Annotated in this window: 55 protein-coding genes and 2 pseudogenes (1 of these 57 cut by a window edge); 26 read left to right on the forward strand and 31 right to left on the reverse strand. The window is 42.4% G+C overall.

Annotated features, from left to right (window positions below):
* The 3 genes and pseudogenes from FXV91_RS05610 to FXV91_RS05620 form a co-directional block, all read left to right on the forward strand.
* Positions 1-232: pseudogene (locus FXV91_RS05610) on the forward strand (helix-turn-helix domain-containing protein); the annotation flags it as partial.
* A gap of 235 nt (positions 233-467) precedes the next feature.
* Positions 468-1,946, forward strand: a complete 1,479-nt coding sequence (dnaK, locus tag FXV91_RS05615) for a molecular chaperone DnaK (protein WP_229389263.1) — start codon at positions 468-470, stop codon at positions 1,944-1,946.
* Between the two features lie 129 nt (positions 1,947-2,075).
* On the forward strand, positions 2,076-2,789 hold the full coding sequence (locus FXV91_RS05620; RefSeq protein ID WP_229389265.1) for a DnaJ domain-containing protein: 714 nt from the start codon (positions 2,076-2,078) through the stop codon (positions 2,787-2,789).
* Between the two features lie 215 nt (positions 2,790-3,004).
* Here the strand turns inward: FXV91_RS05620 and FXV91_RS05625 are convergent, their stop codons facing one another.
* The 4 genes from FXV91_RS05625 to FXV91_RS05640 form a co-directional block, all read right to left on the reverse strand.
* Positions 3,005-3,772, reverse strand: coding sequence for a DUF169 domain-containing protein (locus FXV91_RS05625; protein ID WP_229389267.1), 768 nt, complete (start codon positions 3,770-3,772; stop codon positions 3,005-3,007).
* A gap of 47 nt (positions 3,773-3,819) precedes the next feature.
* On the reverse strand, positions 3,820-5,439 hold the full coding sequence (sepS, locus tag FXV91_RS05630) for an O-phosphoserine--tRNA ligase (protein WP_229389269.1): 1,620 nt from the start codon (positions 5,437-5,439) through the stop codon (positions 3,820-3,822).
* A gap of 281 nt (positions 5,440-5,720) precedes the next feature.
* Positions 5,721-6,371, reverse strand: coding sequence for a haloacid dehalogenase (locus tag FXV91_RS05635; protein ID WP_229389271.1), 651 nt, complete (start codon positions 6,369-6,371; stop codon positions 5,721-5,723).
* A 763-nt stretch (positions 6,372-7,134) separates the two neighbouring features.
* The gene (locus FXV91_RS05640; protein ID WP_229389273.1) at positions 7,135-7,407 is read right to left on the reverse strand and encodes a UPF0147 family protein; all 273 of its coding nucleotides are present in this window, start codon (positions 7,405-7,407) and stop codon (positions 7,135-7,137) included.
* A gap of 243 nt (positions 7,408-7,650) precedes the next feature.
* On the opposite strand from FXV91_RS05640, the gene FXV91_RS05645 reads away from it, so the two are divergent.
* Positions 7,651-8,262: an Sjogren's syndrome/scleroderma autoantigen 1 family protein gene (locus FXV91_RS05645; RefSeq protein WP_229389275.1), complete on the forward strand. Its 612-nt coding sequence runs from the start codon at positions 7,651-7,653 to the stop codon at positions 8,260-8,262.
* A gap of 920 nt (positions 8,263-9,182) precedes the next feature.
* Complete coding sequence (locus tag FXV91_RS05650) at positions 9,183-9,365, forward strand: hypothetical protein (protein WP_229389277.1); 183 nt, start codon at positions 9,183-9,185, stop codon at positions 9,363-9,365.
* Positions 9,366-9,913: 548 nt separating this feature from the next.
* On the opposite strand, the gene FXV91_RS05655 is transcribed toward FXV91_RS05650, so the two are convergent.
* The 3 genes from FXV91_RS05655 to FXV91_RS05665 form a co-directional block, all read right to left on the reverse strand.
* Positions 9,914-12,442, reverse strand: a complete 2,529-nt coding sequence (locus tag FXV91_RS05655) for a DEAD/DEAH box helicase (RefSeq protein WP_229389279.1) — start codon at positions 12,440-12,442, stop codon at positions 9,914-9,916.
* Positions 12,443-12,697: 255 nt separating this feature from the next.
* On the reverse strand, positions 12,698-14,545 hold the full coding sequence (glyS, locus tag FXV91_RS05660; protein WP_229389281.1) for a glycine--tRNA ligase: 1,848 nt from the start codon (positions 14,543-14,545) through the stop codon (positions 12,698-12,700).
* 570 nt (positions 14,546-15,115) lie between these two features.
* A complete protein-coding gene (locus FXV91_RS05665; protein ID WP_229389283.1) occupies positions 15,116-15,400 on the reverse strand; it encodes a non-histone chromosomal MC1 family protein in 285 nt (94 codons plus the stop codon).
* A 546-nt stretch (positions 15,401-15,946) separates the two neighbouring features.
* Here FXV91_RS05665 and FXV91_RS05670 point away from each other — a divergent pair.
* Entirely contained in the window at positions 15,947-16,093 is a 147-nt protein-coding gene (locus FXV91_RS05670; RefSeq protein ID WP_229389285.1) for a hypothetical protein, read from the forward strand.
* Between the two features lie 950 nt (positions 16,094-17,043).
* Here FXV91_RS05670 and FXV91_RS05675 read toward each other — a convergent pair.
* Positions 17,044-17,634, reverse strand: a complete 591-nt coding sequence (locus FXV91_RS05675; protein ID WP_229389287.1) for an acetate uptake transporter — start codon at positions 17,632-17,634, stop codon at positions 17,044-17,046.
* Positions 17,635-18,117: 483 nt separating this feature from the next.
* Here FXV91_RS05675 and surE point away from each other — a divergent pair, with 483 nt between their 5' ends.
* Positions 18,118-18,921, forward strand: coding sequence for a 5'/3'-nucleotidase SurE (surE, locus tag FXV91_RS05680; protein ID WP_229389289.1), 804 nt, complete (start codon positions 18,118-18,120; stop codon positions 18,919-18,921).
* 113 nt (positions 18,922-19,034) lie between these two features.
* Here surE and FXV91_RS05685 read toward each other — a convergent pair whose 3' ends face one another.
* Together FXV91_RS05685 and moaA are read right to left on the reverse strand one after the other, a co-directional pair.
* Positions 19,035-19,196, reverse strand: a complete 162-nt coding sequence (locus tag FXV91_RS05685; RefSeq protein WP_229389291.1) for a hypothetical protein — start codon at positions 19,194-19,196, stop codon at positions 19,035-19,037.
* 29 nt (positions 19,197-19,225) lie between these two features.
* Complete coding sequence (moaA, locus tag FXV91_RS05690) at positions 19,226-20,242, reverse strand: GTP 3',8-cyclase MoaA (protein WP_229389293.1); 1,017 nt, start codon at positions 20,240-20,242, stop codon at positions 19,226-19,228.
* A 361-nt stretch (positions 20,243-20,603) separates the two neighbouring features.
* Here moaA and FXV91_RS05695 point away from each other — a divergent pair, with 361 nt between their 5' ends.
* Entirely contained in the window at positions 20,604-21,923 is a 1,320-nt protein-coding gene (locus FXV91_RS05695) for a cobyrinate a,c-diamide synthase (protein ID WP_229389295.1), read from the forward strand.
* Between the two features lie 328 nt (positions 21,924-22,251).
* Here the strand turns inward: FXV91_RS05695 and FXV91_RS05700 are convergent, their stop codons facing one another.
* Positions 22,252-22,449, reverse strand: a complete 198-nt coding sequence (locus FXV91_RS05700; protein WP_345945471.1) for a zinc ribbon domain-containing protein — start codon at positions 22,447-22,449, stop codon at positions 22,252-22,254.
* Entirely contained in the window at positions 22,425-22,703 is a 279-nt protein-coding gene (locus FXV91_RS05705; RefSeq protein WP_229389299.1) for an SDR family NAD(P)-dependent oxidoreductase, read from the reverse strand. The genes FXV91_RS05700 and FXV91_RS05705 overlap by 25 nt, the downstream gene beginning before the upstream one ends.
* Positions 22,704-23,208: 505 nt before the next feature.
* Between FXV91_RS05705 and FXV91_RS05710 the strand changes: the two genes are divergently transcribed.
* On the forward strand, positions 23,209-23,673 hold the full coding sequence (locus FXV91_RS05710; RefSeq protein ID WP_229389301.1) for a glyoxalase/bleomycin resistance/dioxygenase family protein: 465 nt from the start codon (positions 23,209-23,211) through the stop codon (positions 23,671-23,673).
* A 43-nt stretch (positions 23,674-23,716) separates the two neighbouring features.
* Here the strand turns inward: FXV91_RS05710 and priL are convergent, their stop codons facing one another.
* The 4 genes from priL to FXV91_RS05730 form a co-directional block, all read right to left on the reverse strand.
* Complete coding sequence (priL, locus tag FXV91_RS05715) at positions 23,717-24,826, reverse strand: DNA primase regulatory subunit PriL (protein ID WP_229389304.1); 1,110 nt, start codon at positions 24,824-24,826, stop codon at positions 23,717-23,719.
* A gap of 7 nt (positions 24,827-24,833) precedes the next feature.
* Positions 24,834-25,571 (reverse strand): DNA polymerase sliding clamp, encoded by a 738-nt coding sequence (locus tag FXV91_RS05720; RefSeq protein ID WP_229389306.1) that lies wholly within the window; start codon positions 25,569-25,571, stop codon positions 24,834-24,836.
* A 326-nt stretch (positions 25,572-25,897) separates the two neighbouring features.
* A complete protein-coding gene (locus FXV91_RS05725) occupies positions 25,898-26,212 on the reverse strand; it encodes a transcription factor S (protein ID WP_229389308.1) in 315 nt (104 codons plus the stop codon).
* Positions 26,172-26,606: an NUDIX hydrolase gene (locus tag FXV91_RS05730; protein ID WP_229389311.1), complete on the reverse strand. Its 435-nt coding sequence runs from the start codon at positions 26,604-26,606 to the stop codon at positions 26,172-26,174. Before FXV91_RS05730 ends, FXV91_RS05725 begins: the two co-directional genes overlap by 41 nt.
* Before the next feature lie 841 nt (positions 26,607-27,447).
* On the opposite strand from FXV91_RS05730, the gene artA reads away from it, so the two are divergent.
* Genes artA through FXV91_RS05750 form a run of 4 tightly spaced genes read left to right on the forward strand, consistent with a single transcriptional unit; the run spans position 27,448 to position 30,112 of the window.
* Complete coding sequence (gene artA, locus FXV91_RS05735; protein WP_229389313.1) at positions 27,448-28,317, forward strand: archaeosortase A; 870 nt, start codon at positions 27,448-27,450, stop codon at positions 28,315-28,317.
* 5 nt (positions 28,318-28,322) lie between these two features.
* Entirely contained in the window at positions 28,323-28,949 is a 627-nt protein-coding gene (locus tag FXV91_RS05740; RefSeq protein ID WP_229389315.1) for a phosphatidylserine decarboxylase, read from the forward strand.
* 2 nt (positions 28,950-28,951) lie between these two features.
* The gene (locus FXV91_RS05745; RefSeq protein WP_255679937.1) at positions 28,952-29,695 is read left to right on the forward strand and encodes an archaetidylserine synthase; all 744 of its coding nucleotides are present in this window, start codon (positions 28,952-28,954) and stop codon (positions 29,693-29,695) included.
* A 60-nt stretch (positions 29,696-29,755) separates the two neighbouring features.
* Positions 29,756-30,112, forward strand: a complete 357-nt coding sequence (locus FXV91_RS05750; RefSeq protein ID WP_229389319.1) for a dihydroneopterin aldolase family protein — start codon at positions 29,756-29,758, stop codon at positions 30,110-30,112.
* A 50-nt stretch (positions 30,113-30,162) separates the two neighbouring features.
* On the opposite strand, the gene hisC is transcribed toward FXV91_RS05750, so the two are convergent.
* The 4 genes from hisC to FXV91_RS05770 all read right to left on the reverse strand — a co-directional run bounded on the left by hisC (position 30,163) and on the right by FXV91_RS05770 (position 35,092).
* Positions 30,163-31,263, reverse strand: a complete 1,101-nt coding sequence (hisC, locus tag FXV91_RS05755; RefSeq protein ID WP_229389321.1) for a histidinol-phosphate transaminase — start codon at positions 31,261-31,263, stop codon at positions 30,163-30,165.
* On the reverse strand, positions 31,244-32,431 hold the full coding sequence (locus FXV91_RS05760) for an acetylornithine transaminase (protein ID WP_229389323.1): 1,188 nt from the start codon (positions 32,429-32,431) through the stop codon (positions 31,244-31,246). The genes hisC and FXV91_RS05760 overlap by 20 nt, the downstream gene beginning before the upstream one ends.
* A 591-nt stretch (positions 32,432-33,022) precedes the next feature.
* The gene (locus FXV91_RS05765; protein WP_229389324.1) at positions 33,023-34,171 is read right to left on the reverse strand and encodes a polymer-forming cytoskeletal protein; all 1,149 of its coding nucleotides are present in this window, start codon (positions 34,169-34,171) and stop codon (positions 33,023-33,025) included.
* 438 nt (positions 34,172-34,609) lie between these two features.
* Positions 34,610-35,092 (reverse strand): PUA domain-containing protein, encoded by a 483-nt coding sequence (locus FXV91_RS05770; RefSeq protein ID WP_229389326.1) that lies wholly within the window; start codon positions 35,090-35,092, stop codon positions 34,610-34,612.
* A 316-nt stretch (positions 35,093-35,408) separates the two neighbouring features.
* Here FXV91_RS05770 and FXV91_RS05775 point away from each other — a divergent pair, with 316 nt between their 5' ends.
* The 5 genes from FXV91_RS05775 to FXV91_RS05795 all read left to right on the forward strand — a co-directional run bounded on the left by FXV91_RS05775 (position 35,409) and on the right by FXV91_RS05795 (position 39,806).
* The gene (locus tag FXV91_RS05775; protein ID WP_229389328.1) at positions 35,409-36,515 is read left to right on the forward strand and encodes a hypothetical protein; all 1,107 of its coding nucleotides are present in this window, start codon (positions 35,409-35,411) and stop codon (positions 36,513-36,515) included.
* Between the two features lie 127 nt (positions 36,516-36,642).
* A complete protein-coding gene (locus FXV91_RS05780; RefSeq protein WP_229389330.1) occupies positions 36,643-37,053 on the forward strand; it encodes a hypothetical protein in 411 nt (136 codons plus the stop codon).
* A 21-nt stretch (positions 37,054-37,074) separates the two neighbouring features.
* Positions 37,075-37,692, forward strand: a complete 618-nt coding sequence (locus tag FXV91_RS05785; RefSeq protein WP_229389332.1) for a hypothetical protein — start codon at positions 37,075-37,077, stop codon at positions 37,690-37,692.
* Between the two features lie 362 nt (positions 37,693-38,054).
* Positions 38,055-39,188 carry a hypothetical protein gene (locus tag FXV91_RS05790; RefSeq protein ID WP_229389334.1) on the forward strand — a complete coding sequence of 378 codons (1,134 nt, stop codon included), beginning with the start codon at positions 38,055-38,057 and terminating at the stop codon, positions 39,186-39,188.
* A gap of 51 nt (positions 39,189-39,239) precedes the next feature.
* On the forward strand, positions 39,240-39,806 hold the full coding sequence (locus tag FXV91_RS05795; RefSeq protein ID WP_229389336.1) for a hypothetical protein: 567 nt from the start codon (positions 39,240-39,242) through the stop codon (positions 39,804-39,806).
* A 179-nt stretch (positions 39,807-39,985) separates the two neighbouring features.
* Here the strand turns inward: FXV91_RS05795 and FXV91_RS05800 are convergent, their stop codons facing one another.
* Positions 39,986-40,288, reverse strand: a complete 303-nt coding sequence (locus FXV91_RS05800) for a DUF1894 domain-containing protein (RefSeq protein WP_229389338.1) — start codon at positions 40,286-40,288, stop codon at positions 39,986-39,988.
* 611 nt (positions 40,289-40,899) lie between these two features.
* Here FXV91_RS05800 and FXV91_RS05805 point away from each other — a divergent pair.
* Together FXV91_RS05805 and FXV91_RS05810 are read left to right on the forward strand one after the other, a co-directional pair.
* Complete coding sequence (locus tag FXV91_RS05805) at positions 40,900-41,358, forward strand: DUF1890 domain-containing protein (RefSeq protein WP_229389340.1); 459 nt, start codon at positions 40,900-40,902, stop codon at positions 41,356-41,358.
* A complete protein-coding gene (locus FXV91_RS05810) occupies positions 41,355-41,729 on the forward strand; it encodes a DUF1894 domain-containing protein (protein WP_229389342.1) in 375 nt (124 codons plus the stop codon). The genes FXV91_RS05805 and FXV91_RS05810 overlap by 4 nt, the downstream gene beginning before the upstream one ends.
* 246 nt (positions 41,730-41,975) lie before the next feature.
* Here FXV91_RS05810 and purM read toward each other — a convergent pair whose 3' ends face one another.
* Together purM and FXV91_RS05820 are read right to left on the reverse strand one after the other, a co-directional pair.
* Positions 41,976-42,977, reverse strand: a complete 1,002-nt coding sequence (gene purM / locus FXV91_RS05815; RefSeq protein WP_229389765.1) for a phosphoribosylformylglycinamidine cyclo-ligase — start codon at positions 42,975-42,977, stop codon at positions 41,976-41,978.
* A 22-nt stretch (positions 42,978-42,999) separates the two neighbouring features.
* The gene (locus FXV91_RS05820; RefSeq protein WP_229389344.1) at positions 43,000-44,418 is read right to left on the reverse strand and encodes an aspartate kinase; all 1,419 of its coding nucleotides are present in this window, start codon (positions 44,416-44,418) and stop codon (positions 43,000-43,002) included.
* A gap of 443 nt (positions 44,419-44,861) precedes the next feature.
* On the opposite strand from FXV91_RS05820, the gene FXV91_RS05825 reads away from it, so the two are divergent.
* Entirely contained in the window at positions 44,862-46,055 is a 1,194-nt protein-coding gene (locus FXV91_RS05825) for a cofactor-independent phosphoglycerate mutase (protein WP_229389767.1), read from the forward strand.
* Positions 46,056-46,414: 359 nt separating this feature from the next.
* The gene (locus FXV91_RS05830; protein ID WP_229389346.1) at positions 46,415-46,876 is read left to right on the forward strand and encodes an Hsp20/alpha crystallin family protein; all 462 of its coding nucleotides are present in this window, start codon (positions 46,415-46,417) and stop codon (positions 46,874-46,876) included.
* A 322-nt stretch (positions 46,877-47,198) separates the two neighbouring features.
* On the opposite strand, the gene FXV91_RS05835 is transcribed toward FXV91_RS05830, so the two are convergent.
* Complete coding sequence (locus FXV91_RS05835) at positions 47,199-47,588, reverse strand: hypothetical protein (protein WP_229389348.1); 390 nt, start codon at positions 47,586-47,588, stop codon at positions 47,199-47,201.
* A 569-nt stretch (positions 47,589-48,157) separates the two neighbouring features.
* Between FXV91_RS05835 and FXV91_RS05840 the strand changes: the two genes are divergently transcribed.
* Positions 48,158-48,922 (forward strand): coenzyme F420-0:L-glutamate ligase, encoded by a 765-nt coding sequence (locus FXV91_RS05840; RefSeq protein WP_229389350.1) that lies wholly within the window; start codon positions 48,158-48,160, stop codon positions 48,920-48,922.
* A gap of 183 nt (positions 48,923-49,105) precedes the next feature.
* Here FXV91_RS05840 and FXV91_RS05845 read toward each other — a convergent pair whose 3' ends face one another.
* Both FXV91_RS05845 and FXV91_RS05850 read right to left on the reverse strand, forming a co-directional pair.
* A complete protein-coding gene (locus FXV91_RS05845) occupies positions 49,106-49,429 on the reverse strand; it encodes a cupin domain-containing protein (protein WP_229389352.1) in 324 nt (107 codons plus the stop codon).
* A gap of 63 nt (positions 49,430-49,492) precedes the next feature.
* Positions 49,493-49,954: a cytidine/deoxycytidylate deaminase family protein gene (locus tag FXV91_RS05850; protein ID WP_229389354.1), complete on the reverse strand. Its 462-nt coding sequence runs from the start codon at positions 49,952-49,954 to the stop codon at positions 49,493-49,495.
* Between the two features lie 394 nt (positions 49,955-50,348).
* On the opposite strand from FXV91_RS05850, the gene FXV91_RS05855 reads away from it, so the two are divergent.
* The 3 genes from FXV91_RS05855 (at position 50,349) to FXV91_RS05865 (ending at position 54,062) form a co-directional block, all read left to right on the forward strand.
* Positions 50,349-51,254 (forward strand): protein translocase subunit SecF, encoded by a 906-nt coding sequence (locus FXV91_RS05855; protein ID WP_229389356.1) that lies wholly within the window; start codon positions 50,349-50,351, stop codon positions 51,252-51,254.
* Positions 51,251-52,969, forward strand: a complete 1,719-nt coding sequence (locus tag FXV91_RS05860; RefSeq protein WP_229389358.1) for a preprotein translocase subunit SecD — start codon at positions 51,251-51,253, stop codon at positions 52,967-52,969. The genes FXV91_RS05855 and FXV91_RS05860 overlap by 4 nt, the downstream gene beginning before the upstream one ends.
* A gap of 67 nt (positions 52,970-53,036) precedes the next feature.
* Positions 53,037-54,062: an AAA family ATPase gene (locus FXV91_RS05865; RefSeq protein WP_229389362.1), complete on the forward strand. Its 1,026-nt coding sequence runs from the start codon at positions 53,037-53,039 to the stop codon at positions 54,060-54,062.
* Positions 54,063-54,358: 296 nt separating this feature from the next.
* On the opposite strand, the gene FXV91_RS19705 is transcribed toward FXV91_RS05865, so the two are convergent.
* The 5 genes and pseudogenes from FXV91_RS19705 to FXV91_RS05885 all read right to left on the reverse strand — a co-directional run.
* Complete coding sequence (locus FXV91_RS19705) at positions 54,359-54,487, reverse strand: hypothetical protein (protein WP_255679940.1); 129 nt, start codon at positions 54,485-54,487, stop codon at positions 54,359-54,361.
* Positions 54,488-54,712: 225 nt separating this feature from the next.
* Entirely contained in the window at positions 54,713-54,949 is a 237-nt protein-coding gene (locus tag FXV91_RS05870) for an AcrB/AcrD/AcrF family protein (protein WP_229389365.1), read from the reverse strand.
* A gap of 13 nt (positions 54,950-54,962) precedes the next feature.
* Positions 54,963-55,232 (reverse strand): monomethylamine permease, encoded by a 270-nt coding sequence (locus FXV91_RS05875; RefSeq protein WP_229389367.1) that lies wholly within the window; start codon positions 55,230-55,232, stop codon positions 54,963-54,965.
* Entirely contained in the window at positions 55,219-56,625 is a 1,407-nt protein-coding gene (locus FXV91_RS05880; RefSeq protein ID WP_229389370.1) for an amino acid permease, read from the reverse strand. The genes FXV91_RS05875 and FXV91_RS05880 overlap by 14 nt, the downstream gene beginning before the upstream one ends.
* Before the next feature lie 300 nt (positions 56,626-56,925).
* A pseudogene (locus tag FXV91_RS05885) lies at positions 56,926-57,671 on the reverse strand (monomethylamine:corrinoid methyltransferase) (it continues 632 nt past the right edge of the window).

Genomic DNA, 57,671 nt, shown 5'->3' on the forward strand with positions numbered 1-57,671 from the left:
AAGATTTATAAGAAAAGGGATGAATTTCAGTAAAACAATGAAGATGCATCAGAAAGCTTTTGATTTATTCCAGGCATGGTATAACTTTATAAAACCTCATAAGTCCCTAAGATTAGAAATAAACTCTGGAAATAGAAAATGGTTCCAAAGAACCCCAGCAATGGTAGAAGGAATAACCGATCACATATGGACTTTAAAGGAATTACTAACGTTTAGAGTTCCAGTTCAATAACTTGGGGACACGACCAAATTTTGACTCCATATTATTTCTCTCTAGCGAAAACCTTTTTTAATCTCATCTCCTTTGTAATACTAAAAAATATCAAGAAGATTCTTTTATATCTAAGTAAATATTATATTTTATATTTACTATATCTCTACAGTTTAATTTTATATGTACATTTTACAACTGCAATAGAAAAATTAATATCTCTTAGAAACGTTATAAAAATTTTGGGGGTGCGCCAATGGCAAATATCAGAGGAAAAGTACTGGGCATCGACCTGGGAACCACCAATTCTTGTATGGCGATAATTGAGCTTGGTGAACCCAAGGTTATCACCAATTCGGAAGGAAAAAGGCTTACGCCTTCAGTTGTAGGTTTTTCAAAGAAGAATGAGTTACTTGTAGGCGATCTTGCCAAAAGGCAGATGGTTTCCAACCCTGAAAATACTGTCCAATCCATAAAGAGGCATATGGGAAAACCCGATTACAGAGTATCACTGAATAATGAGAAATATACTCCTCATGGAATTTCAGCAAAAATCCTTCAAAAACTAAAACGTGATGCTGAGAAATATTTAGGTGATGCCATTGAAAAAGCGGTAATTACTGTTCCTGCTTATTTTAATGATTCTCAACGTTTTGCAACAAAAAAGGCAGGCGAACTTGCAGGCCTGGAAGTACTTAGAGTCATAAACGAACCTACAGCGGCTGCGCTCGCTTATGGCTTGAAAGATGGAATTGATAACCGGAAAATTCTGGTTTACGACCTTGGAGGCGGTACTTTTGATGTTTCAATTCTTAAGATTAAAAACGGAATTTTCGAAGTACTGGCTACCAGCGGAGATACCGAACTAGGCGGCGATGATTTCGACAGGAGGATCGTTGAACACTTACTTGCCAAGTTCCAGGAAACTGAAGGTAAAGACCTCTCAGATATGCCTCAGGCGATGCAGCGCATTAGGGAGGCTGCAGAACGCTGCAAGATTGACCTGTCCACTCTCACAACTACAAATGTTAATCTGCCCTATATTTTTGAAAATAAAACCCTGGATATAGATGTAACAAGAGATCAGTTCGACGGGATGACAGAGGACCTCATTAAGAAAACTTTATCAATTATGGAAAAAATCCTGCAGGATGGAAAGCTTTCTCCTGCCGAGGTCGATGAAGTTATTTTTGTAGGGGGCTCTACCAGAATACCTGCTGTAGTGAAAGCTGTAGAACAGTTCATGGGAAAAAAAGCCCTTCAGAACATTAATCCTGATGAAGTAGTAGCAATGGGGGCTGCTGTTCAGGCAGGAATCCTTGGAAATGAATATCTTAAATCTCCCAGGGAGGAGGTTGACACGGGCAACCTTGTGCTTCTTGACGTGACCTCTCTTACCCTAGGGTTTGAAACCGTCGGAGATTTGATGGCGCCAATAATTCCAAGGAATACAACAATTCCTACAAGAAATAGTAAAACCTTCACCACACATTACGACAACCAGAGGGTTGTAAGAGGTAAAATCCTCCAGGGGGAAGAACGAGTTGCATCAAAAAATGTTACCCTGGGAATGATTATTCTCGATAATATCCCCTCTGCTCCAAAAGGTATCCCGCGTATAGAGGTTACTTTTGATATTGACGCTAACGGAATAATAAATGCTACAGCTAAAGACCTTGGGACCGGGATCATGAGAAGCGTGACTATAGAAAGGCCAGAGGGTCTTAAAGATTAATTGCTTAATCAATTAACGTCTCAATAACAGATATACAGTTCAGATACCTGTCAGATGTACAGTTTAGGTACAGTTTAGGTACAGTTTAGATATACAGTTCAGAGATGCAGGTTCAGAGGGTGAAATGCAGTGGATTATTATCAGCTTTTCGACATTCCCAGAGGTGCAAGCCCTGAGGAAATCGAAGACAGATATCATTATTTTGCAAAAAAATACCATCCGGACAGAGCTAGGTCCCCGGATGCACATGAAAAGTTCATACAGATCAAAGAGGCTTACGAAACTCTTAAAGACTCTCAAAAAAGAAAGACATACGATAGGTCTTTGCCCCCAGAAGAAAAGGCAACGGAACTTTATGCAACTTCTCAGAATTCAAACCAGGAAGTTATCCAGGAATCACCGGTCCCAGAAGTTCCCGATATGCCGTCAGGCTCTAAATCCCCTTTCAGAACGACTACTATATCATATGTTTCATTCAAATCTGCCAGTGATCCCCTGAGCCCCGTTCAGTCCACTTCCTCTCCCGAAGCCGAGGCTGTTGACTGGTCCAAATATGTTTATTCCGGAAAACATCAGGGTTCTGAAGACGAAGACCCATCAGGAAAATCAAAAGGGGATAGTGCCGACTGGTCAAGTGTAAAAGTCAAGTATCAGGGGCTGGTAGAAGAAGTTGACGATAGCAAACAAAAAAAGCGTTTTTCAGCTGGCTCTTTTTTACTGAAGACTTTTGTCTTTGCTCTCGTTATTATCTTTCTCCTGGCAACAGTTGCAGTTGTTTCACCAGGTCAGTTAAAAGCTATAGGGCTCGAAAGTGTAGTGGACTTCTTCGCTAAAGTAATATGAAAAAAGTTAACAGATGACTGAAGGTTATAGGCGACTAAAACTGGTAGATGACTAAAACTGGTAGACGACTAAAGCTTATATATAACTAAAGCTTATAGACAACTTAAGCTTATAGACAACTAAAGCTTATAGACGACTAAAATTGATAGACGATCAAAGCTGAAAGGCACCTGTTATTACTTCGTTTTATTTCTTCATTTTTTATCCAGCGTCTTTTACTGCGTTGTTTCGGGAAGCTTCAAAAGTCCTTCTTCAATTTCCTCAACTTTCTTGAAAGCAATACCCAGAGGAACTTCGAAGTCTTCATAGCCGCTATGTTTTCTTGACCCTTTACACCCGAAAGATAAGCCTATGCCTTTTTCAAGAGCCAGTACCGTGCAGTCTCCACAGATTGAAGCCGCTCCCATTGTATCCATTACTGTTCTATTTCCTTCGGAATAGGCATTTGCCTGGACAACGCGCATAGCTTTCTCGGGTTTAAGGAAAAAAATTAACACATCAAAGTTACCCCTGTTAAGGGACAGAGGTTCGATCACTATGGAGCAAAATTTTTTCTTTAATCTTGGAAGGGATAGGGCTGCTTTTTCTGCAGCCTGTATAGTCCTGTACCTTCCGGATTTGAGATAATATTCAGCAGGACTCTCTTCAGAGAATCCCAGAACATAGTCTCCGGGAGAGCAGCCCTGTCCGGAGATCCGAAACTTCTCTCCCATACGGGCTTTCTGCACAAGTTCGCAAAAAAGGAAGCCGGATTTCTCGGGAAGCTCTTCACTTGCTCTTCCGGTTACTTTTTCTTTGGGCATTACTTCGTGACATGGTACTGTTTCCTGGACTGGTACCGCTCCACTGGCTGGTACTGCTCCCCAGAATTCTTTTTTTGTGTCCTGTTCTTCTGTTTCGAAGGTCACACACACCGGCTCTCCAGTTTCCATCAACCGTCTGAGCTCGGAGTATCCTGAAAACGGTACTCCTTCTTTTTGCATATAGCCCATTCCTCTTTTTGCTGCTCGTCCCTGTTTTTACTTTTATTTCACTTGAAATCCGCTTTTACAGAGGTGAAGATCGGGCCCCTGATATCGATCTTTTTATTTTTACCAGTGATATACCGCTGGGCAGTAGAACCTATCTTCAGGTTAACTTCAGAGGGAACCTTGACAATCCGTACTCTTACAATGTGCTCATCTGCTCCGGACATTGCAGCCTCTTCAATTTCCCGTGCAGCCTGGGCAGCAAAAGACTCTATAAATCGTATGCCTGCCCTTGCAGAGTGGTTTTCAAAGGCTTTCTGCCATTTCTTGTTATTCGGAATTCCCAGAATATCTCCTTGATAGGCAACGACCTCATTAAAGGCTGCAGGACCGCAAAGCTTTGTATTCTCTTCAGGCTCGATTACGGAAACCTTAACCTTTCTTCCGCAAATCTCCCCTTCCCAGGCAGGGAACTCACAGGGACTTGGCTGTTCTCCGTGCAGTTCGCACTGGGAAACTATGGCATCTGCAATTGCCTGACCCTCCGGAGTCTCAGGTGTTTTATCTACAAAGACCTGCTTTGCAAGTTCGCTGTCAGGCAACTCCCATTCGCTGTACTGCGGGATCTGCGGGTAGGTCAGGGAGCGGACATCAGGGGCATCATGCAGGATCATGGCAAGCCTTTCGACCCCGAGCCCTAGGTTCATCACAGGGTATGGAATATCATACTCTGCAAGGGCTGTCGGAGAGTATATGCCGAAAGTTGCAACCTCAATCCAGCCGTCCGAATACTTGGAGTTCGAGCCCACGAGTTTTGGGTGGAAAGCAAAGACCTCTATCTGGGTGTCAGGCACATAATACTTGCTGCGCTTTTCATCGGGTCTGAAGAGGAATTTTTCAAAGCCGAACTGAGAAAGGAGTCCCTGGGCAACAGCTTTTCCGTGGTCTACGGTCACGTCCTCGTCCATAATAACACAGGAAGCTGAGTAGTAGGTCATGAGCCTTGAGGCATCTTCCTGCTGCTCTCTCCTGAAACAGCGGTCAATCGAGAAGAAGTTGAAAGGAGGCTCTTCCCGTTCAAGGAGGGAGCTGAGGGAAATGAACCAGCCGCTTGTCATGTGGCTGCGCAGTGTTTTTGTGCTTGCCTGAGGTACAAGCTCTTTGAATTCAGGAAAAACCCTGTCAATCATATCGGCTACAAGGGCATCCGAAACCCCAAGGGCTGCTGAGATTTCGGGAACCAGGTCATCTCCTTCAACCTTCCCTTTTTTGTAACCGTGAAGGACCTTCCTGATTTTGTCTATGCCTTCGTCCCCGATGTCACCCAGGATTTCTATTACCTGTGCAATGCGCTCGTCAGAAATTCCTACATTGGGGCGGGGCAGGCCTGCAAGATAGAAGCAACGGTCAAGGACTGCGAGGGCTTCGCTTCCGAACTGTTTGTGAACCTCTTTTTCATCAACTATAAGTGGGTTCATCATCTCTTCAAAACCCATACGCAGATAGGCTTCTCTCAGTCTCTGGATCGTATCATAAACAGGATGAGCCTTCCCGTATCTCAGAGTGGTTCTCGGGTAGCGCTCGTTAAGTGTAGGTGTTTTGACCATTTTTTTGCCCTCGTTCCAGGCAAGGTCAAAATTCTCCTTTGCATCCTTTTTTATTTTTTCTGGATCAAATCTCATGGATATCCTCTTGTAACTGATACCGAAATTCCGGATCTATCAGACCCTTACGGTTTTATCGTTTATATGCATATGTTGAACTGTCTGGCAGCCCGGTGAAGTACACAGGATAACGGGCTTCAGGTAAATGAGTGCTAAATTGTAATGTAACTGCACTAAATAGTAAATGATTTTAGTGGTTATTGTGAAATTATTTATCTCTCTTTCTCAGTCTGTATCTCTACCAGGCCGCTGAAGGAGAGACTGCCTTAAAGTCCAATTGTCTTACGCCTGTATTCCTCTTAAAGTCCGGATTCCTCTTGAAGTCTGGATTTCAGGCTCTGCATTGCAAGCTCAAGTTTTTTCTGCTGAATTGAGTTTACAACGTCGCCGCGTGTTTTTTCTATTAAGGAGCGGGATACATCTGTCTTTCGTCTGAGCCCTCTGGTTATTGCATCAGGGTAGTCAAAGTCCATAAGGACTGCATGGATATTTTCCATAATTCCCAAAAAAACTTCGGCTTTTTCAAAAGACTCTTCCCTTATAAGGTCAAGAACATGCCTCCTGAGCTCTCCTACTACATCTCCAAGCCCGTTAAGGTATGCAGCATACTCAACCCCAAGCTCATCCGGAGACGGAATATTTTGCGGATCTCCTTCGTCTTTAAGCAGGCTGTAGACAATTGCAACTTCCGAATATTCCTGCTGGGAATGTTCTACAAATCCGGCGTGATAAATGTCAGAATGTCCTTCGAATCTGGTTTCAAGTTTTTTTAAAGCTCTTCCAGCTGCCTCTATGCTGTTACCCGCCTTTTCAAAGTCCTTCCCATGCAGGGCAAAACTTGCTGTCCTGCATTCCCTGACAATTTCCCTTGAGATTTTCAGTCCTTCTTCCCTTATCTTATCTTTGACTTCGAAATTCTCCCTTATCCGGATAGAAATTTCTTCCAGCATTATTTTTCCCCCCAATAAGCTTTCTAAGCTGTTTATATTTCTGTGATACCGGTTTTCTACCTGCATTATGTTATTCGCTATTTATTACGTATTTTTACGTATTTTTATGTGTTTTCTGTTTTTATGCTTTTTCAAACTTCTATGCCTCTATCTCATAATTCCTTTGTAATTGTATTATGTCTATAGCTCCGATTCATCTCCCCAATTTATTGTCTTAATTTATTGTCTTAATTTATTGACTTAATTTATTTACTTAATTTGTTGACCTAATTTGTTGACTTAATTTTTTTATCCTGTATAAAATGACTCTGAGGTCCTTTATATTTTTATCTCTCTTTTCATCCTTTTTTTATACATATACTTTCTAATATTTATTGCCTTTATAGAAAGTAAAATCTGATATAATTTAAAATTCGGTCCGGAAAAATAAGGTAAAAAAAGATAGAAAGGATAGAGAAAGGATAGAGAAAGGATAGAGAAAAGAAGGAAAAAGATAAAAAAGGTTTTTTACCTTAAGATATTACGTTGTCGTTATCCCTTACCTTTCGCTTAATTATAAAATCAGGCGGAGGAGACTACAAAATTATCAGGTCGCTTCCTTTCCGACTTTTTCTAGAATAAGGTAAAGTTCGGGATTTTTTAACAGAATCGTCTCAAGAAACGCGTCTGAGCTTTTTTCTTTCCGGGAGCCGAATAATTTTTCAGGCGCTCTCGGAAAAAATCCTTTTTACGGGATTAGAAAAATCTTTTACTTTTTCTGGTTTTACTCGTCTACTGGAATGGTTTCGAGCTGGCTTGAAAGATTCCAGATTAGAGTCCTTGTGTGTAGAGGAAGGTTTGGATCATTGCTTATATCTTCAAGAATGGAAATGCTTGATGCTGCTCTAAGGAAGAGAGGTTCGGAGTCGTTGTTCAGGATATCTATGATTTCATTCACAGAACGCCTGATATTTCTTGGAACTGAAGAGTCACTTGTTATGCTGTCTAAGACCTGAAGGCATTGTCTGATAACTTCTGCTGAATCATTTGATGACATCTGAATCACCTGCGCAGTCAATTATGATAAAAATTAGAGCTAATAAATTAGTGTAAGACAGGCTTGTTATATAAAATATTATCGGTAATTCTTGAACCCGATTGCTTCAGTGCCTTCTCTTTCCGATTTTGCGTGCGGCTCTTTTTCCGCTTTGTGAATTATAAGGTAGTTTCATATAGAGGGAGCTACAGGAAAAATCTTATAAAATAAGTAAAAAGCTATGCAAAAAGGAAGGTTAGGCGTATGGATTCTGAGAAAGACCGAAAAGTAAAGCGAATAGCCCGTTTCCTGGAACTTGGGGGCACAATGCTTGCCGAACACTGCAAAGTATGCGGAGCCCCAAAATTTCGTTACCAGGGCACGGTAATCTGCCCTATCTGTGATGTCCGGGAAGAAGATGAAGAAACTCCGGCTTTAGAACCTGCGGCAGAAGTCCAGGCTCCGGAAGCCAGATCTTCTATTGAGAGAGACAGGCCCTCTTTTGATACTAGAAAGAAAGTACAGGCACGCAGACAGAAACCTGGGTTCGGGCAAAGGACTCCGGAAGCTGAAGAGGATGATATCCTTGATTTTGTGGAAGAAGAGATTCCAGAGACACCTTATGAGGTCGAAGAAGCAGGAAGGAAAGCTTCTAAAGTTCAGACTGCTCCTGCAGTCCGGGCAGGGAAAAAGACGGAATTATCCACAGTTTCTACAGCGCATGAAGACTCCAGGGTGCTGGAAAATCTTCTCTTCAAAAAGATGGTCAGTATTGCGTCTTCTCTTCAGGATGAAAAGAATCTGCGCAGTATTGCTGAGCAGTTTGAGCTGATCGAAAAAGGTATCAGTCTGATAGAGCGGTTGAGGCAGGTCTAAAACCTCAATTGCAGGGAAAGCTGAAACAGCCCGGTCAGGGATGGGCGAGCCAGAAATAAATTCAAATTAATAACAGATATAAAATAGTACTAACAGATAAAAATAGTACTAGCAGATATAAAATAGTACTAACAGATATAAAATAGTACCAAGAATGTACAGGATTAACTATGTCTTGAAAAAGGTTCCTGAGAAGAGGAAATCCGGAAGAAAATATTGCAATAAGATAGATTTTGTAGGGAAATAAACTTTTAAAGAGGGTTAAAAGCAAAAGAAATGTTTTTCCGGGCAAAATACAAAAAAAGCAGTTCTTCTGAAAACCTGCCTGAAAAATCTAAGTTTCTCTGTTCCTTTTTCACCTTTAAGAAGTTTAGTATGCCCTGACTGCGGGAATTTCCCCGAGAAACTAGGAGTTTCTTTCAGAATACTTTGGTCTTAATGTGTAATATTTCTCCCCCACGCCTGCGGCAAACTTCGCATGATGCCGATTTTGCTCTGTAAGGCATCTTTTAAGGCATTTCCCTCTTTTTTATATGGCTACTTTTATTATAACCATGATATATATTTATTATATATTTAATGAATTTTATTTTTCTCATACTTCCTGATCTTTCATTACAGTTTTTACACTTTTTGATTACAGGAATCCTCTTTCCTGTTTTCAATTTCACTGAACATGTATTTTGCCGTAGTAAATATCTTCGCCGCGTGATTTCGTTTTTCTCTTTAACTTTGTTAACTTTCGTAAGGCAATTTTAGATGAGAGTTTTTCTATAACTATTTATCATGATGGATTCTGCCCTTTCTTTGAACATTGGCACTTTGAAGCTGTATGGATCTATCACGATTTATCATAAATTTCTTTTAGGTGTGTTTATATTTTATGACCTGATAAATGTATATTGAGAGGTGATGAAAGCATGCGAGAGATATACAGAAACCTGCTTTCATGTCTGATTACCTTTTTGAGGTTGCTTGGAGCGATGATCCTTCTTTTTCCGTTTGGATGGATTTTCATTCTCCTCGGTGTGCTGCCTGAGCCAAAGTGCACGGTTCACAGGCGGCATCTCGAAAAAATATTCTGCAGCGTCAAAAGGCACTGATAGGACAGGTTTTTCTCGCGGGGATTCCCTTGGGAATTCCTCTTTAAAAAACGGTTTTTTCCCGGAACCTACAGGTTGAGCACTATTATTTCAGGCTTATAGTATGCGGTTTTCCTCGAATACTGTTATCAGCTATCCTCCTATGATCATAAAAGGTCTTTTTCAGCTTGACTCTCGGGAAAATTTATTTTTTATTTTTAGTTGTCCCGTGTCCTATAGCTGAGATATGAAATCGGAGTACCCAGTCAGGTGTGATTTCGTTTTTTCTCAATTGTATGCAGGCTGGCTCAAGCCGCGCACGGAGCATGGAAAAAGAGAAGTTGAGATATTATTTACAGACATTTTGGAATAAATGCTAATCAATCAAAAAAGTAGCATCTATTTTTTAATATATCTTCATTTGTCTTTTTATTTATCTTTTTATTAGTTTTTTATTTATCTTTTTATTAGTTTTTTATTTATCTTTTCACTTGTTTTTCATCAGTTTTGACTGTAATTTATGAGGTATCGAACTTTAGCTTTATTTCTATTAATTTCCTTTTTATGACTCATCCTTTATACGGGCTTTCAAGGACTTCTCTTATTCTGGCTGCTGTTTTAGGTCCTATTAGCTTTACGCCTTTCAATTCTTCGGTATCAGCTCGCATAATAGCTTCTACCGAGCCGAAGTGCAAAAGGAGATTTCTTGCAGCTTTTGGCCCTATATTCGAAATAGAAGAAATAAGGTATTCCTGCTGCTCTGCAAGAGTGCTGGCAGATTTCTTCCCGTGAGGATTGATTTCACGTTTGTTCTCTGTCTGCTCACGCTTTGCAAGCACCTTTAAAATAGAAGCTGTTTCTTCCTCATCCCGGGAATATAGAATGGATACTCCAAAATCAATTGCAATGGAAACCAGAGAGCCGTAAATAGCGTTTGGGTTGATCTGCCTGGAAGTGAAGAGATCTTCCCCTTCAATTATCAGGACTGGTTTTTCGTATACTCTTGCAAGATCTGACAGCTGGGCAAAAAGGTTGCGTTTTCCGTCGATCAGAGAACTTGCAAAGTCATCCGTACGCTTTCTTTCCACTGCAAGGCGATCACTTACAACGTAGTCCCCTACTTCGAGAGCCACAAAGCTGAGTTCCATACCGAGCCTGTCCAGGGTTTTTGCAACTCCACATTTTGTCTCCCTGTGGTCGATTACTATTCTGAGTGACTTTTTTATGCTTTCTCCTGATGCGGCTCCGAAATCTACAAGGGTTTTTTGCCTTTCTTTTACGTTTCCATCTGTTTCTTCGTTTCCATCTTTCTTTCCATTCTCATCTGAGCTTCTTTCCAGGTTTATGTTTTTATCTTCTTCCCTTTCATCTCCATTTTTCCTGGAATCTGCAAGACTGTTGTTGTCGCCATCCTCATTTTCGTCTCTATTTTCGCTTCCTATTTCCTTCAGTCCTATTTCTTGTACTTCTAACTTCAGTTCTGAAATACAGGATAAGCCTTCGAAATCCGAAAGTTCTGAACTTTTCTTTGGAGCCTTTGGGGTAAGGATAGCCTCAAGCCCGTGCATACTGTTCAGCATCCTTTTTTCCTTACTTTTGCTGCTCCAGTAATAAGCTTCGTCCCGCGTGCCTTTTGTCACAAGCACAATTACTCTGCCTTTTTGCTGCCTGCCTGTCCTGCCCTTACGCTGGATGCTGCGAATTTCCGAGGGGATAGGTTCGTAAAATAGCACCATGTCCGTAGAAGGAATATCAAGCCCTTCTTCAGCAACTGAAGTGGCTACGAGGACATTATATTCTCCTGCCCTGAATTTGTCAAGGATTTCTGCCTGCTGCTTCTGCGTAAGTCCTTTGTCTTTATGACGCGAACCCTGCCCCACAAAACGAGTAGGAACAATTCCCGGAGCGTCAGAAAGGGCGTTTGCCACTATCTCTGCAGTATCCCTGTAGTTAGTAAACACAATTACCCGGGAATCAGGGTTTTCTTCTAACTGTTCGGATACTATTTTCCTTGCAAGTTCGAGTTTAGGGTGCTCGATATCACATTCTTTTACCCTGTACAGGGCTTTTCTCATGTAAAGGTCATCCATGAGCCTTTTTGCAGCCTTACTTGCGCTGTTTGAAGAAGCCTCTGCATCCAGTTTTTCCAGGTACTTTCTTAAAGTCTCAAGCCCCTGCGTCTCCACCATTTCCACAGCATGGTTCACCTTCATCATCTCAGCAACCACAGACATGGCAGAAAAAATTGCAGGGTCTCCACCCATACGAATTTCACCCTGGAGTTGTTTCTGGAGAAGCAGGAGGTCTTTTTTGGAGATGTATTTTCCACTGCCTGCAGAAAAGCCCAGTTTTCTTATGGTTCCTAGCCGATCATTGAAGATCTTTTCCAGATAGCTACGAATTTCAGCCATTTCGGCAGGAAGCAGGACCTGAAGCCATTCTATTTCTTTTTCCTGCACATAAGGGCGAACATCCCTGTCTTTCTCTGTTTTTACAGCTACGTTTTCAACATGTAAAGCCTGACATACCTCAGAGATTTTCTCGTCTGAGCTGCCCGGACTTGCAGTAATTCCCAGTACGTGAGGATTTTTGGCACTCTCAAAATACTTTTCCGCAATAAAGGTATAAGCATAATTTCCAACTGCCCGGTGGGCTTCATCAAAGGTTATGTGGCTTACATCCTCAAGGCTGATCCGTTTCGTAAGAAGGTCGTTTTCGATAACCTGGGGTGTGGATACTATCAATTTTCCCTGTGCCCAGAGCTTTTCCCGCTCAGCAGGGGCAATGCTGCCTGTAAAAGCCAGAATTTCTTCTTCGGGGAGGGTCATTACCTTTTTAAAAAAAGCTGCATGCTGGTCTACAAGAGGTTTTGTAGGAGAAAGTATCAGAGCTTTTCCTCCGAAACGCTGGAGTCGGGATGCAATCACAAAAAGAGCTATAATGGTTTTTCCAAGCCCCGTGGGAAGCACAACCAGGCTTGACCCTTCAAGGGCTTTTCCTGCAAGGTTGAGCTGGTAAAGCCTCTGCTCAACTGTATCGGGCTTTATCAGTGGATGCTTCATGCATGCCTGTTTCTCAGGAAAAAGACTTTTGTTCATTTTGATTCAAGGTTTTTTCAAGATTATCTTTTAAGTTATTTCGTTTCAACGTTGTTTTATTTCATATTGTTTTATTTCAATATTGTTTTATTTTAGTGCTGTTTTATTTTAATGCTGTTTTGTTTCAATGCCGTTTTGTTTCAGGACTTTAATTCAATTATAAAAAAGCAATAGAAAATTAATAAAACTAAAAATTTTGCTGCAGGCACTTTAGCCCACAGCTTAGAAATTTAGCAGTATCCTTAACCCCTTAATTTAAAAGTTAAAGGACTTGCCTGCGGATTCGAAATTTCTGCCCCTGTAGATCAGCTCATAGAGCATGTTTTCGATTCCATTGATAGGAGCCCTTATCTGGCGCATTGAGTCTCTGTCCCTGATTGTAACAGTCCCATCTTCAAGGGTGTTATAGTCCACAGTAACCGAATAAGGGGTCCCGATTTCGTCATTTCTTCTGTAGCGGCGCCCGATAGTCCCGGAGTCGTCATAATTGACGAGCAGGCTCTTTTCCCTGAGTCTTGAAACAATCTCCTTTGCCGGATCTGCAAGCTCTTTCCTGGTAAGGAGCGGAAGGACTGCTACCTGCACAGGGGCGACTGCACTTGTGAAATGCATAACAAGGCGGGCTTCTTCTTCGCTTTCTCCTTCACTTTCACCCTTTACGGCTTCGAGTTCTTTTTTTGTTTCTTCTGCCTTTTCTACCTCTTCTGCACCTTTAAGTCCGGATTCGACTGCCTTTTGAGCAACGTTTTCTTCATCAAAGGCATGCTCCATTACGCCGTAAAAGATCCTGTCAATCCCGTAGGAAGGCTCAATCACGTGGGGAATAACGTTTTCACCGCTGACTTTTACGGTTTCCTCTGCAAAGTCCACCACGTCTGAACTGACTGTCAATTCTTCCCCATCCACAGTCACTTTGATTTGATCTTTTGAGAGTGAAAGCTCTTCCTCTGAAAGCTGTTTTAAGGCATCTGCAACAGCTTTTGCTTTGCCCTTGAAGAGGGGGCCGAGTTTGCCCATGTTTGGCTTTACAACAAAGCGGGTAACCATCTTTGGTTCGTCATATTCCACATAAACGTAAAGATCGGTCTTGCTGACTCTTGCATGGGCTTTGAGGTCGTAGTCCGTCCTGTCGGCAATTCCTACTATTTCAACCCAGCCAAAGCGCTCGGTCTCGATCTCAGCGTCCCAGCAATCAATTGCATAGTGCGCCATCTCGTCCTTCAGGTGCTGCCTGAACCTGAGCTTTGCGGGATTCATCCCTACCTTTGTCAGGAACTCGTTGGTAAGCGCAATATTGTAACCCAGAACCTCATGGGCAATAACTCCGGTCTCTACAGCTTCCCTCACGGTCATCCTGATAGTCTCTCCCTGCTGCTGCCCCTTCTGCGAATAAAGCGCAAGTTCTCTATCTGCGAAACGCTCAAAATTCGGGTGTTTCTTGTTCCTGGGATCAACGAAAATCTCACACTCAGCCTGCGTGAACTCCCTGAGCCTTATTACGCCCTGCCTTGGCGCAATCTCATTCCTGTAAGACTTGCCGATCTGCACTGCCCCAAAAGGCAGCTTATCCCTGTAGAAGCGGGACAGCCTCTGGAAGTCCACGAACATCCCCTGCGCCGTTTCCGGCCTGAGGTACCCCTGCCTTCCGGTCCCGGGTCCGATTGTAGTCTTGAACATCAGGTTAAATTCATAGGCTTCCCCGAATTCTCCACCGCACTCGGGACATTTAACTCCTTTTTCCCTTATGACCTTCGTAAGGTCTTCTGCACTGAGAGTTCCTGCCGCATCCGTTACGTTTTCCACAAGATGGTCAGCCCTGAAAGCCTCTTTACAGTTCATGCACTCACACAGAGGATCGGAAAAGCCTCCAACGTGCCCGGATGCGATAAATACTTCCTCGATTCCTATGGTCGGGCACTCGATTTCCATATGCCCTTCCTGGATAACGTAAAACTCTCTCCAGGTCTGCTCAATCCGCCTTTTCAGCGTGCTCCCGAGCGGCCCGTAATCATAAAACCCACGGCTTCCGCCATACAGCTCAAAAGAGTTCCACAAAAAGCCGCGGCGCTTTGCCAGCTCGAATACTTTTTCGTATTTATCCATTTTATAAGTCCTCGTGAAATTGATCGGGGATATTGGGTAATTGTGAATTTATGATTTGTTTGAAATATTAGATGGATAAAGGGAATCATTATATTAAATTTGCACTGCTCTGCATCAATTGGAAAATACAAAAGTGACGGTGAATGAGCAAACAGAGTTATTTCAAGGTCTATATGAATATATGAATTTAAAAATCATTTTAAGTTATCAATAGTTTTTGTATCATTCAGTTACTGTATTAAATAACTAGATATTCTAAAAATTAAAACCAAAGTTAAAAAATATAAAATTGCTTCGTCTCTAGCATATATTCATGAGCTCATCCCAAAACCAATTTTATTCCCACATCACTAAATTTTTGAAATATCTTACGTAATCAGAAACTTTGGTGATTATTTCAAATTAGAGGTTTAGAGAACTAACTCTGAGTTTTTGGATGAACTCCGTAATTGATTTTGCGCCTCAAGTGCGTAAGTCCTAAAAATTAAAGATAGACAAAGCTAATTCCTTTTATGATATCGAAAAAATGAAGGAACCTTGAATTCCAAGGTATATAAGGAAAATTATATTTTACTCGATTGTTTCTATTTTCTCTTTCTTGACAAAGGGTTTGCTGATTTTATCTGGCATCCATTCAGGCTTGTTTTTCGGGGCTTTGACAAGTTGCTTCCATGCCTTGAAAACATGGACCTTCTTTGTCCCGCGTTCCCTGAGTCGGATAATATCCGGTTTTGATTTAGTTCCTGTGCCACGGTTAGCAGCTTTCAAGGCAGCCTGACGAGGCTGTTTCCCAGTGAAAACTCCATGTTCATTACCTTCTGCATCTCGTAAAACAAAATTTCGTGTATCAGTCATAAGGGTCATCTCTCAAAGTATATTATTAGAGAATGATTAATTTTTAAAGTATATATAATTTTCTTATAATGTTGCCTGTAGTTATTGCTTTCTTTTAATTGAGTAACCTGTAGTTTGCTGCGATAAAAACCACTCAAAAACATAGAAAATTACATTCTATGAGAGATCTGGCGTGAACATATATTCTTGAATCGGAACGCACTAGATTCGGCTGTTTGCTTTTGATTCTTAAATAGAGAGTGAATTCTCTTTTCTTTTGTCTTCAGCCGTATTTGCGCTTAAGTATCTTTTTGTATAATATATTCTTGTCAGGAATAAATACCCGGCAATACCTTCTTTTTTCGATCTCGAGTTTATAAGCTCTATTTTGTTTTCGTAGCCTTTCCTCTTTTGCTATCAATATTCAGCTTCTTTCTCTTTTTTTTCGACAAAAAAGTTGATAGAAGAGCCTGTTAATTATTAAAGCCTTCATATAAAATTCTCTTATACAAGCTCAACAACCTTTAATATGACAAGCTTCTAAAGCTAGAGTCGGTGGGGTAAAATATGGCATTTCAATACGGGGATGCCTCTTTAAGACTACGTCGGATAGTGTATACTATACAGGATGTCTTCAAACAGAAGGCTCCTTTTGAGACTATGTTGGATAAAAAATATCTCGCACAGGGCATTTTCAAACAGAGAATGCTTTGAGTTAACGTCTGATAGAATACATTATCAGTGGGGTTACGATAAAATGTTAGCAAAAGGTTTACACGAAATCATAAAAACTGTACTAGAAAAGAAAAGTTTACAACCGGAAACGATTGTGGAGATAGGGGAATGGCTTCACAGTCTGGAGTTTCTAACAATGAAGGTGATAATGTTTTCTTTAAGTGTTTATCACCTGTATGAATATACAATTAAAAATGTATTTTAAAATGTCTTTAAAACTGCAGTTAATATGGTACTGCAGGTTTGCCTCCTTCGAGGTTAAATTGAAAAATCTGCTTTCTACTGAGAAAGAATATCTCCGGGCTAAATATAAGGGTAACCCGGTGAGACATCAATTGTCAGTTAAAGCAGACAGACGGCTGCCTTTTTGGTGTGGCAGGACTTATGCAGTTCAACTATAAACATATGAAACGAGAAATGAGAATCGGAATAAAATGAGAACAGTAAATCCGAGGCCCCAAATGTTAAAGCGAATTGCTTTTCCAAAACTCAGGTCTGTCGCGTTTCGCTTCATTTTCGTTTCGTTACTGTGTAAGTCGTATCCGAAGAAAAGGAGGCTTTGCTTCAAGTCTGGCTTCAAAACGCCTGGGGTTGAAATAATCCGTACTGGGTGGATCAAGCATCCTTCTCTAATACCCCGCCTGTTTCGAAATCCTCAGGTTAAAAAAGCGGACTGGAATAAAAATAACCAGTTAAGCCATAAAAGGAAGCATTACAAGATCCAAAAGGAGAATTCTCAGATTAAAAAGAACCAGGGCTCAGCAAATACTAAACAAACAGCCCTGCGTTTTATCTCTTGCTTCGGCATTTCTGCCGTTGTATTTTTTTCAAATTTAATCTTATGTTCCTGTGTTCTTTATCTAAATTTCTAGATTTTTCAATTATTGCTTTTATTTCTTAGTTTTCTTTTTTTTCGCTTTTTTTATAGTTTAGATCGGAACAACTTTCCTGCCATATGCGTCATTAAGCACTTCCCCGAGGGCAGTGTACAGGGCTCCAAGCCCCATAATGAGTCCCACATAACCGGCTATGACGAGAAGGCCTGTATTCCCTGTGGCGTTTACAATAGCCAGTAGTATAAACAGCAAGAAAAGGGTCACGAATACGAACATTATCGCTTTGCTGCCCAGCTTTAGGGTTGCCAGAAGCATGACGAAGGTATAGACTCCCCAGAGAAAGAGATAGGCTGCAAGTGCCAGAGGCTCCGGACCTTCAATCCAACCAATTGCTGGCATAAGTATCAGTCCTGCAAGAGAGAACCAGAAAAGCCCGAACGCACAAAACGCCGTGCCTCCAAATACGCTCCCTTTCTTCCATGCCATAATTCCTGCAAAGACCTGGGCAAAGCCCCCCAGGAATATTGCCATGGACACGATCATTGAATCCACAGGGTAAAGTCCTATATAACTAAGGCTTAGGAGAACTGCTGAAAGGCCAAGACCCGTAAATCCCAGAGGTGAAGGGTTTGCGGTTCTATCCCTTACATGTACATCTGTTACTATTTCCTGTGTTTCTACCATCAATACCACTCCCCGGATTCCTCCGGATTTTAACTGTTTAACTGAAATATTTCACTCTGCTTATTTTGCCTTTTTGACAGAATCTGGCTGGCTTTTATAGCTGTCTGACTTTTATAAGTGCAATTCAGAATAGTGTCGCTGGTTTTAATCGTGATTGGTTTATTTTTGGGTTATAATAATTATCACCAATGTCAATAATACTCAATCGCCAGTAACACTGGAAGTCAAGCAAAAAAATCTTTTAACCCTGAATATAAAAAAACAAAAATAATTCGGGCTAGCTCCCCTTTTACTTTTTATATCGGGACTTCCGTGCTCATTTTCACCCCCGCTAAACGCTTTATAATTAATATATGTCCTCTAATATATTATTTTTGTTTCTATAAAAATATCTAAATGAAAATCGGGCCTGAAAACAATTTATCTCCAAATAGGGTTAATTCGGCGCAGCGTTTCCATAAATTTTAAATTATCCGGAAACTTATGGGAAAGCTGATGGTCCCAAAAATTCTTGTTACAAATGATGACGGTGTTTATTCGACAGGCCTGAAAGCTGCCTTTGACAGTGTTTCGGATCTCGGGGAGGTTACAATCTCAGCTCCTGCTGTCCAGCAGAGTGGGGTAGGACGTTCGATTTCTATTTTTGAGCCTATCAGGATAACGAAAACAGATGTAGGAGGCATACCTGCGTATGCTGTGGGCGGGACTCCTACGGATTCTGTAATTCTGGGCATTTTTACCATTCTCAAGCAGATGCCAGACCTGGTGCTTTCGGGATTTAACATTGGAGAGAATATCAGCACGGATACGATCACTACCTCAGGGACTATCGGAGGAGCCCTTGAAGCTGCAAGCTATGGCGTTCCGGCAATTGCCGCTTCCATGCAGGTGCTTGATGAAGGACAGAAATTCGACGATCCAAGAGATTACCACAGAGAGCGCTTCGAAACAGGGATAAAAGTCGTTAATAGAATAGCCAGAAACGTGCTCAAGCACGGTATGCCGGATAATGTGGATCTCCTGAACATTAACATTCCCTACCATGCCGAAGAAGATACTCCGGTGGAGATAACGCGCCTTGCGCGAAAGGTCTTTAAAACCGACGTTGAAGAACGCCGTGACCCCAGGGGCAGGTCTTATTACTGGATTGCAGGAGATCTTATCCGCGAAGAAGAAGAGGGGACCGATGTGCACGCCATCATGCAGAAAGGGCACGTCTCAATAACTCCGATCTCGCTGGACTCAACCGCAAGAATAGAATTTTCAGAGATCGAAAAATACCTTTGAACACAATAACGCTGTTCTATGTATCTTGTCTAAAAAAAGAATAGAATTCTGCGCCGGATAAATACCGACTTTTTTATTCCGAAAACACGTTTTCTGTTTTTTATTTGCCTTTTTTAATTTACTTCGTCCTGTTTTATACGTATAGAAATTTCCTTCCAGTCGCTATCGATTGTGTGAAGAGTCTCGACCATTGCTTTGGTAACATTTCCTACTATTGTCTGGACAAACTCATTCATTGGGATTTTCCTGCCGTCTACCATAAGTTCGATTTTCATTTTTTTCCTCCTTATTGTAAGCTTTTTTCTTATTCTTTTATTTTCTCTAATTTTTCGATCCCTATAACCGGAGTACAATAGGGTCTCCTCCGGCTTACTGCGAGCCTGAGCAGTTTTTCTATCTCTTCGGGACCTTTTGCTTCCCTGATGTCAACCAGGTTATTATGCACAAGCAGACAGGGCTTGAGCTTTCCATCGGCTGTGACCCTGAGCCTGCTACAGTGAGCGCAGAACTCCGAGTTGTCCATCGGCCGCACAAACTCCACTTCCACCCCGTCAATAATGTACTTTTTCCGGTGGTGCAGGTGTCGGACTCTTACCTCGCTTGCCCGTTCTTCAAGGCTTTTTTCAAGGGTTTTTGAGTCAATAGTATACTTTGAAAGCCCTGGGTCAATATTCATGAGCTCTATTAGCTGAAGGATAACTTTTCCTTCATAAGGGCGGATAAAATCCATCATGGCATCAATTTCATTCTCGTTTATGCCTTTCAGAAGCACCATATTCAGCTTTACAGGGGTCAGCCCGGCTTCAACTGCGCTATCAATGCCTTTGATAACCCTCTCAAGAGTGCCTGGCGAAGCCCCGGTAATCGCCTCATACTTTTCGGGGTCAAGGGAGTCCAGGCTTACATTTACCCTATCGAGTCCGGAAGCTTTGAGGTCCTTTGCACGTTTTTCAAGCAAGATGCCATTTGTAGTTGCCGAGACCTCTTTCAAAGGAGGGAGGCATGCGAGGATTTCTTCAAAGTCTTTTCTGAAAAGCGGTTCTCCTCCAGAGAACTTTACTTTACGAACTCCGAATTTCGCTGCTTCCCGGATAATACCGCAGATAAGTTCCGGGCTCATCTCGTGTCCTAAAGGACCGCAGGCGCAGCAGTCTGCCCCTTCATTATGGCAGTACATACAGGAAAGGTTACACCTGTCAGTGATGGATATTCGAAGCCCGGTTACTTTGCGCCCGTAAGGGTCAACCAGAATTTTTTCTTCTTCTTTTTCTTCTTTTCCATTGGGAAGCAGAGAATTTTTCCCTGAATTATTTTCCTTCATATTTCCCCAGCGTATTTATATAATCTAGGTAATAATATTTCTTGGCAGAATCCTAACCTGGTTATCTGGAATGATCCAAAGTGTCATAACTAAAAAGATATCTGCTAGCGATATGTTTCATCTACTATAATACCTAATTGCAGCTAATATAAATTGGTAGCGCGTATTATTTCGGAAATTCCGGGAAGAAAAATATCATAGTTTGATTCTTTAATCCGGTTTTCTCCAGATCTGTTTCTTCAAGCTCTATTTTTAAAGTTGCACGCTATAATGTACACGAACATGCTGGTTTTCCGGTAAACGGTTGCTGTTCTCCTTACCAGCCGAATTAATATATATTAATCTGTACAATAGTTACCAAATGACAAAAGGAATACTTATCGCAGGAACCCACAGCGGAGTTGGAAAAACCACAGTCTCCATGGGTATTATGGCTGCACTCAAGCACAGGCAGCTAAAAGTCCAGCCTTATAAGGTAGGGCCGGATTACATTGACCCTTCCCACCACACAGCCATCTGCGGGCGCTCTTCCAGGAACCTGGACACCTACATGATGGGCACGGAAGGGGTAAGGCAGACAGTTGCCCGCACATCTGCAGACGCTGACATTGCTGTCGTTGAAGGTGTAATGGGTCTCTTTGACGGAATTGATTCTACGGAAATTGCAAGCTCGGCGCATGTTGCAAAGACTCTTGATATTCCGGTGATTCTGGTAATCAATGTCCACGGCATGTCAAGAAGTGCCGCAGCTCTCCTGAAGGGCTATTCCGAGTTCGATACGGAAGTCAGGGTTGCAGGTGTTATCCTGAACCAGGTCGGAAGCCCCCGCCATGCAGAACTTGTGAAAAATGCGCTCCCGGGCAATATTCCTGTTATAGGCACAATTCCCCGAAGAAAAGATATTGAGGTCCCTTCAAGGCACCTTGGACTTTACATGGCACATGAAAAGGACTATAACACCGCGGAAATGGCAGCCTTTATTGAAGAAAATGTCGACCTTGATGCGGTGCTTGAACTTGCTGAGCCCTGTTCGGTTCCGGAAGCTGAGGTAATTCAGAGACCTGGAACAGATATCAGGATCGGAGTTGCCTGGGACCCTGCTTTCTGTTTCTATTATCGGGATATGTTTGACGCATTCAAAGATAACGGAGCAGAAGTTGTATTTTTCAGCCCTATGGCAGGTGATGTTCCGGATGTAGAAGGAATTTACCTTGGAGGCGGCTACCCCGAGCTCTACGCAGAAACCCTTGAAAACTCAGAGACCACCCGGAAACTGAAAGGTCTTGCAGCCGACGGCCTGCCCATCTATGCTGAATGCGGCGGCCTGCTCTATCTCTGCGGAACTTACGAGGTTGACGATAGGACTTATAAACTGGCTGATGTCGTGCCTGCAAATACTCGCATGACAAACCGTCTGAAGGCTCTGGGATATACCGAAGCCCGCCCCCTTGACAAAAACTTCTCTTCCCACAATATCAAAGGCCATGAATTCCATTACTCTCTTACGGAATGCGACAGAGATGCCAGGTTTGCATATGAAATGATCCGCGGAAAAGGTATACAGGACGGTTTTGACGGGCTTGTGGAACACAATACCCTTGCAGGATACATGCATTCTCATCCTGCTAGCTTCCCGGTAGAAAAATTCGTGCAAAAATGCAGGGAATACAAAAGACGGTAAATGTTCAGGACTTAGGCAAGGTTCAGGACTCAGGTAAAAGTTTAAGAGCTTACGCAATTGCCTGTTTTACAGGCAATTTTTACTTTTCATCATTTCATCATTCTTGTATTGAAACATGCCTCTTCTGAACGTTATTTTTTGAAACAGGAGAGCAGTTGAAGCAGTTATGAGAGATAAGAATTCCTTTTTTAAATCTTCTTTACTGGCAGCATCATCCTGACCTTTTAATTGTTGAAATATTCGAAACACTACTCTTTAAAAACAATAACTGTTTACGGTGAACTACCCCGCCCTGCCTGATGGCGAGGACGGAGCTTCCTTCGAGTAATTACGTCACTTGGATATTTGCAGTAATGCAATTATCCATCTGTAATCCTGTTTGTCGAAGATTATCAGAAAACTTCTGATAGCTTGTCCACAAAGCATTTTGTGATAAGAACCGTTTCATGATGTTGATAGCACTATTTCTATCCCTATCAATTACGTTTCCACAATCACATTTCATAGTTCTTTCCCAAAGAGGCATTGCATGTCTTTTTCTACCTGCTCCACAGCACTCTTAATCTGTTCTGTTTTCATTACATCACATACGTAATGGCGGCAGGTTACGCCAATTTCTTCGATTTCCTTTTGTACTTCCTTTAATTTTTCCTCACGACGTGCAACTATAGCGATATTTGCACCTTGGTTTGCCAGAGCTTTAGCAAAGTCTACCCCAAGACCTGAGGAAGCACCTGTTACAATAGCAACTTTACCCGTTAAATCAAATAGATTTTTCATTTTTCAATCCTCCGATTTTTTTTTCGTTAGATTTTATAGTAGAGCCGATCCCAAAACTCAGAACTACTTCTCTAAATTGCGAATCTAGAGTAATCAATCGAGTTTTTGATCGCGAAAAACAGTTCTGAGATTCTTATTGATTTAGAGTAAACCTGGTTTTGGGATGAGCTCGTAATTTGATTGTTTTAAACGTTCGTATGTTGCACTGTTAGGTTCCTCCTCGAAATTTCTTTCACTAACCACTCAGCAGAAAACTGGATTTTTTAGCTGCTTTTTCCGTTTAATGATTTTTTGTGATATTTTTATCCGAAACTCCATGAAAAAAACACTTTCAGCTTTCTAGGCTGAGATTAATAAATACCAAAGTAATTTTTAGGAACAGAGGTAATATACTGGAACGGATACTCAGAGTATTTATTGAACGGGTTTTTACCATTATATGAACAATAATTTGGAACAGTGAATCATATCCAGTATCATGCTCACTACAAAAGGAGGGAATAGAATGAAATTTATATGCCCGCTTATTGTTGTCAACAATATGGAACTTTCCAGGAACTTTTACGAAAAAGTTCTCGATCAAAAAGTACAGTACAATTTTGGCGAGAATGTGTCTTTTGAGGGCGGCTTTGCGATACATTTAAAATCACATTTTTCAGATTTAATAAATATAAACAAAAACGACATAGTTCAAAAATCAAACAATTGTGAATTATATTTTGAAGAAAACGATTTGGATAGTTTCCTTCAAAAGCTGAAAGATATGGATTCCGTTAAGTACGTACACGAATTAAAAGAACAGCCCTGGGGACAGCGGGTTATCAGATTTTACGATCCTGATATGCATATTGTTGAAGTTGGCGAACCCATGGAAAGCGTAGTAAAAAGGCTCTTGAGTGAAGGATCATCGGTCGAAGAAACCTCAAAACGCACTTTAATGCCAGAGGAATTTGTCAGGCAGTTTTTGTGAATAGTCGAGGGCTGGCAGCCTGTATGCCTCTTTTTAAATTCCTTTATTTGGGGTCTTTTTCAGGTGGCATTTTACCTGGTTTTTCACTTTCATTCCCCTTTTTGTTCTCATTTCTTTTTTCTTCTCCTTCTCTCTCTCCCTGTTCTTTATTCCTTATGAATACTTTTTTCTCGTAGTACCCAAGAGGATGGCTGATTTTTTCGCAGAGCCTGTCTTTTCCCACGCAGTTGCCGTAAGTCCTCATAGTGTCGCAAGCAGGGGGTTTGTACGTATTGCCTGTGGCGCCCGCAATGTGTTCTATCTGGTAGAGGGTTTTTTCCGCATCAAAATCAGGAGAGATATTGAAAAGGTTCAGGATCTCATCCACTGACATACCTACACTGAGTAAGAAAGAAGTCATTGCAAAACGCATCGAATGAGCGAGATTCACCCCACCCTGTGCGTTTGCAAGCGCATGAGCGATACAGGGAGGAAAGAGCTCTGGCTCAACAGCCCCGAAGTCCGTAGCTCCGAATTTCTTTTTCTGGACTTCAAACTGTTCCTTTATCTCGGCAACATAGGGAGCACAGAAACTGGAAACTTCTGGGGGAATTTCCGGGATAGGAAAGGACTGTTCAATCCTTTCCCTGACTGCTTCCTCAAGAAGCCTTGCAAACTCTTCCCGCGTTATTTTTATCTTACCTGCCCTGAGCTGGCGGTTTGTCAGTTTCCAGGAAGGGTCTTTGAGGGAATTTGAAAATCGGATATAATCCGTAAAATGCATGTTAAAATAGGAGTCCTGAAAATCTGCCTGGATTCCAAAATCTTCCCCGAATTCAAGCAGAAAGTCCGGGTTTTCGTTTCTCATAAAAGTATAGGCAGCCTTGGCTTCTGCCAGAGCATAGCGCCGGGTAAAGAGCTGGTCATCCACGCAGGCAACCAGCATCCTGGCAAAGGGATAGGAAAGGAGTTCTGAAAGCACCTGGGCTTCCCCTGACATAGGGGGTTTTTTAATTTCTCCTTCAAGAGCCTCTTTTACTCTATCTATTCCACGGGCTCTTGCAGCCCTGTAAGCCCTTGAATTAAGCAGGCTTTCCAGGGAAATTCCCAGGTTTCCAACATGGGCAGATGCTTCTGAAGTAAACGGGTAATATGCAAGTTTTTCGGCCTGCATGCCACCCTTAGTCCGATTCTATTCTCGGAGCCAGGAGATAGGATATTCTTCCTGCCCCGTTTGCAATTTCAAAGTCAATCAGGATAGGAAAGTCTCTTCCAAGGGAGAGAGTAACCTCATTTACCTTGTTTGTGGGTTTGACTATATCTGACAGATAGTCCAGGGAAAAGAGCGAACAGGCTTCACCTGCTTTAAGATCAATTAACTGGTCTCTACCCATTTCCAGGCGGACCTGATCGGTATCGCCCTTTGCTTCCATATAGAAAGTATCGCCGGAAACTCCCATAAGCATATGGTCGCTTATTTTTTCTGCGGCTTTCACGGCACGCCTGAGGTCTGCACCGTTCAGAACAACTTTGGCAGGCAGCTCGAGCTGGGGAACTCTGGGTTCTGCACGGATTGTTGAAGGGTCCAGAAGAGAAAGAGTATAAGACAGTCCTCCTACATCAATCAAGAGTTTATTGCTTCCTTCTTCAAGCTGCATTCGGACTGTATCGCTCCTATCAGCGATTCCCAGAAGGTCCATAATTTTATTCAGGTCAAGTCCGATCTCACTCTCATCAGCGCTGTATTCGTCAAAAGCCGAAGATCCAAGCTCAAAAATCCCCATTGCAACGTTGGCAGGATCTACTGCTTTTACAGAAATACCTTCGGGTTTAATCTTGAATCTAACCTCATCTACAATTACGGCCAGTGCGGCAATCGCGTCTTTCAGAAGCTCTGCATTAATCGCTGCCTTGAACATGATTCTTCTCCATTAAATAAATTTAAGCCTTAAACTCCTTATCTATCCTTCGTTATATAAATTTCTTTACAATTTGGGACTTTCCATCCTTTTGAGGAAAAACTTTCCGAATCAGGATAAATAGCCATATGGAATTGGGCTAAACTATTAGATTCAAAGCCCCGGCAACTATATAAATCTTGGTCAGAAAATCAGGAAGCTTCAGGCTCTGCCTGAAACATAAAAGAAATCCTGAGCTGAAAATTCGTTTTCCAGAAATAAGTTTTTCAGAAACACATTTTTCAGAGGCACGTTTTTAAGAAGGGCCCGGAAAGAAGCTGTGAAATTTAGTCGTATTCTCTCCATGTATACCCGCACTTCGTGCATTTGAGGAAACGGGTTTCGGATTCGTCTGCAGACCTGAGCTGTCTGAGCCACCAGGCTGCAGTATTGTTCCCGCATTCCGGGCACTTTACACTCGTTGTTGGCAGGCCTGAAGTCTGTTCACCCTCGAGTACCACTACTTCATGATCGTCAATCTTGGCTTTGGAGACGAAATTCTTTGCGTTATTTTCAATCGGTATTATGTTTCCACACTTTCTGCACTGGTAATTACCATCTTTAGGAAACATCATACTTTTGCATTTGGTACAGAACTGCATTAATATCACTTTTTGCATCATCTATCATTTTGTTATGGTCGAAAGCCAGCTCAGGAATCGAGTTAAGTTCAAAAAGTTCAACGGCATCAGCATCAGAGCCTGGTTTTAAATCTCCGCATCCTTTCGCAAGGTAACACACTGAGACTGTGTGCCTCCTGGGGTCGCGTTCAGGATCGGAATAGACACCGATAAGCTTGAGAATCTCTACAGAAAGGCCCGTTTCTTCAAAAGCTTCCCTGGAAGCTGCTTTTTCTGTACTTTCCCCGATTTCGACGAAGCCTCCAGGAAGGGCAAATTTTCCCTCATATGGAGGGTTTTTTCTCTTCACCAGAACAAGCTTGTTTTTAAAGAGAATTACAGTGTCAACGGTTAGGCTGGGGGTATTATATTTCATAAAACGCCTTCGCAACTCACTTTCCGGGAGACTTTTCCCTTTACTAATCTCTTTCCTGATTAGCTTTTTCTGGCGTTTTGCCAGGTAAAATAATATATTAGTATTGTGCGTATTCTAGAAACTCGTCATCATATTTTAATTATTCTTCTCAATTTTTTTATTCTTATTAATTCTTTTTGAGTTATTCTCCAGTTCGCTGTTATATGAGTCGAGCCTCCGTCAAGCAAAAAAGTCACTTATGCAGTAGTCTTTATTAAAGGTTTCTCTTTTATGGATAACCAAAAAGCTCTTTATCTATTTTTTTCCAAAAGCTTTCATCTGGATTATTTTTCTTATAAATAGGGGTGCTTTACAATCCGTTATTTTTCTATAATAGGAATTTATTATCTATCTACATAACTCTTAAAATATCAGTACCTGACTGCATAAATCCGGACAGGTATTTATACGTCTTGAGTCAGGTCAGATATGTAATCCGTAACGCTCATAGATATCTGGCATGAGGCCTTCTATATCATAGTACCTGGACTTGCCTTACCATGCCGAATCACTTTCATGTAGGTATTTGCCAGTGCCCTATCATGACTCTTCAGGGGGTAATAATTCGCAAGATTTTTAATCGCATATTAAAGTAAAATCCATAACCTTTGAATCCCTTAATACTTATGGTTATGAAAACTTTAAATCCTTTGTAGAAGCTCTATGGAAATCTATTAATTATTTTAGGGAATTTCATGTTTTACTTTCCGGAAATTTCAGAACTTGCTCGGAATTTTCCAACATCACAGAATAAATATAGAATCTGGAGTGTCTTAATCCCGGGCAAAAAGGTGCGTGAAAAATGATAGAAAGTGTACTCTGGCTCGCAGTCGGGTTAATGATTGCGTCATCCGTCATCCCCAGAACCTTAAGAATTCGTAAACTGGTAGGGGGAGTAGGGTGGGGTGTGTTTTCCATCCATTGGGGTTACCAGCCTCTCCACTACATAGAGACCCTGGACTATGCCAATGCAGTCCTTACATTTGCATTTGCCCTGTTTTGCTTGCTTGTGGCATATATAATGTTTCGTGAGTACAGGGAAGGTCCTATTGTCCTAAAAAAGAATAGAGAAATGATGCACTCGGAAGTTTCAGCTCAGATTGAGGGAGATTCTCTTGACATAACTTCAATGCTTACAAGTGCAAGTGCTCTTGGAGCTCTTGTTTATTTCCCGTTTGCAAACTTCTCTTCCCTGAATACATGGATCATTGGAAACGTTACCTCACAGGTCATCTGGGTCCTCCAGTACTTTGAGATTCCGGCATACATGAAAGACTGGAATATGATAACCCTTAACGGGTATACGGTTGAGATCATCCTGGCCTGTACTGCAATTGAAAGCATTGCTCTTTTCATGGGGTTAATAGGTGCGGTCAAAGCCCCTCTTAATCGTCTGGTTACGGCTTTCATCGTGTCCGTACCCGTGATCTATGTGCTCAATCTTATCAGGGATATCTTTGTGGTTGTGGCTTACGGAGAACAGTGGTTTGGTACTGACAGTTTCATAATTGCACATAACTATATCGCAAAGGCGGGATCAGGAATCGCTCTCTTTGCTATTTCTTATATAGTACTCAAGGTTCTTCCTGAGTTGCTGGCAATGATCGACGGCCTCTGGGTCATACTTTCCGAAGAATTGAAATATCTTCTACATAGATTTGCTAGGGACTGAGATCAATGATTGCAAAAGGATCTGAACCCTGGCTTTTCACAGCTGCGTCTGTAACTGCTCTATTTGCAATTCTCTCTATGGCAACGGATAGTTTACCCTACCTTAATCATGCAGCTCATATGGGAATGGCATTAACTTTCTTTATGGTCGTCTTTTTCAGGGACCCCGAAAGAAAGGTAGAAATCTCTGATACTTATATGATCTCCCCTGCCGACGGTACGATTATCGACATCAGGGATAGGAAGATCTGCATTTTTATGTTTCTTCAGAACGTACATGTTAACAGAGCTCCGATTTCCGGAAGAATCAGGGCAATCACCTACAAGAAAGGTGGTTATCTCCCGGCTTTTTGTAAGGACTCGGAAAGGAATGAAAGAAACGAGTTTATTATCCACAGCAAGTACGGGGATGTGCGGGTCACACAAATTGCAGGCACCATTGCCCGCAGGATTGTCTCATATTCCGGTGTGAATGACATTGTAGAACAGGGACAGCGTATCGGAATGATCCGTTTTGGGTCAAGAGTTGACGTAACAATTCCTCATGATTTTGATATTACAGTTCAAAAAGGGGAGCGGGTACTTGCAGGCAAGACCGTTATAGCAACAATAAAAAATGACAGGGACTTTTGAATATGAATGTTTTTCAAATGTTAAGACTCCCGGACCTGGTCTCTCTTTTGAACCTGATCTGCGGGATTGGCTCCATTGCAATAGCTGCCCAGAGCGACTCTTTTGGTTTTGCTTTGATCTTACTCCTGATTGCGGCAGTTGCAGATGGGGCGGACGGATACATTGCCCGCAGATTTAAAGGGGGAGAACTAGGGGAGCAACTTGACTCCCTGGCAGATGCAGTCTCTTTTGGGGTCGCTCCTGCCCTTCTTATATTCCTGGAGTTCGGAGAAAAAGACCCTCTTGTCGCGATGTTTGCAGCTTTTTATGCTATCTGCGGTGTGCTCAGGCTCGCCCGTTTCAATTCTACTGTATCCACCCCGAAGGCAGGATTTGAAGGGCTTCCTATAACCGCAGGTTGCATAATGCTTGTTACATACCTTTTGCTTGGCAAAAGTATAGTAGGGATAGACGTCTTGCTGGCTCTCACTCTTGCCCTCTCTATCCTTATGGTGAGTACTGTAAATTATCCGAAAATAAGGAATATCAAGATCCTGGCTTTTGTAGCTTCTGTTTTCGGGATAACTGTGTTCCTCTACTTTATTGATGTGCAGTATATGAGGCTCTTTTCTTTCCTGCCGTTTATCCTGATGCTTACTTACCTGTTTTCTCCTTTTTTGAAAATTCCTCTGATCAGTGTTGTTAGCAATAAAGAATACGGGAATAAGAAGGGGATTAAAGCTGGAGGACGGAAAGAAAAGCAGTAAAGCTATTTCGAAGATTACCTGATTTCGGCGCACTAATGAAATAAGCAAGGAGAAGATTATTTGACAGAAAAAGAAATAACAGATAGGGATAATGCACTCTTCGAAGCAGGAATAAAACTGGGAGCCCTCTATCACCAGTTTACGGGTTCCCCTGTAAACCTGAAAACAGCTTCAAGCCTTGAGCACGCTATTCAGGAAAGCATTTCAGTCCAGCCGTTTGTAGAAAACATTTCTGTGAAAATAGACCGTGAGCTCTTAAAAAGTAAGTTAAATAGCGAATTTGGATACACCGAACTTCAGGGCCCCATGCTTGAAGTTAAAATCACTGTAAAATACGGTTCTTCACGGGTGAAAGTCGCGATGGAATATAACTCTGAACTGAGTTACCCATTGATGAAAATTGAAAACATACAGTAATTTAGTGATTTGAGTCTTCAAAAATTAGATTAAAGTAAAGGAGCAGGGTTTTAAGCCTCAATTTTTGAAATTTCAAAAGCCCTGACAACCTTTTCATTCTGCTCAGGCGTGCCGACTGTTACCCTGATAAGGGAATCTCCAGCTTCCCTGAAAGAATCACATGAACGCACGATTATCCCTTTCTTTAAAAGGCTCTCCGTGATCTTTTTTGCTTTTAAAGGAGCAACATCTACAAGCACGAAGTTTGCCTGTGAAAGGTAAACCGTAAATGGGATATTTTTTTTCAGGTATTTCCTCCCTTCCCTTGCAAGATTTATGCTTTTACTCAGGTGTTCTGCATCCGAAAGTGCGGCTATTCCTGCCTTTAAAGCCGGAAGACTTACTGAAAACGGAGTGGCTGCCCTTGAATACTCTGTCACAAGCCATTCAGGCATTATCCCATAGCCCAGGCGCAGCCCTGCAAGCCCGAATACCTTGGAGAAGGTTCTCCCAATCACAAGGTTGTCATATTCCTTTACAAGCCCTGCAAGGTTCCTGTCCGCAAATTCGACATACGCTTCATCTATAAACACAAGGGAGCGCGTATTTTCAACAATTTTCCTCAGGTCAGCTTCGGGAAGAAGGTTGCCTGAGGGGTTATTGGGGGAACACAGGAAGATTATCTTTGTCCTGGAAGATAAGGCTTCAAGGATCTTTTTCGGGTCAATGGAAAAATCGAGGTTCCGCCTGACAAATACCGGTTTTCCACCGCAGGCTCTGGCAGGCAGTTCATAATAGGCAAAGGTCGGGGTAGGGACAATAACCTCGTCTCCCTTCTCAATGATTATCCTGCAAAGTCCATCAAGAAGTCCGTCCATTCCAGGTCCCGAAGCGACAATGTTCGGTACCGGAAACCCTGTATATTTTGAGAGGGCTTCTCTCAGTTCCCGTGCATCTGCCGAGGGGTAAATATTTGCTCCGGGAGCTGCCTCTACGAGAGCCCGGACAGCTTTTGGTGAGGGCCCGAGAGGGTTTTCGTTTGAGCCCAGTTTAATAATTGAAGCCGGATCAATCCTGTAGGCTGAAGCTATTTCTTCTATGGACTTTCCAGGAACGTACTCTGCAATATCAAAAATTTCCTTTTTTATCAGTTCACGCCTGCTCAAGGACATCAACTACCGTATCTATCTGCTCTTTTGTAATCACCAGCGGAGGGACAAGACGGAGTACCGAGTCTGAGGTGCAGTTTACAAGCACGCCGTGTTCCCTTGCAAAGTCAACAAATTTGCCGCAGGGATATTTGATCTCAATCCCTATCATAAGCCCTTTCCCGCGGACTTCCACAACGTCGTCCCTTGTCATACCCATGAGCTTTTCCATGAAATAAGCTCCCATTTCCTTTGAGCGCTCCAGAAGCTTTTCTTCCTTTATTGCCTTAATTGAAGCAAGAGCGGCTGCACATGCAAGAGGCCCGCCTCCGAAGGTAGAAGCATGCTGCCCGCGCCCAAAGCTGAGCCCGCTGCGAGCCGCAATGGCACCCATGGGGAAACCTCCTCCTATGGCTTTTGCCATGCTCATAATATCAGGCTCTATCCCAAACTGCTCTTTGCAGAACCAGGTGCCTGTCCTTCCAAAACCTGTCTGCACTTCATCAAAGATAAGGAGGGCGCCGGTTTCATCACAGATTTCCCTTACTTCTTTTAAGTATCCGGGGTCTGGTATGTTTACTCCGCCCTCCCCCTGAATGGGCTCAAGGATTACTGCTGCGGTATTTCCGGAAATTGCTTGCCTGATAGCATCGGCATCGGAGTATGGGACAAAGGTAGTTTTCGAACTGACTGGCGGCATGAAAGGATCCCTGTACATGCTTTTGTGGGTCACGCTTAGGGCTCCTATAGTCCTGCCGTGGAAGGAGTGTTCGGCTGCTACAAAAGCGCTTTTTCCGGTAGTCACACGAGCCAGCTTCATTGCAGCTTCTACAGATTCAGCTCCCGAGTTGCAGAAAAAGACGCGCTCCATACCCGTAACCGAGACGAGGGTTTCCGCAAGTTCTGCCTGGATTTCAGTATAATAGATATTGGATACGTGGATCAATTTCTCAACCTGCGCCTGAATGGCTTTAACAACTGTCGGGTGGCAGTGCCCTACATTGTTTACCGCAATGCCTGCTACGCAGTCGATATACTCTTTACCGTAAATATCCTGGACAACCGCTCCTTTACCTTTTGAAAGCACAAGGGGCTGGTGCCCATAGGTCTGCATTACATACTTTGAGTCTTTTTCTATAACGGAATTGTACCTTGCCTGCAGGTCTCCAGATTCAATAATATCTTCTGTCAAGTGAATTCCTTTCCTTAAAACTGTGATAATAAGTTTGTCTTAGAGTTTAATAGTGAAAGATTATCTAAAGTTTAACGTTGAAACTTCAAAATTGAAAGTTTATTGAAACTTATATCGAAAGCAGGGTATTCTTCATGAGTTTACATGAGTTTATAGTCAATTACTGATATTTCATCTGTTTCCTGCCTTAATGGACCGCTGGTTTCTACAGAATGTATCCTGAATTTTATGATTTCCTGATTAACTAATCTCTTAGTTTAAATTTTTCCCCCTCTTCAATATAAACCGGATAATTCCCTGATTCTCTGAGGGTTCCTCAATGGTTTCCTAAGAATACTACCGATTATCTGCTGCTTTCCGGAAAAAGAAAGTGCTCTGCACTATTTTTTCCGTATCCTGTGACGTTTCTCTGCCATAAGAAGAAATCAAGACTCACAGAAAATCAGGATCCACAGAAAATCAGGATCCACAGAAAATCAGGACCTACAGAAAATCAGGACCTACAGAAAAACTTAATATTCCGGGAGCAGCCTGTCTGAAATATTACGGATAGAATGCCACTTCCGGGAGTCCTGGCTTATCAGGGTCTAATTAGCTCTGGTGTTCTCCAGTCTCCTGTCTTTTTTTAAGTGATCTGGATCCCGCAAGACGTCGGGTTCTTGCGAGAGCCCTGGTCCTTGCAGACTTTCTTTCCATGCCAGGCACAAAACCATTTTTGGCTTTTGGATTTACTTTGATGAGAGAATCGATTTCGACCAGATCCACAGCCTTCATGAGTCCTTCTTCAGGCACATTTACTAACTGTTTCTCTGCCTCAACTATGATTACTTTCCCTAAAGCGTTAACCTCTGCAAGAACTGGCTTTTCTCCTGCTTCCCGCAAGAAAGAAACTCCGGAAGGCGCTTTTATCGTACCGTCAACTCTTGCATTTTCATGAAGGATCACGGAATCAGCCTTTATTCCTCCGAAGACTCTACTGTTCCTGCCAATGTGTATCTGCCCTTTTGAAACAAGGTTTCCATAGACAGTACTGCTTTCTCCTATGGTTACATTTCCTTCCGAAAAAACGCTCCCTTTGAGGGTCAGGCCTTTTCCGGTTTCGACAGACTGTACCCTGAGGGTTCCTATCAGATAGCAGTTGTTCCCTATAACTGCTTCTCCACCAGCTTCAATGGCTTCAGGAGACATTTTTGCGTCTTCGGGTATGATAAGTACTTTTTCACCCGGTTCTTTTCCATCAGGTTCCTTATTTTCCTCAGAGTCATCAAAAAGTTCTTCAATTGCTTTTTCTACTTCCTCTCCTCTGCCGAGGCGCATCATTTCCCTTATATAAAGAAGCAAAAACATTATTACAGGAACAGGGTTCCTGACAACAATCCAGCCTTTGGCTTCAAACCCGCCCTTGATTTTAACTTCCTTTCCTACGTCCAGGTCCCCTTCTACGGTCAGTTTTCCATCAATGGTAACAAATTCTCCCAGATAGGCGTTTCTACCGACCTCTACCCTGCTCCCCATTTTAGACCACATGTCAATCCTGGCGTCAGAGCAAGCTACAATGTCTCCGGAAACGTCCACTCCTTCTCCTATGATGACCGTGTCTCCAGATATACCGTACTGGATACTGGAGTGGTTGCCGACAATAACGTCTCCCTCTACTATAATCCTGTTTGTCTCTATTCTGGTATTATCGGGAACCAGAAAGTACTTCAGGATCTGCTCTGGCTCTGAGATATTTTTCACTCTCCGGGGAAACTGTTTCCTGCTATCTGGCGTAAAGGCTTCAGGTTCAGCTTTCAGGTTCAGCTTTCAGGTTCAGCTTTAAATTTTTAGGATGAAGTTTTTAAACTGCGATACTGAAATACAATTATTTATTTTATGAGTGGTATTCATTCAAAAATAACTATCTATGATATATTCTTATCCATTTTTTCCGCTCATTTTTCTTTTTTGAGCAGTAGGGGATAACATCTTATATATTATATCTAGCTATATGAGAATTTGTATAAAACGTAAAAATACCTTTTGCCCTTCTGTATAAAGTTTAAAATTTATTTTTCTTTACTTCTTTCTTTATCTTAATTTCTGATCTATTGTCCTTTTTAATTCGATATTTATGATTTATCGACTAAAAGAGCGATGACTGACAGATAATTTACTGGCTTTCCTAAACTGGAATATTTATTCTTCTTTTTTCGAAGTAATTCCTACCCGTACATCTACAGCTGCTCCGCTGTCAAGAGAAAGGATCTCTGCAGGGGATAAGAGCAACTGCCCTGTTGCAAGCAGCCTGTCTGTATTATCTGTGACGAGCACTTCTTCTCCAGCTCTGAGTTCCGGATCAATCTCAACTATATGTTTTGCAAAAGCTGTTTTGCCTGCCTCCACAAAGGGAGCAGCATCTTCTGAAACAACTACCCTTAGCTTTTCTCCTGGAAGAAGTCTGTGGACTATAGAAGCTCCTTCAATACTGAGCGTGAAAAAACCATCCTTTGCTCTCGCCGTTGCAATTCTTTTACCTGAGTAAAAGACCTGGCGTACTCTTTTTGTCCTGGATAACTGGAATGTTGATCCTTCAGGGAAAAGCTCTTTTCCTATTCCTTTCCCGAACTGGTAATCCGCAATCATACGGACCCTCGAAAGTCTCTCTACGTTGTAGTTCATGAGGCTAGATAATATATGCAGACCTTAAAGCCGTTCCGGTCATGCATACTTTCGTAAATAAACCACCACGAAATACATAAATTTATATTTTCAAGACGAAATAATAAATTATTTATATTTTGTATCTTTTAACCAGTAATTGTCTGGAAGTGCTAATTTCGTAATAATGTAAATAAAAAACTGGTTACTACCTGATTTGAAAGAGATATGTAGATCTAACTCTCAGGAACCTCACGAACCTTCAGATAATTAATCCTGCAGATGGAAATTTCTTCGGATCCGGCCACAACTTTAAAAAAATAGATGGAGGATTTTGTTGATTCGCAAAAACGTTTCTTTAGATGAAGCTCACCTCCAGAAACTCCAGCCTCTGCTGGAAAAAAACGGGGGAAATTTAAGTGCAGCAATACGGGAAGCCATTGACCTGGTTAGCCCTGACCCTGAAATCCATGGTACTTCAGATGAGACCTCTGAAAATATAAGGAAAAAAGAAAGTTTCCCAGAAACAAGGGAACGACTTCTCGTGAGCGGAGAATGTGTCATGATAAGCCAGCAAATGATGAAATGGCTTGTAAAAAGCAGTGCTGGCAAGCTTATTGATGAAGATCTTGTCCATGAGATTATAAATCCGTACCTGATTACCACAGTTTCTGAGCTGGAAGAGTACTTTAACTACATCAGTAAACAGATGGGGTGGAAAATTAATGTCTCGTGTTCCTGTAAAGAAAGCCTTCAAAAAGAGTATGCAACTATGGATTTCACTGGCGGGGACAGAGACCTTCGTGAGTTTCTTGTAGAAGCCGTCTGCATTTTCCTCTCGCGCTGGATGGATATGGATGCAGAGGCGCTTCATCGAAAATCCAATTCAATTACCGTATACCTGAAAAGTTTTGTTCGGCATGAACTGCAGAAAACAGCTCCTGGGGTGAGGAAACATTTCGGTTCCAGAGACATCCTGTACAGGGAAATTGAGAGAAAATCCGCTTTCTGGATAACGCTTGCGGAACTCTATCTAAAGTTCAATTACCAGAGGGTAAATCTGGACAAGAGTCTTTTTGAAGCTCTGTTAGCAGGAAAGCTTCCTGATATAACAAAATATTTTGAGATTAAAGCTGACCGCTCACTCCGTGAGATCCCTCTTTCGGAACTGCTTCCCCTTTTTAAATACCTTGTAGTTGCCTCACAGCTTGTGAGTGATGTGGAAATATATCCCGAGAAAGGAAAAGAGTACATCAAAATCAGGCACGACTATTCTGATGAGAGTGTGGTTTTAAAACTGATCCAGCTGTTTTCCAATTTATTTGAGGCTGGCCTGCACAGGTTCACTGTAAATTCTGTCTCCGAGCTCATAATATTTGATTTTTCTCTTCCTAACACTTCAATACGAGGCGCTGTAAAAGTCTCCCCGCGTCTGGATTTTTAATAAAAATAACAACTTTTATATATCTGCGCTGATCCTGTAATCTTGTTTATGGTCTTCAAGTTTATACTGTGCCTGCACTGCCAGGCTGTTTGCTGAATAACAATTTGTATAAAACAGGGGATAACCTTTGATTCGCAAAAACGTTTCTATGGAAGATGAATATCTTCAGAAACTGCAGCCCTTCCTGGATAAAAATAACGGGAATCTGAGTGCTGCAATAAGGGATGCAATAGAACTCGCAGATGCTGCCCTTCAGGGTCACGAGTCCGTAGAAGGTGCCCTGGAACATTTTACGCAGAGTTCAACAAAGTACCCTGAAATCCGAAACAGTTTGATAGAAAGCGGAGAATGCATATTGATTAGCCAGCTTTCATTCAGGTGGCTTATTGAAAATACCGATGGGATACTCGTAGACGATGAACTGGTAAGTGAACTTTTTAACCCATATAAGATAAAGAACGTTTCAGACCTTCTCGAGTATATAAATGCACGCAGTCGGAATATGGGATGGGGAATTGAAGTTTCCGTCAGTAGCTAGGAGGATAAGACCGAGGTAATAGTGCTTGAAAACGGGGACCCAAATTTAAGAGCTTATCTTGCTGAGGCAGTCTCTATCTTTCTCGGTCACTACCTTAACCTTGATATTCCCTTTGTCCATCGGAAATCTAATTCAATCCGCATCTTCCTTATGAAACACAGATTCGACATGGACGTTCCTCCAGGGATCAGGAAGAACTTTGGAACTCTTGACTATACTTTTAAAGAAATTAAAAGCAAATCTGAATTCTGGATCTCTCTGGTGGAAAGATACAGGCTGCACAGGTATCAACGGATAAATCTAAACAGGGATGTCTTTGAAACATTTCTTTCCGGAAAGATCCCTGATGTGACAAGCTTTTTTGAAGTGTCTGCAGGCAAGCCTATTAAGGAAATTCCACTTTGCGAAATGTTTGCTATTTGCAAAAAATTAATTTTTGTCACCCAGCTTGCAAATGATATTGAAAGGACAGTTGAGAAGGGAAAAATAAATATAAAAATTCGACATCAATTCTCCGAAGAAATTGCTATTGAGAAACTTGTAGAGCTTATCTCAAAGCTATTCCAAGCTGCAGGTTATGTATTTGAGGTCAGGACCGTATCAAATCTTATTATTATCGAGTTTGCAGACATATGTTAAAGTCTATCTTTCCCGTAGCCGCTAATATTGATACGTTAAATGCTAATTCCTTAGCTTCTTCACTACTGATTCTTTATTTTTTTCCTGTTCTCTCAACACAACAACTACTCAAATGAATTATAGGTGTAAATGAACTTTTCACCTTTTATTTTTCAATTATTTTTGTTTTGCTTGTCTCTGTTTTTTATTTTCTTCCCTTTATGCCTTAAATTCTTGAATATAAATCTTCGGTTCTACTCTCTAGCAAAAAAATTAATAAGTATGAACTACAATTTAATACTTGTTTATAAGTATGAAAAAGTCTGGAGGCTAGGAAAACTCAACCCTCCTGTACTTTCAAAAAGGGAGAAGAGGATGTCCGCTTGATAGTCCGAAAAAACATCTCGATTGATCAATGCTACATAGATAAATTAAAGCCCTTTCTGGATAAAAACAATGGAAATTTAAGTGCCGCGATAAGGGACTCTATCGAAACTGCCTCTCAGGCTATTAATGGAGAAAAGAGTGAAAAAGAAGGACAAAACTCAAGCCAAGCTTTTAAAAACGCAGAATCACGTAACAAAATGGTTGAAGACGAAGAATTTCTACTTATCCATCATACTATGCTTGAGTGGTTTATCAGAAAAACCTCAGGTTTGCTTATTGAAGAATCGACCGTATACGAGTTAATAAATCCCTATTCTATTAAAAAAATTCCTGATTTTGTTAGTTACGTAAATGCACTCAATGAGAGGATTGGCTGGAAAATTAAAGTTGGCGCAGAGTGCATAGGAAGCCCGGAACCGGAATCTGTAATTCTTACTCTTTCAAATGGCAACCCTTGCTTTAGAGGAATAATTGCTCACAGCCTTGCCCTCTACCTGGCAAAACAGATGAAACTGGATGTACAGGGGCTATTCAGCAGGTCAAATGTGACTAAAGTCTATCTTAAAAGGTTTGAGTTTCTTAATTACGAAAAGGTTCCTAAGGGACTTGAAGAACACTTCGGTCAGATGGATGGAACTTTTAAAGAGATCCAGAGGAAACCGGAATTCTGGAAAAACCTTGTCAAGATCTACAAACAGCAGAACTATCAGCGGCTCAGCATGAACAAAAAAGTTTTCGAAGCTTTTGTTTCCGGAAATCTACCTTCAGTTGACGATATGACAAGAGAATTCGAATTATTTGCAGGCAAACCTTCTGAAGCCTTCACCCTTGCAGAGCACATAATGGTTTTCAAAGAGCTTTACCTTATTGACAGTATAGGAACAGAAATTGAAGTCTGTACCGATAAAGGCAATGAATACGTGAGATTAATTCACGATTATTCCGATAGGAGGGTATGTGAACGCGTTACATCTTATTATTCAAGTATTTTCAAATGTATTGGTCATCCATTTACAGTCACTTCCAGTCCCCATATGATTGTTTTCGAATTCGGAAAGAACATGGAGATCAGCTGCATTTCCGAATCAGGATTGGCAGGCACGGAATCTGAGCCCTCCTTTACTCCATGAGTTTTTAGTCCGAAGGATACATTCATATGCTGGAATTTCCTATCCTTTTTCATGAGTGACGTAATTCTGCTGTGGGACTCTCCTCTTCTTTTTGAAAAACTGTTTGTAGAATACGGGCTTGAGTGCACCCGTGCGCTCTCAACATCTCTTGGTACTCCTTATTTGCCTGCCTGTAAAATTCTTGTCCTGCCTACCGGTTTTGCAAATAAACTGTATACAAAAACAGGAGTCGGACTTGAGCGCAGCAAACGTTCCCTTGAAAGATTTGTGGAAAAAGGCGGGACTCTTCTCGTTTTCAGTCCTCTTGTACCAGAATATGAGTACGAGTGGCTGCCTTTCTCTCTGAAATACGTAATGGAAGAAAACCCCTGCACACCTAATCCTGTAGACGAACATGAGGCTCAAAAGCTTATCGAAAACATTATTCCTCCTGCAGGATGCGACGGCTATTTTTCAGAAACCGATGCTCAGGTTGTCCTCGAAGACGACAGAGGCAGGCCCATCATGGTCGTAAAAGAAATCGGGGAAGGAATGATTGTCGCAACCACAGTGCATGAGCTGCCTGCAGCCGGGTTCTTTGAATGCAGGGCTGAATGTACGAAAAAGGTTAAAGCCTGAAAGTGAAAGCCTTAGATCAAAGTTTCGCTTTGTAAAAACTTCTCTCTGTATAATGTAACCATGTAATCTGAAAATAAAGAGATGCGGGAAAAATCAACTTAAAAAGAACTTGATACTAAATATAAAGAGAGTTTTAAAGGAAAATAAACAGCTACAGACGATAGCTATTTTGTCAGCCTTTATTTTATCTTTTTTACATCTTTATCTTTTTTGTACTTCTCTCTAAGTTTCTTGATCTCCTCTGATTCATTTTTCATCCTGATTACAAAGAGGCCGAAGCAGGGCTTTATGAATTGGAATAGAATGGCATCTCCTGAAAAACCAACAGGGATAGCTGTGCCCAGAAGGAAAATGCCTTTTACGTTGTACCCTCCGGGTACCAGGTACACCTCTTCCGAATGTTCCTTAATAAGGTTTTCACACTCTTTGAGGGTTGCGTTTTTCAGGAGGATCTCATAGTCAAACTCGCTTAAGCATACCATTTTTGTACCTTCTATGTTTTTTTCTTAAATCAAGCCAGAGAAGTTCCGATATTTTTACTGCCTCAAGTGACCGCTAACCACCAATTAAATTTATAAATTAAAATTAGCAGGGGATGATATATAGAGATAACATTTTGAAAAGAGAACCAGGGGATTCTATAGAAACTTCGAATTACTCCAGGTACTCGTATAAAACCAGAGCAAAAAATGATGCCTGCATAATTACATAAGTAAATATATCTGGTAAATTTCTGAAACACTTTTGCGAATAAAAAGTTATCAGGGGAGATCGAACAGTTTTATGATTGATTCGAGACTGACTCGACAATTTATATATTAAATTAATGATAACATTAGGATGGTTAAAATTAGACCCTTAAAGGGATTGAACGTGGACCTATTGGTTACATGGTTGATTAAAACGTTGTCTCGTTTTCAAGGATTTCCGCCGAATCTCAATTGCAAAGATTGAAATTCAGGATTAGTCATATCCCATTCTTACAGATAAAATACATGAGGTAAGACACCTCATATAAAATGCCAACTAATATGCATCAGATAAAGCGCATCAAATAAAGTGCAACAGTAAAATACGTGAGAGATGAAATGTTATGACCGGCGCAAAAGTACTTCTCATGATGGGATGTCCGGAGGTCCCAATTCAAACCAGCATTGCTCTGTATCTTTCCCATAAGCTGACTAAATTGGGATTCGATGTAACCGTTGCCGGGACAGGTGCAGCAACCCAGCTTTTGAAGGTATCTGATTCCGACGGCTATTATGCAAAAAAGCTGGTTAATCTCGACAATACTCTGGAGGACATTATTGAGAAAAGAGCGGATTTCGACATCTGTTTCGCCTTTATGCATAACGATGCCGGAATGACCTATGCTGCGACTATGAGCGCTATTTCTCAGTCCAGGCTGTACTCCATAGTCTTCGGCAGGAACGCTGAGGCTCTGGCCGAAACCATCGAGTTCGATGGCGAAAAGATCATCTCAACTGACGTTCACAACCCTGTTCGTCTCAAGAACAAGCTGGACAAAGTGGTGGAGGAGATAGTCAAATGAGCTGCATTGAACAGATGAAGTACGAGATCCTCCTGGATAAGACGACCTACAAGGCTGCCAGAGAGTATATTGAGAAAAACTCGGATGAGGTTTACTATGTATCCCCCGGCTACAAGATCTTCAAGGACTACCACATAATAGGAGTGCCTCCCATTGCTCTAGGGGCTAAAGGCAACGCTTTGATCTTCACCTACACAAAGCCTTGCTATGGAACTTTTGTCCTGACCATAGACAACGAGGACAGCACAAAGGAGATAGATCGGGTCCGGGAGATGGAGAATGAAAAAGTAATTGCCTCATTGAAGAAGGGCAAGACTCCTGAAAGCTCAAAGGCATCATCGACCAGCTATCAGGATATGTGGAAAAAATGAGTTATAAAAAATTTATGAAAAAGCGAACTATAAGAGAAAGGCTGCCTTGATCAAGACCACAAAAAAGGGTTTTAACGGGCACTTCAACGGAGTATCCAATGGGGTATTTCAACGGAGTATCCAATGGGGTATTTCAACGGAGTATCCGATAGGGTATTTCAACATAAGGGGAATAGAGCTTTACCTCATTTCCCTCTAAGTTGACACCAAAACCTGGTCTTATACCAAAACCGGGCTTGCACTTTTTCACTCTATTATCAGGTCTTTAACCCTGATTCCTTTTTCCACGATTTTTCCTACGATTTTTCCGCCTGTTATTTCTGCAGCTTTTGCGGCATCTTTTTCCGGCAGGATGATCAAAAAGCCCATTCCCATATTGAAGGTCCTGTACATTTCAAGATCCTCAACTCCGCCCTCTTTCTGCAGGAACTTGAAAATCTCCTGGGGTTCCAGAGGGTCACAAAAATCAAAACCGAGCTTTGTTACCCTTCTCAGTTTTAAAAGTCCGCTGCCTGTTATATGGGCAAGCCCGTGGACTTCGCACGTTTTAAGGACATCAAGGACTTCAATATAAATCCTGGTGGGTTCGAGGAGGTCGTCTCCTATGGTCTTTGAACTGTCATAGGGGCATGGGTCATGGTAAGAGTATCCGGATTCCTCTATAATCTTTCTTACCAGAGTGTAACCGTTACTGTGGACGCCTGTACTCGGAATGCCAACAATAGCGTCTCCTACCTGGACCTTTCCTCCTTCAATAACATCTTCTTTTTTGACAAACCCCAGACATGTGCCTGCAAGGTCAAAACCTTTGATGATATCAGGGAGGGTTGCGGTTTCCCCGCCCACAATAGACATCCTGGATATTTCGGCTCCTTTAAGCAGCCCTTCTCCTATCTGTGCGGCAAAACCTTCTTCATGCTTTTCCAGGGCAAGGTAGTCCACAAAAGCTACAGGTTCAGCCCCTATAGCCAGCAGGTCGTTAACATTCATTGCGATACAGTCTATTCCTACAGTGTTCCAGCGCTGCATCTCGTTTGCAATAAGAACTTTTGAGCCAACCCCATCCGTTGTCATGGCAAGGGCATATTCTCCGAAGTCCAGGAGCCCTGCATAGTGACCTATATCTGTAAGAGGGGCTCCAATCCCTTTTCGAACATAACTCAGTTTTTCGATAAGGGTTTTGACTGTTTTTTCTTCTTCTGTGATATTTACGCCCGAGTCCGCGTATGTTAGGTGCTTTTCGCTCACTCTCTGACCCATCCTGCCTGCTTCATAGCTGTTTTTCAATTCCATTTCCATTGTAGAGTTCGAATTCGTCATGCAGGGTTTTGACTGCAGCAAATGCGTCATCTTCCCTTACCACGAAAGAGATATTGTACTGGGAAGACCCCTGGCTGATCATAATAATATTAATCATTGAATTTCCAAGTGCTCCGAATACCCTTTTTGCCACTCCGGGGGTCCCTGCCATACCTGCACCCACAACCGCGACCACACAGACATTTCTATCCGAAGTGATTTCCTTTACGATTTCACGGTTGAACTCGGCATGGAGGGAATTTAATGCATTCTCAACATGTGACTCACTGACCACAAAAGAGAGATTCGACTCTGAAGACCCCTGGCTGATCATAACGATGTTTACTCCTGCCCTTGCAAGTGCGGTAAATAGCCTCGCCACTGTTCCTACTGTCCCTGCCATCTCAGCGCCTGCGATGTTGATGAGGGCTACATTTTTGATCAGGCTTACTGCTTTTACTACGTGCTTGCATTGAAACTTCTCTGCCACCACGAGTGTACCCGGTAACTCCGGGTCAAATGTGTTCTTGACGCGTACAGGAATATGTTCGCGCATTGCAGGTTCAATGGTGCGCGGGTGCAGCACATTTGCTCCAAAATAAGAGAGCTCCATGGCTTCTGCATAGGAGATCTGCGGGATGGTCTTTGCTTCGGGCACGATTCTCGGGTCCGTTGTCATGATCCCGTTAACTTCTTTCCAGAGCCATATCTCGTCGGCTTTCAGGGCCGCACCAAGGATGGAAGCCGAGAAATCAGACCCGCTTCTGCCAAGGGTGGTGATTATCCCGTCTTCATTTTCCCCTATAAAGCCTGTAACCACAAGTACATTGGATTCAATCCTGCATCCAAGCCTCTTTGATACAAGCTCGTATGTCTTTTCAAGAGGGCGGGCATTCCCGTAATCCGATGTAGTTACAATCCCTGCCTCTCCTCCTGTGTATTCTATCGATGGGATTCCAAGGGAACGCACAGCACCTGAAACTATCGGAGCCGCCAGCCGTTCTCCATAGGAGGAGATATAGTCGATTGACCTGTAGGTAAGTTCGCCCAGATAGCAGATCCCGATCAGGGCTTTTTCGAGCTCCTCAATCCGGAGGTCAAGGATCTGGAGGACTTCTTTTGCAACATTGGGATCATCAATGGCATCCCTCACAGCTTCATGGTGTTTGTTTGTAAGCTCTGTTTTAAACTCTTTTACAAGAGAAACTTTGCCTTTTGTTGAGGCAAAGCGAGCATTTTCCAGAAGCTTATCGGTTACTCCACCGAGTGCCGAGGTTACCACCACGATCTGGTCGCCCTCCTCATAATACCTTTTAAGGAGATGGGCAACGTGACGGATTTTTTTTCCGTCTCCAACGGAAGTTCCTCCAAATTTCATTACAATTTTCATGATCGGATCACGTTTTGGCATTAAGTAGGATATTCTGACACCTTTCTTTTTTGTAATATGTATCTCTTAGTATTTTGATATTAATTAACTTTGACCATTATGGTCAGTACTCAGTCTAATCTGCCATTATCATCAATTATAGTGCGAAATAAATTCTGTTACGCTTACAGGTCGCTTCTTTATATATATTCCTGCCCGTAAAGAACAGTATGCTCCGGCTCTCCTGCTGCTTAATATAATTTACGCTGATAACCTGTCGTGTATAGGATATGGATACTATATTATAATGTTTGTGTAAAATGGGTATAAGGATTGAGACGTTAGCATCGGCATAAAAAGCCTGCTGAAAATGCCAGAAAAACGCCATAGAAGGCATCTGGTAGAAAGTAATATATTTTATCTGCAAGATGAATGGGGTAAAGCAGTTGGAAAAAGGTGAAGCAATGAAATATGCCGTACTTATAGGAGACGGAATGGCGGATTACCCTATAGAGAAACTGGGTGGCAGGACTATTCTACAGGCAGCTCGAACGCCTGCGATGGATTCCATTGCAGCGCGCGGAAAAACCGGGCTTGCAAAGACCGTACCTGATGGTTTTCCTCCCGGAAGCGACGTTGCGAATATGTCAATTCTCGGGTATGATCCGGCAGCCTATTACTCAGGAAGGGCTCCTCTGGAAGCTGCGAGCATGGGAGTTGCTCTTGAAGCTGATGATGTGGCTTTCAGGTGCAATCTTATTACAATAGAAAACGGGACGATAAAAGACTACAGTGCAGGGCATATTAGCAGTGATGAAGCAGAAATTCTTATAGAAACACTTGATTCCGAACTCAGGACCGAGAAAGTCAGATTCTATCCGGGCATAAGTTACAGGCACCTTATTGTTGCCGGAAATAATCTTGGAGCAGAAACGGAGTGTACGCCTCCGCATGATATTACAGGAGAAAGAAAAGACAGCTATCTTCCAAGAGGAAAAGATGGAGAATTTTTTTCAGGGTTAATTGAAGCATCTATGGTTGTTCTGGAACTACATCCTGTTAACCTGAAAAGAGTACAGGAAGGAAAAAACCCGGCAAATTCGATCTGGGTCTGGGGACAGGGTTATGCCCCGAAGTTCACGTCTTTTCAGGAACTTTACAGGAAAAAAGGAGCTATCATTTCGGCAGTGGATCTACTCAAGGGTATTGGAATTTATGCAGGGCTGGATGTAATTGAGGTCCCCGGGGCAACCGGTTACCTGGATACCAATTATGAAGGAAAAGCCAGTGCAGCTATTGAAGCCCTGAAGACGAGAGATCTTGTCTTTGTGCATGTCGAAGCCCCCGATGAGGCAGGGCATGAAGGTAGTACTGATAAAAAACTGAAAGCAGTTGAGGATTTTGACAGCCGGATAGTTGCTCCTATCCTCAAACATGCCGAGATCTCGGATGAGCCGTTTACGATTCTTGTACTACCTGACCATCCGACTCCGGTCTCGATAAAAACCCATACAAAGGATCCCATTCCGTTTGCAGTTTATAGAACTGATAAACCTGATCCGGATAGTGTGAAAACCTTTGATGAGGAATCGGTTAAAAATGGTTCCATGGGGCTCGTAAAAGCCTCGGATCTGATAGGATTGCTTGTAAAGGGTTAAAACTGCATTCAAAATCCGTATTCAAAATCCATATTTAAAATCCATATTAAAATCCGTATTCAGGCTCTTTATGAAATTTATTACTGATTTCAATGCCCGAAGGCTTTTAATTTCCTTCGGAAATCCTTTTAAACGGGGTTTTCGGAGGTTTTTCTCTGATTTTCCTCTTAATATTTCTTTATTTTTTTTCTATTCGTTCTTTATTCTTCTTTTATGTTTTTTAATTTTATTTTTCAGAATCTATTTTTTCCATACACTTTAGTAAAATTATCTAAGAAAACGTATATATCCTTCCTCAATATATTCAAAATAGCACATATGATTCTGCATTATTTTTTTACTTAAGGGGGAATATTAAGATGAAATGGCCTGCTAAAAGATCATTTTCAGGACCCGCAAGATGGGACCCGTTTGAAGAGATCAGAAGGACACAGGAGCGTCTAAACCAGCTGTTTGAAGACTTTATGCCAATGGAAGAATGGGGAGGCGGAAAAGTGTATACTCCTGCCATTGACATCAAAGAGGAAGAGGACAAACTTCTGGTCACCACAGACCTTCCAGGGATTAATAAAGAAGATGTAGAAATTAATCTCAAAGAAGATATGCTTGAGATCAGCGCAAAGTCCGGCAAGGAAAAAGAATCAGAAGAAGAAGGATACCTGCGCAAGGAAAGAGCATATACACAATTTTACCGTGCAATCCGTCTGCCTGCAAGTGTCAGGGAGGAGGGGTCTACTGCAAAAATGGAAAATGGTGTCCTGACAATATCGCTACCAAAAGCGAGAATTGAAGAACCAACGAAGAAAATAGAAATTGAGTGATCATTCCTGAAGAGGAAAGTAAACTCTACTATAGATATAGACGGATAGTAGGCATAGATGAATTAAGAGAGACTGCGAAAAAACTCGCAGCCTTTAACCTTTATTTTTTTCGTTGCTTGTTTTATTTTTAGTCAGTTTATTTCCAGCTAGTTTATTTCCAATCAGTTTATTTTCAATCAGTTTATTTCAGTCGAATACCCCGCTTGCTGCGGGGTGTGCCAGTGCAACTTTGATTTATAACTTATTTGTGGTTTTTCCGCTGGTTTCTTCTAATTCATTTTTTCTCTTTTTACCTTTTTTTAGGAGAGGTTTTGATTAAGACTCAGGTATAGTGCGGGAAAATATACTTAGTTTCGATTGGTTTTTCCATTTCTTCACCTTCTTCATCGCGAAACTCTTTACTTTTCCGGGCTTCAGATCTTGCAAGTTCCGGATGTTGCTTCAGAAATTCGATGGAATAATCCATGGTTTCCCTGGATGATGCTTTGAAAGTTTCGTCGATCTCTTCCCTGCTGAACTGCCCGTGGTAAAGGAGAAGCTGAGTTATCTTTTCCCGGGTTGCCTGGGGCTCCTGTTCATAGTTCAGGGAGTAGTACAGCTTGCTTACAATAACTCTTAAGGCTCGAGCTTTACCCCGGTGTTCTTCTTTGAAATCAAATGGACTTTTTTCTTTTATTTTCTGTATAATTTCATTCAGGTCATACTGGCTCATACTTAACACCCCTTAAGAAATTGGTTTGCATACTAGATAAAAATTCTTAAATCTGGCTCTGAAAATAAGTGAATATTGGTGACTGACCTAACTTGGATAATAAGGTAACCTAACTTGAATGGGAAAGCAAAATAAATTGAATAGTAAGATAATTTGAAAATAGAGCAATAGAATGAATGAATGAATGAATGAATGAATGATTGAATGAATGAAAAACCAGAAAAAGATATTTTGAAACAAAACAAAGTAAAGAACAAAGTGAAAAGTGCGGCATCAGGAAATTGTTCTCATCATCTTTTGCTCAGCTGGGGTAACTTTCATCATCGCCGCAAAATCCAGTATATCGGTGGTCTTATTTATGGTTACTGCCTTTACTGCTGTAAATTATTCATTTATAGGATTATTTCTATGACTCAACGAAGTCAACTGTGGTCAAAATCAATCTCAAATCAATCTCAAATCAATCTCAAATCAATCTCATTATTCTAACCGAACCCCGGAAAAGAGGGATTATTACAAATTTTTATTATCCTGTATCTTATAAACTTTAAAATTTTTGAGGAAGCCTCTTGAAATTTGAAGCAATTGCCGTAGAAAAGATCCCCATGATACAGAAAGGGGACAACCTTTCCTCCATTATCTGTGAGAGGATTGAACTTCAGGACAGAGACATTGTTATTATTGCCTCAACTATTGTTGCAAAAGCTGAAGGTGAAATCTTCAGGCTAGAAGATATCATCCCGGGAGAACAGGCTCTTGAGATCGCAGCCCGAACAGGGAAAGATGCACGTTTTACTCAGGCTGTCCTTGCCAGGAGCAGGGAGGTTTTTGTTGAAACCCCTTTCATGCTTGTGACCACAATTTCAGGGCATACATGTGTAAACGCAGGCGTTGACGAGTCTAATATTGAACACGGGTTTTTGCTTTACTCTCCTGAAGAACCGGATGCCAGTGCCTCACAACTCGGAGAAGAACTTGAAAGGCTCAGCGGGAAACAGTTAAGCGTCATTATTACGGACACAAACGGAAGAGCCTTCAAGATCGGGCAGACTGGAGTTGCTATAGGGATCTACAAAATAAAACCAATAAAACGCTGGATAGGGGAAAAAGACCTTTTCGGCAAAATCCTGGAGATTACAGAGGAAGCAGTTGCTGATGAGCTTGCAGGCGCTGCCAACCTTTTGATGGGAGAAGGGGCAGGCGGGATCCCTGTTGTAGTAATTCGCGGGCTTGATTATTACTTCGAAGGGGATGCGTCTGTAAAAGATACATATCGCCCTGAAAATTTGGATGTTATCAAAAAAGGGCTTCGATGCCTGCGGAAAAAAAATTGAATTAAAAAATACGAACTCCAGAGCTCAGCTACTTGTTTAAAAACAGAAGCCTGAGGTTATCTGAAACATCTATTTAAAAGATCTTGCAAATATGGGGATAGCTTAGCTCCTTCCTAAAAAATAACTTCCCCAAACTTAAAGTGAGACAAACTTAAATTGAGAACTAATTTAGAAATGACAGTATTAAGAGCGGATCATAGTTAGAATCATTTTGAACCTTTCTATGGCATGGAGCGCATGGGATTCATTGGCAGGCATTATAATCATGTCTCCTTTCTCCAGAATATGTTTATTCCCGGAAATAGTGATTTCCGCCTTCCCGTCTATTACCTGTACCATGGCATCGAAGGGGGCTGTATGCTCGCTCAGTCCTTCTCCCTTGTCGAAGGCAAATATAGTAACTGTTCCGGTACCTTTACGGATAATTTCTCTGCTTACAACAGCTCCTTCCTGGTATTCAATCAAATCTTCCACTTTTAGTGTCCTGGCTTTTAATTCTTCAGACATTATTCCACCTATTGTCCCTGTCCTTATTCCTGTTCGATAAATTAATATGGCTTCTCCAGGTATTCAATATTTCAGCTCAAAAGGCACATATTCTACTTCCACACCTGCGCTTCTGAAGAAATCCAGGGAATCCGTGTCAGGATAAGGTGTTGAGTATACTACTCTTCTGATGTTTGAGTTTATGATCATCTTTGCACACAGGATGCATGGCTGGTGCGTACAGTAAATGGTTGCTCCGGAGATGCTAACCCCATGGATTGCGGCCTGGATAATGGCATTCTGCTCCGCATGTACTGCCCGGCACTTCTCCTGCCGTGTGCCTGAAGGAATCTTTTCAAGGTCCCGGATACATCCTGTCTCAAGGCAGTGCTCCATGCCACTTGGAGCTCCGTTGTATCCGGTTGAAAGAATTCGTTTATCCCGGACAATTACTGCCCCTACATTGTTCCGGAGGCAGGTTGCCCGTTTGCATACCACGAAGGCAATTTCAAGGAAATATTCGTCAAGGGAAGGTCTTTCGGTCATTATTTTTAATGAACAGTAACTGGTATATATAGTTATAACGTTAGAACTTGTATCACTTCTAACAATAAATTTTAAATGAAATGAATTAACGCTATATAGAGAAAGAATTGTTTTTCGAGGAATAATTAATATAATCTATAGAATATAGAACTGAGATTGATTAACTTATTTACACCATAAGGAATGTGAAAAATTTCCCCCGGAACCAGAGTTCAACAAGGACTTATATCTCAGGTTACCAGGCATGTTCCGGACTATAAAGTCTGGATGGTTCTGGCTGTAAATATGGACACTTCCGTGTTGTGAAGCTGAATGTTTCTGGATTGTAAATCCGGACAAAAATAAGCTCGGATAAGTTCAAAAAAATAGATGCATTCATCCGGAGTATTTAATTATGGCAACAGGTTTGACCGAATTTTTAGATAATTTCGTGAAAAATCACGATAATCGCCAGTTGCTGGCAATCCCTCTTGCAGTACTTGCACTTTCTTTAGCTGTACTGCTGGTTTCCTTTGCAAGCAGTGGGTCGCCGGTAACCCTGGGAATGGAGTTCCAGGGTGGTACCCAGATTTCAGTAGAGACAACTAACTCTCCAGCTACACTTGAAGAAATGTACTCTTCTTACCCTATCTCTGATGCTCGGCAGACCGGAAGCAGGGTCATCATGCAGTTCGGGATTATGGATAATGAAGAACAGCGCCAGCTTGAAGAAGATGTAATGAGCCGCTATTCTAGCGTAGAAATCAAACAAATAGGGCCCGTTTACGGCCGGGAACTGCAGGTTCAGGCTCTCCAAGCTCTTTTTATATCCTTTATAGGAATGTCAATTGTGGTTTTCCTGATCTTCCGGAGCGTTGTGCCCTCTTTTGCAGTGGTGTTCTCCGCCCTTTCGGACATCATAATTGCCTCTGCTTTTATGCGGGTTGCAGGGATCGAACTTTCTCTTGGAACGATTGCAGCCCTGCTTATGCTCATCGGTTATTCCGTAGACAGTGACATTTTGCTAACAAACAGGGTACTCAAGCGCAGGGGTACGTTGGAAGAAAAGGTTTCAAGGGCGATGCAGACCGGGATTACCATGACCACAACAACCCTTGCAGCCCTTGTGGTTATGTACCTGGTTTCGACTTTCCCTTACCTGATAATTCCATCATTTACAGGGATTGCCCTGCTTTCGCAGATTTCAAGCGTGTTGATCGTGGGACTTCTTGCAGATATTATGAACACATGGCTTCTCAACACCGGGATCCTGCGGTGGCATGTGATGAAACCCGAATTCAGAGGGAGGTATAACAGATGAGCGATAAAAAAAGCCTCTTTAAAAATGTAAGAGTTATCATCTTCATACTTGCTCTGCTCGCCTCGATCGTGCTTATCCAGCCGGGTTATACTTCAGGAGAAGGGGCCACCACTAACCTGAATTACGGGCTTGACCTTGAAGGTGGCTCCTGGCTTCAGATCAAACTACAGGGAGCTCTCGTCCAGGTAGATGCAGACCCTGGAATGATAGTAAGTCAAATGGTAGAACCTGTCATCGGCGCTCCTATCCAGATCACAAGTAACAACCTGGAAGCCAGTGGAGTGAGTTCATCCGAAAAATCCATCACGTTCACAACGTCTGTTCCGGTTAGCGCAACCCAACTTGAGCTTATGGAGCTTGGCACTGTAAGCGTTGATAGGCTGAACCAGAACACGACCCAGGTAACTCTAACTACCAGTAAAGAATCCCTTATCCAGGCTTACCTCTCACAGGCCTTTGATGCAGAAGTGCTTCCTATCAGTACTGAAGATGGTATTGTCTATGAAATAAGGACTGAAGCCTCAGAAGAAGAGCTTGAAGCCCTTATGGAAAAGGTCGGAGGTACAATCCTCAGAAATGAAGACGGGACATCGACTTATCAAGAAGGAGTCAGCACCGACACAAGGGACCTGACCAGAGACATTCTGAATGACAAACTTAACTCACTTGGCTTGAAAGATATCCCCGTCAGGACTGTCGGAGAAGATTATATTCTCATTGATTTTGCAGGAATCGACCTTGCAACGGCAAAGGATATTGCTGAAAAGCCCGGGAAATTTGAGATCCGCATACAGACTACAGGAAATGAGACCCAGCATGTCCTTTACGGAGAATCCATTGTAAGTGTGGGGATCCCTACTTACCACGATAACCAGTGGCACACTCCTTTTACCCTGAATGAAGAAGGAGCACGGACTCTCCAGAAAGTTGCAATCGAGACTGGGGCTACAGACAATCCAGACGCTCACTACCTGAATATGTATCTGGATGAAAACAAGATCTATGGAGCTCCCCTCAGTTACTCTGCAGCTTCCAGACTAAAAGAAACTCCCATCTATTCATGGGAGGCTTCCACGGGCTCCGACGAGGCAGCCAAGATCGAAGCCGAAACACTCCAGATTCATCTCAGGGCAGGGGCTCTACCTGTAAATGTGGTGCTTGTAGGTTCAGGGCATGTTGATGCAACCCTTGGAGAACAGTTCAAAACCGAAGCTGTGGTTGCAGGTTTTATCTCCCTATTAGCGGTTGCTGCAGTTGTGTTCTACAGGTACAGGAGACCCGAAATTCTGGTTCCAATGGTCGGGACTTCCATCAGTGAAGTTATTATGATCCTTGGAGTTGCAGCAGCTATCGGCTGGCAGCTTGACCTTGCAGCAATTGCAGGTATAATTGCCGCAATAGGGACAGGCATTGACCACCTTGTAATCATCACGGATGAGGTGCTTTACGAAGGAAAGCTTCCGCCAACAAAGGTCTTCCTTTCCAGGATAGGGAAAGCCTTCGCAATCATCTTCGGGGCAGCTGCCACAACGATTATTGCCATGTCTCCACTGGTGGTCATGGGTTTCGGAACCCTGAAAGGATTTGCCATCACCACCATCATTGGTGTTTTTATTGGTGTGGTCCTTGCAAGACCTGTTTACGGCGTGGTTATCAAGGAACTGCTTGAGAAAGATGGAAACGGTACCTCTGAAAGCGAAGGTCTGACTGAGTAAGTGCCGGAAAAAGATAAAAATCCTGAAAACAACTGAGTATCAAAAACTAAAAAACAAGGTGGAATTAATGCAGGATCTCTGGACTCTAAAATACAGGGCAGATACTCTTAAAGGGATGCTTGGAAACGAACATGCCGTGAACACGCTTTCCGAACTGGTTCAGTCCAGGACCCTGCCCCATCTAATTTTTTACGGCCCTGAAAATTCAGGAAAAACAACGGCTTCTCTTGCCCTTGCCAGGCAGCTCTACGGAGAGACCTGGAAAAACAACTTTGCATACTTTAATGCCTCTGACTTTTTCGACCAGGGAAAACGCTATCTTGTACGGGACAAACGTTTTGTCCGCATTCTGGGCACTGATGATCCTAAAAAAATCTACAAAAGCGTGATCGACATTTTCAAGGAAATTATTAACGAATACGCCGGAATGGCTCCCCTTGATGCCGATTACAAGGTCATCTATATCGATAACGCAGAGTCCCTGAGCTCAGATGCGCAGCATGCGCTCAGGCGGATCATGGAAAAGTACAGTGCAACCTGCAGATTTATTCTTTCCACTACAAGACCTTCAAAACTCATTTCTCCCCTTCGATCAAGGGGCCTTCAGGTATTTTTTACCTATGTCCCGGATTCTCTCCTGAAAATTCACCTTGAGAGAATCGCCCTTTCTGAAAAGCTGAAACTTTCCGGCGGCGCACTTGATGCAATTCTTTATCTTGCTAAGGGAAACGTTGCAAGAGCTGTCCAGACTCTCCAGCTTGCGGCCCTGAGGGCAGAGGGTGCTGAAATAACGGAAGAAATTGTATATGAAGCTACCATGAAGGGCAGGGACGAAACTGTGGATCTACTGCTTGAGGCCGCTCTTGCAGGAGATTTCTCCAGAGGGCGGCAGCTTATAGATGAAATGATTATTGAGAAAGGACTTTCTGGAACTGATATTCTTGAAGGGCTTACAGAAGCTCTTATAGATTCAGGAGAAACCGACGCTGATATTGCACGCCTTATTGTTAAAATCTCAGAAACCGATTCAAGGCTTACAGACGCTGCCAGTGAGAGAATTCAGCTCGAAAAACTAATTTCTACTTTTTCCTGATCTATTTTTTAGTCAAAATCTCTGATTTTTTGGATGGGAACTTACTTCTCATCCTCCCAATTTATTTTTATACGTGAGTATTCTCCTTTTATATGTTTCGGTTTACTACACTTCCTAATATACCTATTATATAAATAGTTCTATTAGATTCTTTCATTAAATACCAAATTATATATACTATATCTCTTTACTTGAAATTGGAGCAGCAAATTATATATACAATTAGTTTTTATCTTTTATTGTAAGTAGACCAGAAGCTCATGCTTCTCAGGAGTTAAGGGGCTTAATTATACTTTCTAAGCAAGGTACAGACCTGAGATTTCAGGATACATCCCTGGTGGTGTGCCTGTACCCTCTATAGAGAGTTCGGAGCCTGTACTCCCTCGAGCAGAAGTCGGATTCGGGTCTTCTGAACAAATCCACAAAAAAATCCCTCCATTGCTCCCTGAATAATCCCTCTTTTCAGGGAGACCATGCTCATGCGGTAGAATTGATCTACAACTTCATTTCAAAAACGAAAAATATTCTACTGTGCTCTAAGAACTTTAAAAAATATGGTCTGCCTGACTTCCTCCTCAGGCAGACATCCGGTTAAACTTTTTTTGTAGTTTTTTTCAATATTTTCGTTTTTTTCAGTTTCTTTCAGCCTCTCAGTACTTGTAGTGCTTTACCGAGTGATACAGGATCACTACAAAGAAAGCAATTATGACAAGCAAGAAACTGAAGAAACCTACAGGGTCCCAGACAAAGCCTATTCCTGCCCCTCCTTCTCCCCAGGAAACGAGCACAGCTCCCTGGAGCACTGTGGGAATAACCACACAGGCGAAGGCAAGGATGAAAATAAATACAATATCAAAGACTTCTATCAAGATGTTCTTCTCTGCCACGTCTTCTGCCTCCTCAATCGTAGTATTTGAACTCGAACATGTGGTTTTTGATGGAGTCTCTTACCCTCAGGCATCCTATAGTCTCGATTAAAAAGATCAGTCCGAGAAAGATTACGTAAAGGTAGAAGAAATCGGAAGCAATTTCCCATGTTTCGGAGAGGATCCTGTATATTATGAATCCTTCCACACCTACAAGCAAAGCAAGCATGCCTACAACGAGAAGCGTATCTCCGTTAAGTTTGCTATGATATTTGCTTTCCAGTGCCTGGTTATTCGTCTCCAATGCTCATCGCCTCCTTTCCGATTCTTTGATTTTCCGAGCCTTCGGGTAAGGGCCAGCCCATTTCAGCCCAGTTGTTTTCGATGTTTGAACTCTTGTGCCTGTGGCTGAAATAGAAGTACGCAATGCCATAGAACACAAAGGCGAAGATCAGGTTATACTTGTAGCCCCAGAACAGCGTTGAAAGAATCGTAATTGCGATTGCAATTGCAAAGTAAGCAATATACGGCTGAAGAGGGCCCACAAAAGGCCTGACCCGACTTGTGGACTGCGGAAAGAGGTTCCTGAAACGAATCAAGGAGAAAGGAATCAGCACGTAACAGAGCAGCCCCGAAATAATTGAGAAGGTAATCACCTGGTCAAGGAAACCGCTGAATGCAAAACCAATTGCAACAGGCATTGTGAAAATCACTGCCCGGTATGGGGTATTGTACCTTGGGTGCACTGCTGAGAACCAGGAAGACACGTAATTGTCTCTGGAGAGGGCAAACCAGGAACGTGAGGAGTCACAGACGCAACCGTTTGCACTGGCAACACAGGTCAGAAAGGTCCCAAGCCCTAGCAGAGCAATAAAGATAAATATGCCACTGTTCTGTGCAGCCTCAAAAAGCGGATACACGGAAACTCCGAGCAGGTCCGTCGGGATCAGCACTGCACATAGGTAGAGGGTCATTGCCGCTCCTATGAGCAGGGTGATCATCCCGGCCTGCTGCCCAAGAGGCACTGCCCTTGACGGATGTTTGCACTCTTCGGCGCACATTGCCGCCCCTTCAATCCCTAAATAGAACCATGGTCCGAATTGCAGGGCTGCAAAGAGGCCTATCATGCCGTTTGGCAGGGCTCCCTGGAAAAGGTATTCAGGGTGAATATCCACGCCGCCAAAAGCAGTTGTGAAGAAGAAGGCCACTATTGCAATGAAAGCGATCATGGTCAGGACAAAGTTCAGGGTTAGAGCCGCAACAACGCCACGGTAATTTATGAAGGTCAGAAGTGCAATAACAAGCAAAGTCACAGGAAAAACTTGCAGCTCCGGGAAGATGCTTTGTGCGATGAATGCGACTACAATGGCATCCGCCGCCTCAAGGGCGATGTATTCCATATAGACCGCAAGTCCGACACTGGCAGCCGCTCCGGGCCCGACAAATAACCTTGCCCAGTCATAGGGTCCTCCTGCAAGTTTGGTTGCTGACCCGAGTTCACTGGCACAGAGGGAGATTATAACATACATTGTCCCTGCAACCAGCATGGCAAGCAGAGAACCCAGTACCCCTCCTTTTGCGACAGTGAAGTTCCAGCCCATGTACTCTCCGACCAGCACAATTCCTACGCCGAGAGCCCATACATGGAAGGGCCGCAGAGTTTTTACCAGGCTGGCAGCTTCATTGTGTTCAGACATGCCATATCAGCCCCTTTTTTTTGAAACTCTGCTGGCGTCAAGTAAAACCCAAGCCATCAGCCCGAAAGCCAGAAGATATATCAGTCCGTTTATAACAGTCCAGATATCCATTTTTTTATCCCCTTCTTTTTTATATAACGAATTTTTGTATCCGTTCACCTATTCATGAAGAATTTTTCCGCATAACTCGTAATTTATATTTATAATTGTTTCGCCTGAAATTTTTCAAAAAAAAATTAGCCAGCAAGAGCTCGCTGGCTTTAGTTCGTTCAGTATAATTTCAGGCCTGGTGCTTTCGGCTTAGAATACAAGTCCCAGGTCTTCGAGCTTCTTTCTTGCTCCGTCATAKACCTGCATGTATTCGTCAGTTGGGGTTATTGTCTTTACATCGTAGCATTCCTGGAAAGTCTTTCCAGCTGGTGCGCTTGCATAGTTCTTCTCATAAAGTGGCACAAGAGCACTGAGTATCCTGTTGACCTCTGAGATTTCCATACCTGCGGTTGCCCTTGCTACTTCTCCCATCATTCTGGCTTCCATACCTGTGGTCTTGTCTGTTACTACACCCTTTGCTGCTGCAACACCTGAGAGAATTTCTCTTCCTGATGCGGTGTCAGTAATGGACTGGGCTGAAGCCTCGAGGAGACACATCTCAGTACATGGTCCTGCACATGGGTAGTACTGGTTTCCTGAGAGCATGTCTGTAAACTCGGAAATGGTTGCACATGCCCAGCCTGCAATTGTAAGGGTTTCCCTTGTGTTGGTGGACCCCCAGCGGATATGGACCGGCCCGTCCAGGTGCCAGCTTGCGCTGCTCATGATAAAAGCGTTGATGTGGGTTGCAATGTCAACAATTGTGGTTTCCTCAATGCCGCCTGCGTATCCTCCGAAGATRGGCATCTGCTCATCCATGATGATATTGCTGTTCCCTTTGTAGTGKGCAATTACTGCAATTGCATCSAGGTCGATCTTGAGCTCRTTGAGCTGAGAGACTTCGTGGCTGTCCGAGCTTATCTGGCCGCCAACGCAGTCAGAWGCTATATTTCCCT

The sequence above is a fragment of the Methanosarcina sp. DH2 genome (assembly GCF_020804225.1).
Taxonomy (GTDB): domain Archaea; phylum Halobacteriota; class Methanosarcinia; order Methanosarcinales; family Methanosarcinaceae; genus Methanosarcina.

Bases quoted from the DNA above. Each gene is read 5' to 3' on its own strand.
- FXV91_RS05880 (WP_229389370.1), bottom strand. From the start codon at position 56,625: ATGTCTGAACACAATGAAGCTGCCAGCCTGGTAAAAACTCTGCGGCCC.
- hisC (WP_229389321.1), bottom strand. From the start codon at position 31,263: ATGTCCTTGAGCAGGCGTGAACTGATAAAAAAGGAAATTTTTGATATT.
- sepS (WP_229389269.1), bottom strand. From the start codon at position 5,439: ATGAGATTTGATCCAGAAAAAATAAAAAAGGATGCAAAGGAGAATTTT.
- artA (WP_229389313.1), top strand. From the start codon at position 27,448: ATGATAGAAAGTGTACTCTGGCTCGCAGTCGGGTTAATGATTGCGTCA.
- FXV91_RS05670 (WP_229389285.1), top strand. From the start codon at position 15,947: ATGGCATTTCAATACGGGGATGCCTCTTTAAGACTACGTCGGATAGTG.
- FXV91_RS05855 (WP_229389356.1), top strand. From the start codon at position 50,349: ATGGCAACAGGTTTGACCGAATTTTTAGATAATTTCGTGAAAAATCAC.
- glyS (WP_229389281.1), bottom strand. From the start codon at position 14,545: ATGGATAAATACGAAAAAGTATTCGAGCTGGCAAAGCGCCGCGGCTTT.
- FXV91_RS05700 (WP_345945471.1), bottom strand. From the start codon at position 22,449: ATGCCTCTTTGGGAAAGAACTATGAAATGTGATTGTGGAAACGTAATT.
- FXV91_RS05745 (WP_255679937.1), top strand. From the start codon at position 28,952: ATGAATGTTTTTCAAATGTTAAGACTCCCGGACCTGGTCTCTCTTTTG.
- FXV91_RS05810 (WP_229389342.1), top strand. From the start codon at position 41,355: ATGAGCTGCATTGAACAGATGAAGTACGAGATCCTCCTGGATAAGACG.
- FXV91_RS05710 (WP_229389301.1), top strand. From the start codon at position 23,209: ATGAAATTTATATGCCCGCTTATTGTTGTCAACAATATGGAACTTTCC.
- FXV91_RS05695 (WP_229389295.1), top strand. From the start codon at position 20,604: ATGACAAAAGGAATACTTATCGCAGGAACCCACAGCGGAGTTGGAAAA.
- FXV91_RS05740 (WP_229389315.1), top strand. From the start codon at position 28,323: ATGATTGCAAAAGGATCTGAACCCTGGCTTTTCACAGCTGCGTCTGTA.
- FXV91_RS05665 (WP_229389283.1), bottom strand. From the start codon at position 15,400: ATGACTGATACACGAAATTTTGTTTTACGAGATGCAGAAGGTAATGAA.
- FXV91_RS05795 (WP_229389336.1), top strand. From the start codon at position 39,240: ATGAGTGACGTAATTCTGCTGTGGGACTCTCCTCTTCTTTTTGAAAAA.
- FXV91_RS05650 (WP_229389277.1), top strand. From the start codon at position 9,183: ATGCGAGAGATATACAGAAACCTGCTTTCATGTCTGATTACCTTTTTG.
- FXV91_RS05730 (WP_229389311.1), bottom strand. From the start codon at position 26,606: ATGAAATATAATACCCCCAGCCTAACCGTTGACACTGTAATTCTCTTT.
- FXV91_RS05705 (WP_229389299.1), bottom strand. From the start codon at position 22,703: ATGAAAAATCTATTTGATTTAACGGGTAAAGTTGCTATTGTAACAGGT.
- FXV91_RS05830 (WP_229389346.1), top strand. From the start codon at position 46,415: ATGAAATGGCCTGCTAAAAGATCATTTTCAGGACCCGCAAGATGGGAC.
- FXV91_RS05640 (WP_229389273.1), bottom strand. From the start codon at position 7,407: ATGTCATCAAATGATTCAGCAGAAGTTATCAGACAATGCCTTCAGGTC.
- FXV91_RS05635 (WP_229389271.1), bottom strand. From the start codon at position 6,371: ATGCTGGAAGAAATTTCTATCCGGATAAGGGAGAATTTCGAAGTCAAA.
- FXV91_RS05800 (WP_229389338.1), bottom strand. From the start codon at position 40,288: ATGGTATGCTTAAGCGAGTTTGACTATGAGATCCTCCTGAAAAACGCA.
- moaA (WP_229389293.1), bottom strand. From the start codon at position 20,242: ATGAAGGAAAATAATTCAGGGAAAAATTCTCTGCTTCCCAATGGAAAA.
- priL (WP_229389304.1), bottom strand. From the start codon at position 24,826: ATGCAGGCCGAAAAACTTGCATATTACCCGTTTACTTCAGAAGCATCT.
- FXV91_RS05850 (WP_229389354.1), bottom strand. From the start codon at position 49,954: ATGACCGAAAGACCTTCCCTTGACGAATATTTCCTTGAAATTGCCTTC.
- FXV91_RS05820 (WP_229389344.1), bottom strand. From the start codon at position 44,418: ATGAAAATTGTAATGAAATTTGGAGGAACTTCCGTTGGAGACGGAAAA.
- FXV91_RS05825 (WP_229389767.1), top strand. From the start codon at position 44,862: ATGAAATATGCCGTACTTATAGGAGACGGAATGGCGGATTACCCTATA.
- FXV91_RS05725 (WP_229389308.1), bottom strand. From the start codon at position 26,212: ATGCAGTTCTGTACCAAATGCAAAAGTATGATGTTTCCTAAAGATGGT.
- FXV91_RS05655 (WP_229389279.1), bottom strand. From the start codon at position 12,442: ATGAACAAAAGTCTTTTTCCTGAGAAACAGGCATGCATGAAGCATCCA.
- FXV91_RS05835 (WP_229389348.1), bottom strand. From the start codon at position 47,588: ATGAGCCAGTATGACCTGAATGAAATTATACAGAAAATAAAAGAAAAA.
- surE (WP_229389289.1), top strand. From the start codon at position 18,118: ATGGGAAAGCTGATGGTCCCAAAAATTCTTGTTACAAATGATGACGGT.
- FXV91_RS05770 (WP_229389326.1), bottom strand. From the start codon at position 35,092: ATGAACTACAACGTAGAGAGACTTTCGAGGGTCCGTATGATTGCGGAT.
- FXV91_RS05805 (WP_229389340.1), top strand. From the start codon at position 40,900: ATGACCGGCGCAAAAGTACTTCTCATGATGGGATGTCCGGAGGTCCCA.
- FXV91_RS05685 (WP_229389291.1), bottom strand. From the start codon at position 19,196: ATGAAAATCGAACTTATGGTAGACGGCAGGAAAATCCCAATGAATGAG.
- FXV91_RS05625 (WP_229389267.1), bottom strand. From the start codon at position 3,772: ATGCAAAAAGAAGGAGTACCGTTTTCAGGATACTCCGAGCTCAGACGG.
- dnaK (WP_229389263.1), top strand. From the start codon at position 468: ATGGCAAATATCAGAGGAAAAGTACTGGGCATCGACCTGGGAACCACC.
- FXV91_RS05645 (WP_229389275.1), top strand. From the start codon at position 7,651: ATGGATTCTGAGAAAGACCGAAAAGTAAAGCGAATAGCCCGTTTCCTG.
- FXV91_RS05865 (WP_229389362.1), top strand. From the start codon at position 53,037: ATGCAGGATCTCTGGACTCTAAAATACAGGGCAGATACTCTTAAAGGG.
- FXV91_RS05860 (WP_229389358.1), top strand. From the start codon at position 51,251: ATGAGCGATAAAAAAAGCCTCTTTAAAAATGTAAGAGTTATCATCTTC.
- FXV91_RS05675 (WP_229389287.1), bottom strand. From the start codon at position 17,634: ATGGTAGAAACACAGGAAATAGTAACAGATGTACATGTAAGGGATAGA.
- FXV91_RS05845 (WP_229389352.1), bottom strand. From the start codon at position 49,429: ATGTCTGAAGAATTAAAAGCCAGGACACTAAAAGTGGAAGATTTGATT.
- FXV91_RS05720 (WP_229389306.1), bottom strand. From the start codon at position 25,571: ATGTTCAAGGCAGCGATTAATGCAGAGCTTCTGAAAGACGCGATTGCC.